Source organism: Pseudomonas sp. SBT1-2 (assembly GCF_028640875.1).
Lineage (GTDB): Bacteria > Pseudomonadota > Gammaproteobacteria > Pseudomonadales > Pseudomonadaceae > Aquipseudomonas > Aquipseudomonas chlororaphis_I.
In genome coordinates this window covers 1-56,966 of record NZ_JAQZAA010000019.1, presented here as the reverse complement: position 1 = coordinate 56,966, position 56,966 = coordinate 1, and the positions used below count along the sequence as shown (strand labels likewise).

General features: G+C 63.1%; 51 protein-coding genes (1 of these 51 running past the window's edge). 32 read left to right on the top strand and 19 right to left on the bottom strand.

Annotation, left to right across the window (positions count from 1 at the left end):
- A protein-coding gene (locus PVZ78_RS02150; RefSeq protein WP_273828169.1) for a class I adenylate cyclase crosses the window boundary here: on the top strand, positions 1-2,066 show its 3' portion. 784 nt of this gene lie to the left of the window's left edge; the window shows 2,066 of its 2,850 coding nt (coding positions 785-2,850); its start codon lies beyond the left edge, outside the window; it ends in the stop codon at positions 2,064-2,066.
- A gap of 18 nt (positions 2,067-2,084) precedes the next feature.
- Here PVZ78_RS02150 and rnk read toward each other — a convergent pair whose 3' ends face one another.
- The 3 genes from rnk to cyaY form a co-directional block, all read right to left on the bottom strand.
- Entirely contained in the window at positions 2,085-2,498 is a 414-nt protein-coding gene (gene rnk, locus PVZ78_RS02145; RefSeq protein WP_007926672.1) for a nucleoside diphosphate kinase regulator, read from the bottom strand.
- A gap of 147 nt (positions 2,499-2,645) precedes the next feature.
- Positions 2,646-2,879 (bottom strand): DUF1289 domain-containing protein, encoded by a 234-nt coding sequence (locus tag PVZ78_RS02140; protein WP_028683671.1) that lies wholly within the window; start codon positions 2,877-2,879, stop codon positions 2,646-2,648.
- Positions 2,880-2,883: 4 nt separating this feature from the next.
- Positions 2,884-3,216: an iron donor protein CyaY gene (gene cyaY, locus PVZ78_RS02135; protein WP_007926670.1), complete on the bottom strand. Its 333-nt coding sequence runs from the start codon at positions 3,214-3,216 to the stop codon at positions 2,884-2,886.
- A 239-nt stretch (positions 3,217-3,455) separates the two neighbouring features.
- Here cyaY and lptM point away from each other — a divergent pair, with 239 nt between their 5' ends.
- The 6 genes from lptM to PVZ78_RS02105 are packed head-to-tail and all read left to right on the top strand — an operon-like array spanning position 3,456 to position 8,042.
- The gene (gene lptM, locus PVZ78_RS02130; protein WP_007926668.1) at positions 3,456-3,608 is read left to right on the top strand and encodes an LPS translocon maturation chaperone LptM; all 153 of its coding nucleotides are present in this window, start codon (positions 3,456-3,458) and stop codon (positions 3,606-3,608) included.
- 9 nt (positions 3,609-3,617) lie between these two features.
- Positions 3,618-4,865 carry a diaminopimelate decarboxylase gene (gene lysA, locus PVZ78_RS02125; RefSeq protein ID WP_009051446.1) on the top strand — a complete coding sequence of 416 codons (1,248 nt, stop codon included), beginning with the start codon at positions 3,618-3,620 and terminating at the stop codon, positions 4,863-4,865.
- Between the two features lie 4 nt (positions 4,866-4,869).
- Positions 4,870-5,700, top strand: a complete 831-nt coding sequence (gene dapF / locus PVZ78_RS02120; protein WP_038635937.1) for a diaminopimelate epimerase — start codon at positions 4,870-4,872, stop codon at positions 5,698-5,700.
- A 13-nt stretch (positions 5,701-5,713) separates the two neighbouring features.
- Complete coding sequence (locus PVZ78_RS02115; RefSeq protein ID WP_023967858.1) at positions 5,714-6,439, top strand: DUF484 family protein; 726 nt, start codon at positions 5,714-5,716, stop codon at positions 6,437-6,439.
- A gap of 2 nt (positions 6,440-6,441) precedes the next feature.
- Complete coding sequence (gene xerC / locus PVZ78_RS02110; RefSeq protein ID WP_016703181.1) at positions 6,442-7,338, top strand: tyrosine recombinase XerC; 897 nt, start codon at positions 6,442-6,444, stop codon at positions 7,336-7,338.
- On the top strand, positions 7,338-8,042 hold the full coding sequence (locus tag PVZ78_RS02105) for an HAD family hydrolase (protein WP_009051450.1): 705 nt from the start codon (positions 7,338-7,340) through the stop codon (positions 8,040-8,042). The genes xerC and PVZ78_RS02105 overlap by 1 nt, the downstream gene beginning before the upstream one ends.
- 97 nt (positions 8,043-8,139) lie before the next feature.
- On the opposite strand, the gene sutA is transcribed toward PVZ78_RS02105, so the two are convergent.
- The 4 genes from sutA to glnK form a co-directional block, all read right to left on the bottom strand.
- A complete protein-coding gene (sutA, locus tag PVZ78_RS02100) occupies positions 8,140-8,463 on the bottom strand; it encodes a transcriptional regulator SutA (RefSeq protein ID WP_007926654.1) in 324 nt (107 codons plus the stop codon).
- Positions 8,464-8,565: 102 nt separating this feature from the next.
- Positions 8,566-8,991: a secondary thiamine-phosphate synthase enzyme YjbQ gene (locus PVZ78_RS02095; protein ID WP_016703180.1), complete on the bottom strand. Its 426-nt coding sequence runs from the start codon at positions 8,989-8,991 to the stop codon at positions 8,566-8,568.
- A 211-nt stretch (positions 8,992-9,202) separates the two neighbouring features.
- Positions 9,203-10,540 (bottom strand): ammonium transporter, encoded by a 1,338-nt coding sequence (locus PVZ78_RS02090; protein ID WP_273828168.1) that lies wholly within the window; start codon positions 10,538-10,540, stop codon positions 9,203-9,205.
- Positions 10,541-10,575: 35 nt separating this feature from the next.
- On the bottom strand, positions 10,576-10,914 hold the full coding sequence (glnK, locus tag PVZ78_RS02085) for a P-II family nitrogen regulator (protein ID WP_002555808.1): 339 nt from the start codon (positions 10,912-10,914) through the stop codon (positions 10,576-10,578).
- A 416-nt stretch (positions 10,915-11,330) separates the two neighbouring features.
- Between glnK and PVZ78_RS02080 the strand changes: the two genes are divergently transcribed.
- The 9 genes from PVZ78_RS02080 (at position 11,331) to PVZ78_RS02040 (ending at position 20,089) form a co-directional block, all read left to right on the top strand.
- Positions 11,331-11,591, top strand: coding sequence for an accessory factor UbiK family protein (locus tag PVZ78_RS02080; RefSeq protein ID WP_007926648.1), 261 nt, complete (start codon positions 11,331-11,333; stop codon positions 11,589-11,591).
- Between the two features lie 227 nt (positions 11,592-11,818).
- The gene (locus tag PVZ78_RS02075) at positions 11,819-12,880 is read left to right on the top strand and encodes a CDP-glycerol glycerophosphotransferase family protein (protein ID WP_273828167.1); all 1,062 of its coding nucleotides are present in this window, start codon (positions 11,819-11,821) and stop codon (positions 12,878-12,880) included.
- Between the two features lie 4 nt (positions 12,881-12,884).
- Positions 12,885-13,412, top strand: a complete 528-nt coding sequence (locus tag PVZ78_RS02070) for an adenylyl-sulfate kinase (protein WP_101283926.1) — start codon at positions 12,885-12,887, stop codon at positions 13,410-13,412.
- Positions 13,406-13,978, top strand: coding sequence for a hypothetical protein (locus PVZ78_RS02065; protein WP_028683666.1), 573 nt, complete (start codon positions 13,406-13,408; stop codon positions 13,976-13,978). Before PVZ78_RS02070 ends, PVZ78_RS02065 begins: the two co-directional genes overlap by 7 nt.
- Positions 13,975-14,703: a formyltransferase family protein gene (locus tag PVZ78_RS02060; protein ID WP_273828166.1), complete on the top strand. Its 729-nt coding sequence runs from the start codon at positions 13,975-13,977 to the stop codon at positions 14,701-14,703. Before PVZ78_RS02065 ends, PVZ78_RS02060 begins: the two co-directional genes overlap by 4 nt.
- Positions 14,700-17,102 carry a PEP/pyruvate-binding domain-containing protein gene (locus PVZ78_RS02055; RefSeq protein WP_273828165.1) on the top strand — a complete coding sequence of 801 codons (2,403 nt, stop codon included), beginning with the start codon at positions 14,700-14,702 and terminating at the stop codon, positions 17,100-17,102. Before PVZ78_RS02060 ends, PVZ78_RS02055 begins: the two co-directional genes overlap by 4 nt.
- On the top strand, positions 17,099-17,731 hold the full coding sequence (locus PVZ78_RS02050) for a gamma-glutamyl-gamma-aminobutyrate hydrolase family protein (RefSeq protein WP_273828164.1): 633 nt from the start codon (positions 17,099-17,101) through the stop codon (positions 17,729-17,731). The genes PVZ78_RS02055 and PVZ78_RS02050 overlap by 4 nt, the downstream gene beginning before the upstream one ends.
- Positions 17,732-17,737: 6 nt before the next feature.
- The gene (locus PVZ78_RS02045) at positions 17,738-18,487 is read left to right on the top strand and encodes a phosphocholine cytidylyltransferase family protein (RefSeq protein WP_273828163.1); all 750 of its coding nucleotides are present in this window, start codon (positions 17,738-17,740) and stop codon (positions 18,485-18,487) included.
- Positions 18,488-18,595: 108 nt separating this feature from the next.
- The gene (locus tag PVZ78_RS02040) at positions 18,596-20,089 is read left to right on the top strand and encodes a YifB family Mg chelatase-like AAA ATPase (protein ID WP_226303236.1); all 1,494 of its coding nucleotides are present in this window, start codon (positions 18,596-18,598) and stop codon (positions 20,087-20,089) included.
- A 6-nt stretch (positions 20,090-20,095) separates the two neighbouring features.
- On the opposite strand, the gene PVZ78_RS02035 is transcribed toward PVZ78_RS02040, so the two are convergent.
- A complete protein-coding gene (locus tag PVZ78_RS02035; RefSeq protein ID WP_273828162.1) occupies positions 20,096-21,310 on the bottom strand; it encodes an aldose 1-epimerase family protein in 1,215 nt (404 codons plus the stop codon).
- Between the two features lie 281 nt (positions 21,311-21,591).
- Between PVZ78_RS02035 and PVZ78_RS02030 the strand changes: the two genes are divergently transcribed.
- The 11 genes from PVZ78_RS02030 to PVZ78_RS01980 all read left to right on the top strand — a co-directional run bounded on the left by PVZ78_RS02030 (position 21,592) and on the right by PVZ78_RS01980 (position 37,960).
- The gene (locus tag PVZ78_RS02030) at positions 21,592-22,938 is read left to right on the top strand and encodes an SrfA family protein (protein WP_101283940.1); all 1,347 of its coding nucleotides are present in this window, start codon (positions 21,592-21,594) and stop codon (positions 22,936-22,938) included.
- A gap of 17 nt (positions 22,939-22,955) precedes the next feature.
- Positions 22,956-26,021 (top strand): virulence factor SrfB, encoded by a 3,066-nt coding sequence (locus PVZ78_RS02025; protein ID WP_273828161.1) that lies wholly within the window; start codon positions 22,956-22,958, stop codon positions 26,019-26,021.
- Positions 26,018-28,726 (top strand): putative virulence factor, encoded by a 2,709-nt coding sequence (locus PVZ78_RS02020; RefSeq protein ID WP_273828160.1) that lies wholly within the window; start codon positions 26,018-26,020, stop codon positions 28,724-28,726. The genes PVZ78_RS02025 and PVZ78_RS02020 overlap by 4 nt, the downstream gene beginning before the upstream one ends.
- Positions 28,727-28,729: 3 nt before the next feature.
- A complete protein-coding gene (locus PVZ78_RS02015) occupies positions 28,730-29,746 on the top strand; it encodes a hypothetical protein (protein WP_124339259.1) in 1,017 nt (338 codons plus the stop codon).
- A gap of 23 nt (positions 29,747-29,769) precedes the next feature.
- Positions 29,770-31,737: a vWA domain-containing protein gene (locus PVZ78_RS02010; RefSeq protein WP_273828172.1), complete on the top strand. Its 1,968-nt coding sequence runs from the start codon at positions 29,770-29,772 to the stop codon at positions 31,735-31,737.
- Positions 31,738-31,747: 10 nt separating this feature from the next.
- Positions 31,748-32,464, top strand: coding sequence for an ABC transporter ATP-binding protein (locus PVZ78_RS02005; protein WP_101283948.1), 717 nt, complete (start codon positions 31,748-31,750; stop codon positions 32,462-32,464).
- Positions 32,448-33,671 (top strand): ABC transporter permease, encoded by a 1,224-nt coding sequence (locus PVZ78_RS02000; RefSeq protein ID WP_101283950.1) that lies wholly within the window; start codon positions 32,448-32,450, stop codon positions 33,669-33,671. The genes PVZ78_RS02005 and PVZ78_RS02000 overlap by 17 nt, the downstream gene beginning before the upstream one ends.
- Entirely contained in the window at positions 33,661-35,208 is a 1,548-nt protein-coding gene (locus tag PVZ78_RS01995; protein WP_188056670.1) for an SUMF1/EgtB/PvdO family nonheme iron enzyme, read from the top strand. Before PVZ78_RS02000 ends, PVZ78_RS01995 begins: the two co-directional genes overlap by 11 nt.
- A 54-nt stretch (positions 35,209-35,262) precedes the next feature.
- Positions 35,263-35,991 carry a hypothetical protein gene (locus tag PVZ78_RS01990; protein ID WP_101283952.1) on the top strand — a complete coding sequence of 243 codons (729 nt, stop codon included), beginning with the start codon at positions 35,263-35,265 and terminating at the stop codon, positions 35,989-35,991.
- A 10-nt stretch (positions 35,992-36,001) separates the two neighbouring features.
- Positions 36,002-36,505 (top strand): hypothetical protein, encoded by a 504-nt coding sequence (locus PVZ78_RS01985; protein ID WP_273828159.1) that lies wholly within the window; start codon positions 36,002-36,004, stop codon positions 36,503-36,505.
- Positions 36,506-36,571: 66 nt separating this feature from the next.
- The gene (locus PVZ78_RS01980; RefSeq protein WP_101283956.1) at positions 36,572-37,960 is read left to right on the top strand and encodes a VWA domain-containing protein; all 1,389 of its coding nucleotides are present in this window, start codon (positions 36,572-36,574) and stop codon (positions 37,958-37,960) included.
- On the opposite strand, the gene PVZ78_RS01975 is transcribed toward PVZ78_RS01980, so the two are convergent.
- Entirely contained in the window at positions 37,957-38,544 is a 588-nt protein-coding gene (locus tag PVZ78_RS01975) for a TetR/AcrR family transcriptional regulator (protein ID WP_101283958.1), read from the bottom strand. The two genes, PVZ78_RS01980 and PVZ78_RS01975, sit on opposite strands and share 4 nt — an antisense overlap.
- Before the next feature lie 114 nt (positions 38,545-38,658).
- Here PVZ78_RS01975 and PVZ78_RS01970 point away from each other — a divergent pair, with 114 nt between their 5' ends.
- Positions 38,659-39,585, top strand: a complete 927-nt coding sequence (locus PVZ78_RS01970; protein ID WP_177411701.1) for an ABC transporter six-transmembrane domain-containing protein — start codon at positions 38,659-38,661, stop codon at positions 39,583-39,585.
- Between the two features lie 4 nt (positions 39,586-39,589).
- Here the strand turns inward: PVZ78_RS01970 and PVZ78_RS01965 are convergent, their stop codons facing one another.
- From PVZ78_RS01965 to PVZ78_RS01955, 3 genes are all read right to left on the bottom strand, one after another.
- A complete protein-coding gene (locus PVZ78_RS01965; RefSeq protein WP_273828158.1) occupies positions 39,590-40,561 on the bottom strand; it encodes a Ca2+-dependent phosphoinositide-specific phospholipase C in 972 nt (323 codons plus the stop codon).
- Between the two features lie 126 nt (positions 40,562-40,687).
- Positions 40,688-42,664, bottom strand: a complete 1,977-nt coding sequence (locus PVZ78_RS01960; RefSeq protein ID WP_041985093.1) for a methyl-accepting chemotaxis protein — start codon at positions 42,662-42,664, stop codon at positions 40,688-40,690.
- A gap of 189 nt (positions 42,665-42,853) precedes the next feature.
- Positions 42,854-43,774 carry a LysR substrate-binding domain-containing protein gene (locus tag PVZ78_RS01955; RefSeq protein WP_009051546.1) on the bottom strand — a complete coding sequence of 307 codons (921 nt, stop codon included), beginning with the start codon at positions 43,772-43,774 and terminating at the stop codon, positions 42,854-42,856.
- Positions 43,775-43,931: 157 nt separating this feature from the next.
- Here PVZ78_RS01955 and PVZ78_RS01950 point away from each other — a divergent pair, with 157 nt between their 5' ends.
- Positions 43,932-45,341 carry a NorM family multidrug efflux MATE transporter gene (locus PVZ78_RS01950; RefSeq protein WP_173424529.1) on the top strand — a complete coding sequence of 470 codons (1,410 nt, stop codon included), beginning with the start codon at positions 43,932-43,934 and terminating at the stop codon, positions 45,339-45,341.
- A 42-nt stretch (positions 45,342-45,383) separates the two neighbouring features.
- Here the strand turns inward: PVZ78_RS01950 and PVZ78_RS01945 are convergent, their stop codons facing one another.
- Positions 45,384-47,057: a putative bifunctional diguanylate cyclase/phosphodiesterase gene (locus PVZ78_RS01945; protein ID WP_028683656.1), complete on the bottom strand. Its 1,674-nt coding sequence runs from the start codon at positions 47,055-47,057 to the stop codon at positions 45,384-45,386.
- Between the two features lie 266 nt (positions 47,058-47,323).
- Here PVZ78_RS01945 and rep point away from each other — a divergent pair, with 266 nt between their 5' ends.
- Together rep and PVZ78_RS01935 are read left to right on the top strand one after the other, a co-directional pair.
- Positions 47,324-49,333, top strand: coding sequence for a DNA helicase Rep (rep, locus tag PVZ78_RS01940; RefSeq protein ID WP_009046172.1), 2,010 nt, complete (start codon positions 47,324-47,326; stop codon positions 49,331-49,333).
- Between the two features lie 102 nt (positions 49,334-49,435).
- Positions 49,436-50,005 (top strand): xanthine phosphoribosyltransferase, encoded by a 570-nt coding sequence (locus PVZ78_RS01935; RefSeq protein ID WP_009051549.1) that lies wholly within the window; start codon positions 49,436-49,438, stop codon positions 50,003-50,005.
- Between the two features lie 103 nt (positions 50,006-50,108).
- On the opposite strand, the gene PVZ78_RS01930 is transcribed toward PVZ78_RS01935, so the two are convergent.
- The 6 genes from PVZ78_RS01930 to dadA all read right to left on the bottom strand — a co-directional run bounded on the left by PVZ78_RS01930 (position 50,109) and on the right by dadA (position 56,237).
- Positions 50,109-52,034, bottom strand: coding sequence for an acetyl-CoA hydrolase/transferase C-terminal domain-containing protein (locus tag PVZ78_RS01930; protein ID WP_273828157.1), 1,926 nt, complete (start codon positions 52,032-52,034; stop codon positions 50,109-50,111).
- A 134-nt stretch (positions 52,035-52,168) separates the two neighbouring features.
- Positions 52,169-52,582, bottom strand: a complete 414-nt coding sequence (locus tag PVZ78_RS01925) for a c-type cytochrome (protein WP_009046174.1) — start codon at positions 52,580-52,582, stop codon at positions 52,169-52,171.
- 183 nt (positions 52,583-52,765) lie between these two features.
- Positions 52,766-53,314, bottom strand: coding sequence for a cupin domain-containing protein (locus PVZ78_RS01920; RefSeq protein WP_007932420.1), 549 nt, complete (start codon positions 53,312-53,314; stop codon positions 52,766-52,768).
- A 128-nt stretch (positions 53,315-53,442) separates the two neighbouring features.
- Positions 53,443-54,519 carry an alanine racemase gene (gene alr / locus PVZ78_RS01915; RefSeq protein WP_273828156.1) on the bottom strand — a complete coding sequence of 359 codons (1,077 nt, stop codon included), beginning with the start codon at positions 54,517-54,519 and terminating at the stop codon, positions 53,443-53,445.
- Positions 54,520-54,610: 91 nt separating this feature from the next.
- On the bottom strand, positions 54,611-54,964 hold the full coding sequence (locus PVZ78_RS01910; protein ID WP_009046176.1) for a RidA family protein: 354 nt from the start codon (positions 54,962-54,964) through the stop codon (positions 54,611-54,613).
- Positions 54,936-56,237 (bottom strand): D-amino acid dehydrogenase, encoded by a 1,302-nt coding sequence (dadA, locus tag PVZ78_RS01905; protein ID WP_273828155.1) that lies wholly within the window; start codon positions 56,235-56,237, stop codon positions 54,936-54,938. Before dadA ends, PVZ78_RS01910 begins: the two co-directional genes overlap by 29 nt.
- A 156-nt stretch (positions 56,238-56,393) precedes the next feature.
- Here dadA and PVZ78_RS01900 point away from each other — a divergent pair, with 156 nt between their 5' ends.
- Entirely contained in the window at positions 56,394-56,882 is a 489-nt protein-coding gene (locus PVZ78_RS01900) for an Lrp/AsnC ligand binding domain-containing protein (protein ID WP_007932443.1), read from the top strand.
- Positions 56,883-56,966: the final 84 nt, after the last annotated feature.

The window sequence follows — 56,966 nt, the reverse complement described above, 5'->3', positions numbered from 1 at the left end:
GGCTCTGGCAACTGTTCAAGGGCATCGAGTCGCCGTACAAGTCCGTGCTCAAGTTGCTGCTGACCGAGGTCTACGCCAGCGAACACCCGCGGGTGGAATGCCTGAGCCTGCGCTTCAAGCAGGCGGTGTTCGCCAACCGCCTGGACCTCGACGAGCTGGACCCGTACATCGTGGTCTACCGGCGCATCGAGGAATACCTCAAGGCCCGCGGCGAGCCGGAGCGCCTGGAGCTGGTGCGTCGTAGCCTGTACCTGAAGGTCAACCGCAAGCTCACCGGCAACAACGGTGCACGCAACCCGAGCTGGCAGCGCACGCTGCTCGAACGGCTGGCCCACGAATGGGGTTGGGATCAGCGCCAGCTGGCGATGCTCGACAGCCGCAGCCAGTGGAAAGTCCGCCAGGTCAGCGCCGAGCGCCGGGCCCTGGTCAATGAGCTGAATTACAGCTACCGCTTCCTGACCCAGTTCGCCCGTACCGAGCAGACCCTCGGCCTGATCAACAAGCGCGACCTGAATATCCTTGGCCGCCGCCTGTACGCGGCCTTTGAACGCAAGGCCGGCAAGATCGAGTTCATCAACCCCGGTATTGCCCCGGACCTGGCCGAAGACACCCTGACCCTGGTGCAGTCGCCCAACAAGAAAGAGCCGGGACAAACCCACTGGGGGCTGTACAACGGCAGCCTGAATGCCCTGGAGTGGGAACATTTCGCGCCGATCAAGCGCAGCCGCGAACTGCTGGAGCTGTTGACCTGGTGCCATCGCAACGGGGTGATCGACAGCAGCACGCGCCTGGCGCTGCACCCGGGCAGCAGCGACTTGAGCGAGTTCGAGCTGTTCAATCTGCTGGGCAGCCTGCAACAGACCATCGCCCTGCCCCTGGGCACCGTCAGCGAAGAACACCTGCTGCACAGCAGCGTGCCCAGCGAAGTGCTGATCCTGGTGAACGTCGGCCACGACCCGCTCAAGCACCACCGCGACCTGAACATCCTGATGACCACCGAGCGCACCGACTCTTTGAGCTACGCCGGGGTGCGGGAAAACCTGGTGCTGACCCTCGACCAGGTGACGCTCAACAGCTGGAACGAGGTCTTGGTCGGTCGTTACGACGGCGCCCATGCCCTGCTCGACTGCCTGCGCGACTACCTCAACAACCTGCCGCGCGGCCCCGAGCAGCCGAAGCTGCGAGTGCGCTGCTTCTGCCACAACCGCGCGCAGTTCATCGCCCAACGGGTCGAAGAGCTGTTCGACACGGCGCAGAACCTGTTGCTCAGCCAGCTCAATCACCGCTACCTGATCCAGGTGCAGCAGCATTACCACGTGCTGGAACTGGTGTCGGGCCAGGTCAATCATGTGGCGCTGGCGAGCCTGCCGGCGCTGATCGACTACCTGGGCGAAGAGCAGTCGAGCTACAGCCCGCTGCACCTGGACCCGATGGCCCTGGAAGAACACGACCTGGCGCTGATCCTGCCGATGGGCCAGCCTGATTGCATCCAGGTGTTCTACCGCGTCGTCGAGGCCCAGGCCGAGCTGTACGTGCTGGATGAATTCGATGCGCTCTGGCAGCAACGCCTGCCCTACCACGACGAACAGAGCCTGCTGGTGCCCCTGCAACGCTTCCTGCAGTCGATCCTCTATCGGCGCGACGCCCAGCTGCCGATGGAGGCTTCGCAGCCCCTCGTGCCGCTGGACATTTTGTATTACCAGATATTGCCTTCAGGCAGCACAAGGGCCCGCCGAATCGAGCCACGCCCAGCGCCGCAGACGCCAGCGAACAAAGCCTTTTATGACGTGCAGGGCATCATCGGCAAAGCCGCACCGGGGCAGGTGCAGGTCACCCTGTATTGCAATCAACGGGAGTTTTCCGAGCTGGAGCATGGCGACCAGTTGTTCGCCGCGGTCGCCCAGGAGATTGTCGGCCAGCGCCGCGAAGCCGAACGCTATCGCTGCTACATCACCGACCTGGACCTGTCCGGCCTGCTCGGTGACCACCACGGCTCAAGCAATCTTTACCTGCGCTACAAGGCCGACCTGGAGCGCGCCTTGAACGACGCACTCGAGCAGGTCTAGCCGCTCAGAGGCGCCTAATCAGAGGTGAAAATCGCCAGCCGCTTCGGGCTGGTATTCCACTTCAAGCAGGGTCAGCTTCAGGGTCTTGCCGCCCGGTGCTGGCCAGTCGATGTACTGCCCGACCTGCAAGCCGAGCAAGGCGCTGCCCACCGGCGCCAGGATAGAGATCCGGCCTTCGTCGGCGTTGGCGTCCTGTGGATACACCAAAGTCAGGTGATAGTCCTTGCCGCTGCCCTCTTCGCGGCAATGCACGCGCGAGTTCATGGTCACGACACCGGGCGGGACTTCATCGTGGCCCACCAGGGTTTCGGCGCGATCCAGCTCGGTCTGCAACGCAATGACGCCAGGCAGCGTGTCGTCCAGGCTGTCGATCAGGCGCTCCAGACGCTGCACGTCGAGGCGGGTGAGAATGATGGAAGGTGCGGTGCTCATGATCCAGGCAGACTCCTTTTTTCGGCACAAAAAAGCAAAACCCCGTCTAGATAAGACGGGGTTTTCACCGGCCTCGATGTGGCGAGGCGTAACCGGACACTACCACAGCAGCACAAATAAACAAGCTACCGGATTTAGGGGCCCGGGCTAGCCGGCGCTCGGCGCCGCCGCCCGCTTGCGCTCCAGCGCCTGGCGACAGATGACGCGCCGACGCTCATCGTCCGCCGAGCGCCATTCGCGAATGTCTTCGACATGCCGGAAACAGCCCTTGCAGACTTTTTCCTCGTCCAGCCGGCACAGGCTGATACAGGGCGAGGCCACGGCCGGGCTGACATTGCTGTACAGCGGCTTGGGCGGGCGCACCGGGGCGGTTGGCGTCACGGTCTCAGAGCCCTTCGAACTCGAGCTTGATGTCGGCCTGCTCGAGGACGATGCGCTCGAGCATTTCGCCCAGCTGCTCTTCGCTCTTGTCGCACATCCAGCGCTCGCTTTCTTCGTCGTAGTCGAAGTGGAAGCCACCGGAGCGCGCGGCCAGCCACAGCTGACGCAGCGGTTCCTGGCGGCTGAAGATCACCTGGCTACCGTTTTCGAACTTGACGGTGAGCACACCGGCGGAGCTCTCCAGATCGATATCCAGGTCACTCTCCTCGAAAATGTCCTCCAGCGTCTGCTGGGTGGCATCGACCAGGTCGTGGAAACGGGCTTCAGTCAAACTCATTGCGGGAACCTCGAAAAGTGTCTACTCACGCTCAAGCGCCGCAAGATACGGGCGCATCCGGGCGAATGCAAAGGATACCGATCAAGGGCGCGGACAGCAGAGAAAATATCCCCGCAACCGCCGCGCCCACCCCCTGCGCCCGGGGCAAAGGCCCGCCGGACGGGTGTTCCAGCGCATAGGCAAGCCGTCGGGTGGTCGGTATACTCGGGCGCAATTAACGCATTCTCAAGGATTTCGCCATGAAGCGCCTGATCTCTTCCCTTGCTGCGCTCGTCGCGGTTGCCTGCCTTGTCACTGCCTGCGGTCAAAAAGGCCCGCTGTATCTTCCCGATGACAGCAAATCCCCCGAAGACCAGGGTCACTCGCAGTCGCACAAGCACGACACCAACTAAGGGAACCCCATGGACGCTTTTAACTACCGCGACGGGCAGCTGTTCGCGGAAGGTGTAGCGTTGTCCGCCATTGCCGAACGCTTTGGCACGCCGACCTACGTCTATTCCCGAGCGCATATCGAAGCGCAGTACCACGCGTACGCCGATGCCCTCGCCGGCATGCCGCACCTGGTCTGCTTCGCGGTAAAGGCCAACTCCAACCTGGGTGTACTGAATGTCCTGGCGCGTCTGGGCGCCGGTTTCGACATCGTCTCCCGCGGCGAGCTGGAACGCGTCCTGGCAGCTGGCGGCGCGGCCGACAAGATCGTCTTCTCCGGTGTCGGCAAGACCCGTGACGACATGCGTCGCGCCCTGGAAGTCGGTGTGCACTGCTTCAACGTCGAGTCCAGCGACGAGCTGGAGCGCCTGCAACAGGTCGCCGCCGAACTCAATGTTCGCGCGCCGGTCTCGCTGCGGGTCAACCCGGATGTCGACGCGGGCACCCACCCGTACATTTCCACCGGCTTGAAGGAAAACAAGTTCGGTATCGCCATCGCCGATGCCGAAGACGTGTACATCCGCGCGGCCCAGTTGCCGAACCTGGAAGTGGTCGGCGTCGACTGCCATATCGGCTCGCAACTGACCACCCTGGCCCCCTTCATCGATGCCCTCGACCGTCTGCTGGACCTGGTCGACCGCCTGGGCGAATGCGGCATCTACCTGCGCCACATCGACCTCGGTGGTGGCCTGGGCGTGCGTTATCGCGATGAAGAGCCGCCGCTGGCCGCCGACTACGTCAAGGCCGTGCGCGAACGCCTCGACGGCCGCGACCTGGAACTGGTCTTCGAACCCGGCCGCTTCATCGTCGCCAACGCCGGGGTACTGCTGACCCGGGTCGAGTACCTCAAGCACACCGAACACAAGGACTTCGCCATCGTCGACGCGGCAATGAACGACCTGATCCGCCCGGCCCTGTACCAGGCCTGGATGGACGTCAGCGCCGTGCGCCCGCGCAATGGCCAGGCACGTACCTACGACATCGTCGGCCCGATCTGCGAAACCGGCGACTTCCTGGCCAAGGAACGTCAGCTGGCCCTGGAAGAAGGCGACCTGCTTGCCGTGCATTCGGCCGGTGCCTACGGTTTCGTCATGAGCTCCAACTACAACACCCGCGGTCGCGCTGCTGAAGTGCTGGTCGATGGTGAACAGGCTGTTGAAGTGCGTCGCCGCGAGACGGTAGCCGAGTTGTTTGCTGGCGAAAGCCTGCTGCCGGAGTAGAACCATGCTGCTGCGTTTTACCAAGATGCACGGCCTGGGTAATGACTTCATGGTCCTCGACCTGGTCAGCCAGCACGCGCACATCCTGCCCAAACATGCCAAGCAATGGGGTGATCGCAACACCGGTGTCGGTTTCGACCAGTTGCTGATCGTCGAGGCGCCGAGCAACCCGGACGTGGATTTCCGCTACCGGATCTTCAATGCCGACGGCTCCGAAGTGGAGCAGTGCGGCAACGGTGCACGCTGTTTCGCCCGTTTCGTGCTGGACAAGCGCCTGACCACCAAGCGCCAGATCCGCGTCGAGACCAAGAGCGGCATCATCGAACTGGATGTGCGCAACGACGGTCAGATCAGCGTCGACATGGGCGCGCCGCGCCTGGTGCCCGAGCAGATCCCGTTCGTGGCGCCAGCCCAGGCCTTGAGTTACCAGGTCGAAGTCGACGGCCAGACCGTCGAGCTGGCCGCCGTGTCCATGGGCAACCCCCATGCCGTGCTGCGGGTCAACGACATCAACAGCGCGCCGGTGCATGAGCTGGGACCGAAGATCGAACATCACTCGCGCTTCCCGGCCCGGGTCAATGTCGGCTTCATCCAGGTCATCGACCGTCAGCGCGCGCAGTTGCGGGTCTGGGAACGTGGCGCCGGGGAAACCCAGGCCTGCGGTACCGGCGCCTGCGCCGCCGCAGTGGCCGCGATCAGCCAGGGGTGGATGGATTCGCCGCTATTGATCGACCTGCCGGGCGGGCGCCTGTCCATCGAGTGGGCAGGCCCTGGCCAACCGGTGAAGATGACCGGCCCGGCAGTGCGCGTATACGAAGGACAGGTGCGTCTTTGAATGAGCGAAAACCATGACTGATCAGCCTCAGGTTCCAGCCGAACAACCCGACGAATCTCCTGCCGAAAACCTCGAGGCGGCGGCGATCGCCGCGTATCTGGAGGCGCATCCGGACTTCTTCGTCGAGCATGAAGAACTGCTCCCGGCCTTGCGCATTCCTCATCAGCGCGGTGACACCATCTCGCTGGTGGAGCGGCAGATGAAGATCCTGCGCGAGCGCAACATCGAGATGCGCCACCGGCTTTCGCAGTTGATGGACGTGGCCCGCGACAACGATCGGCTCTTCGAGAAGACCCGCCGCCTGATTCTCGCGCTGATGGATGCCAACAGCCTGGAAGACGTGGTGATGAGCGTCGAAGACAGCCTGCGCCAGGACTTCCAGGTGCCGTTCGTGAGCCTGATCCTGTTCAGCGACAGCGCCATGCCGGTAGGCCGCTGGGTCACCGCCGCCGACGCCCAGGCCGCCATCGGCGGCTTGCTGACCGAAGGCAAGAGCGTCAGCGGCAGCCTGCGCGAGCATGAGCTGGACTTCCTGTTCGGCGAAGAACAGCGCCAGCAGATCGGCTCCAGCGCCGTGGTCGCCATCGCCCATCAGGGCATTCACGGCGTGCTGGCCATCGCCAGCCGCGACCCGCAGCACTACAAAAGCTCGGTGGGGACGCTGTTCCTCAGCTACATCGCCGAAGTCATGGGCCGCGTGCTGCCGCGCTTCACTCACTCGCTACGCTCGGTTCGCTGACCATGGAACGACAACTGGACGCCTACTGCGAGCACCTGCGCAGTGAGCGCCAAGTGTCGCCCCATACGCTGCAAGCCTACCGCCGCGACCTGGAAAAAGTGCTGGCCTTCTGTGCCAAGCAGCAGGTTTCCAGCTGGTCCGACCTGGACATCCAGGGCCTGCGCAGCATGATTGCGCGCCTGCACCAGCAGGGCCAATCCTCCCGCAGCCTGGCGCGCCTGCTCTCCGCCGTGCGCGGCCTGTATCACTATCTGAACCGCGAAGGCCTGTGCAATCACGACCCGGCCAATGGCCTGGCGCCGCCCAAGGGCGAGCGTCGCCTGCCCAAGACCCTGGACACCGATCGCGCCCTGCAATTGCTCGATGGCGCGGTGGAAGACGATTTCCTCGCGCACCGCGACCAGGCGATTCTCGAGCTGTTCTATTCCTCCGGGCTGCGCCTGTCGGAGTTGACCAGCCTGGACCTCGAACAACTGGACCTGGCCGACGGCCTGGTGCAGGTGCACGGCAAAGGCAGCAAGACACGGGTCCTGCCGGTCGGCAAAAAGGCCCGCGAAGCGCTGCAACTCTGGCTGCCACTGCGGGCGCTGAGCAATCCGCCGGACGACGCGGTGTTCGTCAGCCAGCAGGGCCGGCGCCTGGGCCCCCGGGCGATCCAGCTGCGGGTCAAGGCCGCCGGCGAGCGCGAGCTGGGACAGAACCTGCATCCGCACATGCTGCGACACTCCTTCGCCAGCCACATGCTGGAATCCTCCCAGGACCTGCGCGCCGTACAGGAACTGCTGGGGCACTCGGATATCAAGACCACGCAGATCTATACCCACCTGGACTTCCAGCACCTGGCAGCGGTCTACGACAGCGCCCACCCACGGGCCAAACGCAACAAAGGCGGTGAGTAATGACGATCAAGCTGATCACCTTCGATCTCGACGACACGCTGTGGGATACCGCGCCCGTGATCGTCAGCGCCGAAGCCGTACTGCGCCAGTGGCTGACCGACCACGCTCCGCAGCTGGGCAGCGTACCGGTGGAGCATCTCTGGACCATCCGTGAACGGGTGCTGAACAACGAACCGGGGCTCAAGTACCGCATCAGCGCGCTGCGCCGCCGGGTGCTGTTTCATGCGCTGGAGGAAGCCGGCTACGACCTGGGACAGGCCAATGCCCTGGCTGACCAGAGTTTTGAAGTGTTCCTGCATGCCCGGCATCAGCTGGACATCTTTCCCGAAGTGCAGCCGACCCTGGAAGCGCTGGCCAACCACTTCGCGCTGGGCGTGGTCACCAATGGCAACGCCGATGTGCGCCGCCTGGGGCTGGCAGATTACTTCAAGTTCGCCCTGTGCGCCGAAGACATCGGTATCGCCAAGCCCGATGCACGGCTGTTTCACGAGGCCCTGCAACGGGGCGAGGCAACGCCGGACACCGCCGTGCACATCGGCGACCACCCGGGCGACGACATCGCCGGGGCGCAGCAGGCCGGCTTGCGGGCCATCTGGTTCAACCCGGCCGGCAAGGTCTGGGAGGCCGAGCGGCTGCCGGACGCGGAAATCCGCAGCCTGACCGAACTGCCGAAACTGCTGGCGCGCTGGCACAGCGGCGCCTGATAGTTCGATCACCGCAATACGGTGTCATTGCCCAACAAGCGCCCATGAAAAAGCCCGCAGCGACGGCGGGCTTTTTCAGCAAGCAAGTGGCGGGCGCTTAGATAGGCCGGCTACCGTACTTGTTATCAGGCTTCTTGGGCGGATCGGCAACCACATTGGCCTCGACTTCCTGCACTTTACCGCCACGGGCCAGGAACTCCTCCATGGCGCGCGCCAGTGCATCACGCTCTTTGTTCTTGGCTTCGACACTCGGCAACTCGTCTACCGAGACGGCAGCCTTGGCCTTGCCTTTGGCGGTCGGGGCAGGAACATCACTGCCATCGTCTTCCGCCACATCGTCGGCGGCCGCTTCAAGACCTTCTTCGGTTTCGTCTTCGTCGCCTACTTCGAGGTCGTCGTTTTCCAGATCATCGTCGCTCATGTTCTACCTCATGACTTGCGAAAAGCAGATTAGTTATAGCCCAGCTGAGCCGACTGTCGAAGGCCGCTGGAAAAAAATCAACATCCACTGATAACCAGCGGCTTATGCCTTATCACCGTGCAAGGTGGCAAGGACTTTGCGGGCACCGCCATGATCGCGATGCTCGCCCAGATAAACGCCTTGCCAGCTGCCTAACGCCAAGCGACCTGCCGATACCGGCAAGCTCAATTGACAGCCTAGCAAACTGGCCTTGAAGTGCGCCGGCAGATCATCGGGCCCTTCGTCGTCATGTTCATACCCGGCCATGCCTTGCGGCACCAGGGTGTTGAAAAAACGCTCGAAGTCACGACGAACCGCAGGGTCGGCATTCTCGTTGATGGTCAACGAGGCCGAGGTATGCTGCAGCCACAAATGCAACAGACCGACCCGGCATGCCTTCAGTTCAGGCAGGCCGGCGAGCAACTCGTCCGTTACCAGATGAAAGCCCCGGGGCCTTGCCCGCAGGGTAATCAGAGTCTGTTGCCACATACAGTTCTCCGCACATTCGGCGCGCATTCTAGCGCGCTCTGGGAAAAAACAAAGTGCCGAATATTCCTCCAATGCTGTAAGTCATTGACCCGAAAAAAAAGCGCTCATCAAACTGGCTGACAAGCTCTGGGAAAAACCTTTCAGCTGTCTCTCAATGACAAAACGCAGACAAAAAAATGCCCGGCAAGCCGGGCATTTTTTTCAGGCGAAATTACAGGTTGTAACCACGCTCGTTGTGTTGCGCCAGGTCGAGGCCGACCGACTCTTCTTCCTCGGTGACACGCAGCCCGATGACCACATCCAGCACCTTGAGGATGATGAAGGTGACGATCGCGGTGTAGATCACCGTGAAGCCCACGCCTTTGCACTGGATCCACACTTGTGCGGCGATGTCGGTCACGGTGCCGAAGCCGCCCAGCGATGGCGCGGCAAACACGCCGGTGAGGATCGCGCCGAGGATACCGCCGATACCGTGCACGCCGAAGGCGTCCAGGGAGTCGTCGTAGCCCAGTTTGCGTTTCAGGGTGGTCGCGCAGAAGAAGCACACCACGCCCGCAGCCAGGCCGATCACCAGGGCGCCCATCGGGCCTACGGTGCCAGCGGCAGGCGTGATCGCCACCAGGCCGGCAACCACACCCGAGGCAATGCCCAGGGCGCTTGGCTTACCGTGGGTCAGCCATTCGGCGAACATCCAGCCCAGCGCCGCGGCGGCGGTGGCGATCTGGGTCACCAGCATCGCCATGCCGGCGGTGCCGTTGGCGGCGGCGGCGGAACCGGCGTTGAAGCCGAACCAGCCGATCCACAGCATGGCCGCGCCCATCAGGGTGTAACCCAGGTTGTGCGGCGCCATCGGGGTGGTCGGGAAGCCTTTACGCTTGCCCAGCACCAGGCAAGCCACCAGGCCGGCGATACCGGCGTTGATGTGCACCACGGTGCCGCCGGCGAAGTCCAGCACGCCCCAGTCCCACATCAGGCCGCCGTTGCCGGACCAGACCATGTGCGCGATCGGCGCGTAGGCCAGGGTGAACCAGATGGCCATGAAGATCAGCATGGCGGAGAACTTCATCCGCTCGGCAAAGGCACCGACGATCAGCGCCGGGGTAATGATGGCGAAGGTCATCTGGAAGGTAATGAACACCGCCTCGGGGAACAGCGCCGCCGGGCCGGTCAGGCTCGCCGGGGTGACGCCGGCCAGGAAGGCCTTGCCCATGCCGCCGACGAAGGAGTTGAAGTTGACGACGCCCTGCTCCATGCCGGTGGTGTCGAACGCGATGCTATAGCCATAAATGACCCACAGGATGCTGATCAGACCGGTAATGGCGAAGCACTGCATCATCACGGAAAGAATGTTTTTCGAGCGCACCATGCCGCCGTAGAACAGCGCCAGGCCGGGAATGGTCATGAACAGCACCAGGGCCGTCGAGGTCAGCATCCAGGCGGTATCGCCGGAATTGAGGACTGGGGCTGCCACTTCGTCCGCCGCCATGGCCAGGCCAGGCATTACGAGGGACAACAGGGCTCCTAGCCCTGCGATTTTACGCAGAGTCATATTGTTTTCTCCTGGGGCGTTGGGTTTGGGGCGGCTTAGATGGCGTCGGTATCGGTTTCGCCGGTACGGATGCGAATAGCCTGTTCCAGATTGACCACGAAGATCTTGCCGTCACCGATCTTGCCGGTGTTGGCGGCCTTGGTTATCGCCTCGATGACCCGATCAAGATCCTTGTCGTCGATGGCGACGTCGATCTTCACCTTGGGCAGGAAGTCGACTACGTACTCCGCGCCGCGATACAGCTCGGTGTGCCCCTTCTGCCGGCCGAAGCCTTTGACCTCAGTAACGGTAATGCCCTGCACGCCGATCTCGGACAACGACTCGCGCACGTCGTCCAACTTGAACGGCTTGATGATGGCAGTGACTAGCTTCATGAAACTTTCTCCCGAATTGGTGGACTTGCCCCAGGAAAACAAACCCGACTCAAGTCTAAGCGCAGTGCCTGGCTTTGTAACGCATCGTCGGCCTTCCTCGACCAGACCGACGCCAGCTAACCGCTGCCGACGAAACACTTCCCCGCTCCGCCTGCCGCACTGCATTCGTCACAGCGACTGCATCAGTGCATGGGTCATCAGCGACTAAGCAGAAACCTTGCCATCTCATGAAAACCCACTGATTTCAGTCCCTTGGCCGCCGCCACGGAGACCACTTCGCCATCATCGCCACGGATACGCACAACAACGGTGCGCCACTGCCCGGCGCGATGCGCGAAAAGCGTGCATCCCCGCCTGCCAATTGACTATAGACAGTGCGTGATACACTGCCCGCCATTGTTTTCAGGACACCTCCCATGCTCGCGCCCAAAGACCTCCTCGATGCCCTGAGCGGCCATGCCGCCCGCCTGTTCAGCGGCGATACCCCACTGCCCCGCGCCGAAATCGAAAGCCAGTTCAAGGCCCTGCTGCAAAGCGGCTTCAGCAAGCTGGACCTGGTCAGCCGGGAAGAATTCGACAGCCAGATGGTCGTCCTGGCCCGCACCCGCGCCCGCCTGGAAAGCCTCGAGGCGAAGGTGGCCGAGCTGGAAGCGAAGCTCAATCCGAGCGAGCAATAACCAGCTCGACCGCGCTCCTGCGCATAGGCTCGACCGGACAGCACCTGCCATCGGTCGAGCCGGGCCCTGCCAGCAAAGATTTTCCGCCCCGCCCGTTCATTTCCCCCCTACTCCGCCGATAACATGTCCAGCGTTTGCGATCCTGGCCCCCCTTGGGCGAGTCATGCCCCGCAACACCGCCAAGCAACGCGAACGCTTGCCTCGACTTAATTGCACCAGGTAGCCCTATGACCGCGCCAAAACCCTTCAGCCGCTTGGCCTTCTTCGTTCATACCGCCGAGATGCTCAATCACTATCAGGCGGTCTGGAGCCTGCTCAGGGCCGACGCTTTCGACGTGGTCCTGCATGGCACCCATGAAGAGCGCGCGCAAAGCCGCGAACTGATCGGCGGCCTGGGTTACAGCTGCCACGGCAGCCTGGATGTGATCAAGGCCAATCACCGCTATGACGTGGTGGTCTCCAACCACAGCATGTACGACCACGGCTCGCAGCCGATGATCAAGGCGCTGGGCCATCGGCAGGTGCGCTTCATGTACGCCCTGGGCAAGTACAAACACAACTTTTCCAGCTGGAACCAACACTACGACCTGATCCTGTGTTTCGGCCCCTGGCAGGCCGAGCGCCTGCGCGAATGCTGCGACGCCGTGACCTTCCAGATGGGTTACCCGCGCTACGACGCCTACTTCCGCGAAACCTCGCTGCAAGGCCAGCACCCGGCGGACCTGGCCCTGGACCGGGCGAAAAAGACCGTGCTGTGGCTGCCGACCTGGATGGAGCTGTCGTCGATCAGCCGCTTCGCCGACGCCATGGCCGAGTTGTGCGATCGCTACAACGTCATCGTGAAGACCCATCCGCTGTCGGCCGAGGCCGATCCCGAGGCGCTGAAACTGCTTGAGCAATACCCGTTCACCGCGGTGATTACCCGCGTCTACGACAACCTGACCCTGTTCCGCTGCGCCGACTATGTGGTTTCGGACTACGGCGGAACCGCGTTCGGCGCCCTGTACCTGGACAAGAACCTGCTGCTGTTGAACGTACCGGACGCCGAGCAGGACGCGCTGACCGGCGAGGAATCGCCCGATGTGCTGCTGCGCAACGACATCGTCAACCTCGACCCTGAGGCGCGTTGGCAACTGGCCGACCTGCTGGGGGACGAAAGCCTCTGGCAACAGCAGGCCGCGGTCCGTCAGCGCCTGCGTCGCCATTACTTCGCGCCCAGCTATGGTTTCTCGGCGGAGCTGGCGGTCCTGGCGCTGCGCAACATCGAAAACATACTCAAGCAGGGGTGAAGCCATGGTGATCTGGCTGGTCGGCATGTCAGGAGCGGGCAAAACCACGATTGGCCGGGCCCTGTATGCCAGCCTGAAAGCGCAGCGGCCGCAGACCGTGTTCGTCGACGGCGACGAGATTCGCGCGCTGTTCCGCCATGACCAGCGGGCGGACGCCTACAGCGTCGCCGGACGGCGGGTCAACGCCGAACGAATCCAGGCCCTGTGCGGCTGGCTCGATGGCCAGGGCATCGATGTGGTCTGCTGCATCCTGTCGATGTTCCAGGACATCAGCGACGACAACCGCCAGCGTTTCTCCAGCTACCGGGAAGTGTTCGTCGATGTGCCGCTGAGCACCCTGGTCAGCCGTGACAACAAGGGGCTGTATCAGTCCGCCCTGCGGGGCGAACAGAGCAACGTGGTGGGCGTGGACATCGAATACCCGCCGCCGCAACGCCCGGACCTGGTGTTGCACAACCGTCACGAGCCCGACGATATTCCTGGCTACGTGGAACGCATTCGCCAGCTCTGTGGGTATCCACCGTCATGCTGAACTACGCCTACAGCGACGGGGACCTGCTGGAAAACCCGCAGACCTACCGTTACAGCAGCTTCCAGGGCGAAGCCTTAGTCGACGCCTGGCGCACCTCGCGCCTGGCTGCGTGCGCCCACTTGCCGGCGCCGGCCTTGCCCACACTGCATCCACAAGGCCCGGCGCACGCCGAGGACAGCACGGCGCTGCTGAGCCACCTGTGCCTGGAAATGCGCGCGGGCGCCGGAGTCTCCGGCCCGCTGGCAGCCTACTGGCTGCCGCGCCTGCTGAAGAAATTCGAAGTGAGCAAACGCCTGTATACCGGCTACGAAGCCGCGGCTCCGCACCGTCCGCTGCCCCACGGCAGCTACGGGTCCGTACCGCCTTATCTGCTGCTGGCCGAGTGCATGCTGCACGGCTGGCAAGCGAGCGGCGCGGCCTATTACCTCAGTGGCCTGCTCAAGCTGACGGACACCCTGGTGTCGCAGCAGGGCCGCCTCGACCCGGACCAGGGCGCCTACCTGGCCTGGCTGCTGACCCAGGAACAACAGGTGCTGGCCACCGTCGCCCGGGAGGCCGGCCTATGAGTCGCGCCCGCCTGCTGATCCTCTGCGCCCGCACCGCGCGCTCGGTCGCCTACCTGCAAGGCATGGCGGCAGCCGGTATCGAACCTGACGCGGTGATTGTCTACGGCCAGGGCGGCGGCGCGTTGCAGACCACCCGCGAGTTGCAGGTACAGCCACTTGCAGGGTTGTTCTGCCCGGACCTGAGCCAGGACATCGACACCTGCCTGGCCACCCTGGGCTGGCCCCACGAGGTGTGCCCGGCCCAGGCCCTCGACGACCCGCAGTTGCTCGCACTGATCGCCCGCCAGGCGCCGGACCTGCTGGTCTACTCTGGGTACGGCGGGCAACTGGTGCCGGCGGCCCTGTTGAGTCGTTACCCGGTGCTGCATATCCATTCCGGCTGGCTGCCGGATTATCGTGGCAGCACCACCCTGTACTACCAGATCATCGAACAGCGCGAATGCGCCGCCAGCGCCCTGCTGCTCGACGAGCAGATCGACACCGGCCCGGTGCTGGCACGCAAGGCTTATCCACTGCCACCGCCTGGCATGGATGTCGACTACCTGTATGACAATGCGATCCGCGCCGACCTGCTGGTGGACGTCCTCAGCCACTGGCGACGCGAAGGCGCCCAGGCCCTGCGGCCCCTGCCGGCCGAGGCCGAGAAGCCGCCCTACTTCATCATTCACCCGTTGCTCAAGCACCTGGCCCTGCTGGCGGTGGACAAGCACGAGGACGCGCCATGAACCAGGCCGCCGCGAACACCATTCGTTTTGGGACCAAGTCCGAAACCCTGGAGCGCCTGCAGCCGCGGGTCATCCGCTCGCGGATCCTGCCGCTGTACTTCTTCACCGCCCGACAGTGGCGGGACGACCCCGCTGATGTGCTGCAAAACATTGCCCGGCTGGAGCATGGCGGCTTCTTTGTGATCGTGCGCAGCAGCGCGCAGAACGAAGACAGCGTCAACAGTTCCATGGCCGGCCTGTTCACCAGTTGCCTGAATGTCAGTGTCACCGACCCTCGGGCCTTGAGCGTCGCCATCGAACAGGTGATCGCGTCCTTTGCCGAGCACCGCTGCGAGGACAACCAGATCCTGATCCAGCCGATGCTGACCTCGATCCAGATGAGCGGCGTGGTGATGACCCACGACCTGGAACATGGCGCCCCTTATTACGTGGTGAACTACGACGACGAGAGCGGCCTGACCGATACCATCACCGGCGGCCAGGGCATCCAGAAAACCGTGCTGGTCTACCGCGACACCGAGAGTGCCCAGTTGCGCTCGCCACGCCTGCAGGCAGTGATCGACGCCTGCAGGGAGCTGGAAACGCTCTGCGGCAACGTGCCGCTGGACATCGAATTCGCCGTCGACCACCACCAGCAGGTGTATGTGTTGCAGGTACGGCGCATCACCCTGTGCAACACCTGGCATCCGGTCACCGAACGGCGGGTGGCGCGCCAGCTCGAGCACATCCAGCGCTTCCTGGGCAAACGCCTGGCGCCCCAGGCCGGTCTGTATGGCGACAGTACCTTGCTGGGGGTGATGCCCGACTGGAACCCGGCGGAAATCATCGGCACCACTCCGCGCCCGCTGGCGGCCTCGTTGTATCGGCGCCTGGTGACCGATTCGACCTGGCGCGAAGCCCGCGCCCTGATGGGCTATCACCAGCCGCGGCACCAGGCGCTGATGGTGATGCTCGGCCATCACCCGTATATCGACGTGCGCTGCAGCTTCAACTCGTTCCTGCCGGCAGGCCTGGAGCCGGGGTTGTGCACCAGGCTGGTCAACGCCTGGCTGCAGCGCCTGCAAGCCCACCCGCAATGGCACGACAAGGTCGAGTTCGAAGTCGTCCAGACCTGCCTGGACTTCACCTTCGACGCCGACTTCGCCGAGCGTTATGGCGACAGCCTCAGCGCCGCCGAGCAACGGGCCTATCGCTCGGCCCTCGACCAACTGACGCTGCGGGCGCTGAGCGGTGACGGCGCCGACGCGTTGCCGCCCTTGCTGGACCAGGTGCGCGCCCACGAGCGCCAGCAGCAACGCCGGCGTCTCGATACCATTCCAGCCGACCTCGACAGCATCCACCGCCTGCTGCTGGACTGCCGCGAGCAAGGCACGCTGCCGTTCGCCATGCTCGCCCGGCATGCATTCATCGCCGAAGCCCTGCTGCGCTCGGCCTGCCGCCGTGGCGCCCTGAGCAACGAGCGCCTGCTGGCCTGGAAGCAGTCGATCCAGACCGTCACCACCGAACTGACGCGCGAATACGCCCAGGTCTGCGCCGACGTCCGGACACTGCCGGCCTTTGTCGCCAAGTTCGGCCACTTGCGCCCCGGCACCTACGACATCACCTCATTGCGTTATGACGAGCGCCACGACCTGTTCGCTGCCGCGACCGTCGAGCTGGGTCATGGCGAGAGTTCGCAAGCAACCTTCCAACTGCAACCCGAAGAGCGCCAGGCCCTGCAGCAGTTGATCGACGAACAAGGCTGGCCGCTGTCGACCGAACACCTGCTGGACTATGCCAGCCAGGCCATCCAGGCCCGGGAATACGCCAAGCTGGTGTTCACCCGGGACCTGTCCGACGCCCTGCAACTGCTGGTGAGTTGGGGCGCCGACGTTGGCCTGGCCAGGGAAGACCTGTCCTTTCTCGATATCCACCCGCTGCTCGACAGCCTCACCACGCCGCTGATGGACGACACCGACCGGGTCCTGTTGGAGTCGGCCAGCCAGGCACGCCGCAGTTATGAGCAGGGCATCTCGCTGAAGCTCGGGCACCTGATCAGCGCGGTCGACGATGTGTTCGTCGCGCCGCTGCATCGCAGCCTGCCCAACTTCATCACCCGGCAGAACGTCGAAGCCGTCGGCATGGAATTGCGCCAGGACACCCCGGCCTCGGCGCCGCTCAAGGGCAAGATCGTCTGCATCGAAAATGCCGACCCCGGCTATGACTGGGTCTTCACCCGCGGCATCGCCGGGCTGGTCACCCAATACGGCGGGGCCAACTCGCACATGGCCATCCGCTGCGCCGAGTTCGGCATTCCAGCGGCCATCGGTTGTGGCGAACAGCTGTTCAACCGGATCCTGCGCAGCCCGCGCATCGCCCTCAATTGTCGCGACAAGACCCTGAACCCGGTGCAGCCATGAAACGCCTCGGTATCACCCTGAGAACCTGCAACCCGCAGGCCTATCACGAACCGCGCGATGGCCTGGCCAGGGACTGGTACCGCTTTTTTGCCGAACTCGGCTGCGGCAACCAATGGCTGCTGCTGCCCCACCTGGGCGAGGACACCGTGGCCTATGCCCGTGACCAGGGCGTGCAAGGCGTGATCTTCAGCGGTGGCGACGACCTCGGCGGCGACCCGTTGCGCGATCAAAGCGAACAGGCGCTGCTGGCCCATTGCGTGGCCGAGCGGCTGCCGGTGCTGGGGGTCTGCCGCGGGTTGCAACTGATCCACAGCTTTTTCGGCGGCCGGCTGGCCGATGCCGACCGCGACGTGCACGTCGCGCAACGTCACCTCATCACCTTGCTGGCCGCCGACGAGCGGCCCTGGCTACAGGGCCAGGCCGCTTCGCGCTCGGTCAATTCCTTCCACGGCAAACAGTTGCTCGACCCGCTGCCTGCCACCCTGCGCCCCTGGGCCCTGGACACTTCCGGAACCTGCGAGGCCCTGGTGCATACCAGCCTCAAGGTGGCCGGCATCATGTGGCATCCCGAGCGCGAAGCAACGCTGGACGAAGCCGATCGACAACTGTGCCAATGGCTCTTTGAGTGACCTGACATGAAAGCCGTAATTCTCGCCGCCGGCCGCGGCTCCCGCCTGAAACACCTGACCGCCGCGCAACCCAAGCCCCTGGCCCGCCTGGCTGGCAAGCCGCTGCTCGAATGGCAGCTGCAAGCCCTGGAAAACGCCGGGGTCGATGAGGTGCATCTGGTCAGCGGTTATTGCAGCGAAGCCCTTGAAGGCTATGGCCAGAGCCGGCTGTACAACCCGCATTGGGCCAGCAGCAACATGGTGCGCAGCCTGATGCGCGCCGATGCCCTGCTATCCAGCGAACCGACCCTGGTGTGCTACGGCGATATCGTCTACCGCCCGGACATCGTCCGTGACCTGATGGCCTCCCAGGCCCCCCTGAGCATCACCTACGACCTCGACTGGTGGGACCTGTGGTCGACGCGCTCCGATGATCCCCTCAGCGACGCCGAAAGCTTCCGCCAACAGGCCGGCCAGCTGCTGGATATCGGTGAAAGGGTCACCAGCCGCGAGGAAATCGAGGGCCAGTACATGGGCCTGCTGAAATTCACCCCCGCAGGATGGCGCCAGGTCCGGGCGCTGCTGTCCGGCATGAGCGACCCGCAGATCGACAAACTGGACATGACCAGCCTGCTGCGCGCCCTGCTCCAGGCCGGCACCGCTATCGCCACCGTGGCCATTCGCGGCGGCTGGGTGGAAGTCGACAATCAGTCGGACATCGCCCTGTACGAACAGCGCATCGCCCAACCGGGCTGGTCCCACGACTGGCGCGGCTGAGCCGCCCGCCGCAACATCCTGAGTCTATTTGCTGGTGCGGCGTAGCCTCGGCCGGGGCTAGGCTTGCACAACCGCAGGACGCGGTTTCCCAGCCTCAAGGAACGAGTCATGTCTCTGGCCATTGTCCACAGCCGTGCCCAGACCGGCGTGCAAGCGCCGGCCGTTTCGGTCGAAGTCCATCTGGCCAACGGCCTGCCGGCCCTGACCCTGGTGGGCCTGCCCGAAGCGGCGGTCAAGGAAAGCAAGGACCGGGTGCGCAGCGCCATTCTCAATGCCGGCTTCGATTTTCCGGCCCGGCGCATCACCCTCAATCTCGCTCCGGCCGACCTGCCCAAGGACGGCGGGCGCTTCGACCTGGCAATTGCCCTGGGCATACTGGCCGCCAGCGTGCAGGTACCGACCCTGGCCCTGGAGAATGTCGAATGCCTGGGCGAGCTGGCGCTGTCCGGCGCGGTTCGCCCGGTGCGTGGCGTGCTGCCGGCGGCCCTGGCCGCGCGCCAGGCCGGACGCACGCTGATGGTGCCACGCGCGAATGCCGAGGAAGCCTGCCTGGCCTCAGGACTGAAGGTGATTGCCGTCGAGCATTTGCTGGAAGCCGTCGCCCACTTCAACGGCCACACCCCGATCGAGCCCTATGCTTCGGACGGCCTGCTCTACCAGAACCGCCCCTATCCCGACCTGAATGAAGTGCAGGGCCAACTGGCTGCCAAACGCGCGCTGCTGGTGGCCGCGGCCGGTGCGCATAACCTGCTGTTCAGCGGCCCGCCAGGCACCGGCAAGACCTTGCTGGCCAGCCGCCTGCCCGGCCTGTTGCCGCCGCTGGAAGAGCAGGAAGCCCTGGAAGTGGCCGCCATCCAATCGGTCACCAGCCACATTCCCTTGAGCCATTGGCCGCAACGGCCCTTCCGTCAACCTCATCACTCGGCTTCTGGACCGGCGCTGGTGGGTGGAGGCTCGAAACCGCAACCCGGCGAAATCACCCTCGCCCACCACGGCGTGCTGTTCCTCGATGAATTGCCGGAATTTGATCGCAAGGTGCTGGAGGTGCTGCGCGAGCCACTGGAGTCGGGGCAGATCGTCATTGCCCGGGCCCGCGACCGGGTGCATTTTCCCGCGCGTTTTCAACTGGTGGCGGCGATGAACCCCTGCCCCTGTGGATATCTTGGCGAGCCCAGTGGCCGCTGCCGCTGCACCCCAGAGCAGATCCAGCGTTATCGCAACAAGCTCTCCGGGCCGCTGCTCGACCGTATCGACCTGCACCTGACCGTGGCCCGGGAAAGCACGGCCCTCAACCCCAAGCCCCAGGCTGGGGACAACACCGCGCAAGCCGCGGCCCTGGTGGCCCGCGCCCGGGAGCGGCAACAGCGACGCCAGGGTTGTGCCAATGCTTTTCTCGATCTGCCGGGCCTGCGCCGACATTGCCAGTTATCCACAACCGACGAGCGCTGGCTGGAAACCGCCTGCGAACGCCTGACCTTGTCCCTGCGCGCCGCCCACCGCCTGCTCAAGGTCGCCCGCACCCTGGCGGACCTCGAGCAGGTCGAGCAGATCAGCCGCGAGCACCTGGCCGAAGCGCTGCAATACCGGCCGGCCGCGAGCTGAAGAGGATCACTCCTTGCTCAGGTCCACCAGCGGCGTCGGCCGTACTTCGGTCTGCCGGTCATTCTGGATCTGGCTGATCTCGGCCAGGGATTTATCCACAGCCGTCTTGTCGGCCAGCAGGCTGTAGCGGATCTGGAATTGCTTGCTCTGCCTGGCCTCGATGGTCGGCACCAAGCCCAGCGGGCGCTGGTAGCGGCGGTTGTAGGAGAAACTGGTGCCCGGCTCCAGGCCGGTCACGTAGCCCTGGCCCTGGGTATCGGTGTTTTTCCACAGGGAGAACACCGGCAGCTGCCGGGTATTGAAGCCCACCGCCACGCCGAGGCTGCCGGCCTTGTTGTGCAGCACCGTCAGGGTATCGCCCTGGGCATCGGCATAAGGCACCACGTTGTAGACGGTCTCGTCGTAGTCCCGGGTCGGGCCGCGGTAGGTTTGCCAATCGGCAAGGTCGGCCTTGGCCTTGTCATTGAAGGGCGACACCTGCTTCACCGGTGCAGCGAACTTCGCGCCCTCTTCGAGGAACGGCGTGCTGAAGTTGCTGTGATACAGCGCCTGGTATTCCTTCGGGTAATCGCCGTTGTTGGTCAGGGTGTCGTTGAGGGCGAAACTGACACTGCCCGGCTCGGTCACCAACTCGGTGGCCACCGAGAAATCGACCTTCTTGAACGCCTGTTCCTTGAGCTCGCCGCGCAGGCTGATGGCGTACGGCGGCTTCTCGTCGATATGCAGGGTGACCTTGTTCGCCGGGATGTTCGCCGCGCGACCGTGCAGGGTCAGCAGCTCGCCGTTATCCATGCCCGGGTGCCCGACCCACTCGTAGCCGCAGCGGGTCACCAGCTCGTTGAACCCTTCCAGCCAGCCCAGGCCGCCACGACCGTTGAGCTCGATGAACGACGGGTTGACCACCTCCTTGACCGGCGAATCCCACCCCATGCGCACCGGGCCGACGGAAGCCTGCAGCACGTTCATGCCGCGGGTCGGCACCACAGAGAGTTTCATCGCACCGTTGTCGATATCAACGATGCTCACCCCTTCCTGCCGTCCGCCATGCAGGGTACGCAGGGTCACGGAAAAGGGCTTGGCGGTTTTTACTCCCAGCTGCGCGCTGGTGATATGGAAGTCCTGGGCGGCCTTGTCGGTATCGAGCAGGACATAGTCCCAGGCCATGGCGTGGGAAGCAGCGGTGAATGCGGAAAGAGCGACCAGCAGTCTGAGCGGTGTCATGGGCGTGTGCCTTTATTGGAGTTGTGGGATTTTTATAGCGCTGATGAATCGTTTCAGCAAGCGTATAAATCAACTCCCCCAACCAGACGTAAGGCCACGGCTGGCCAGCTTCTCCGTCAAATCAGTGCACATGCTTGTCATCCCATGACACACTCGCCACCGCTGCCACCAATGTCACATTGACGACGACATCATTATGCCATTAAGGTCGCCAGCTAATTTAGGGAGCAAGTACAGACATTTTGTCTGTCATTTTGCGCGAATGAACATATGGAGTTTGGATGCGCGGGGCACTATTACGCAGCGGCAAAAGCGGATCATTCACTGCCCTGGGCGAAACAGGTCAACCGGTTTATCGGGCGGCCCTGCAACTGCGCGAAGCGATTCGTCGCAAAAATCCCGACATGGTCGACCACTTGGCCATCCCGCAAAGCGACGAGCTGGGTAACCAGATCGACTGGTACAGCGGTATGGCCGGCGATGTCATTCCCTGGAGTAGCGCGACCGAAGAAGAGCGCGTCCTCGCACGTGCACAGCTTGGAACCCTCAAGACTGCACTTGAAGAACTGAGCCAACGCTTCCTCGGCAACGACCCGGCCGAGCAGCAAGGTGATAAGGCGGTTTTCGGCAAACTGCTCAAGCGCGTCATTCATTTCCCCGACGAAAATTTCGTCTACCTGGTGAACGGCAAACCGGTGCTGACTTTCTGGGGATTCGAGCACGCTGACGCCGACCGCAATCGCGATCCGTTGCACTGCCTGCAAGCCGTCGCTCCAGCTGCCCCCAGTGCCCCTATTGCCCCACCCGTGGCCGCGCCAGTGGCTGCGGCGCCGGTCATAGCACGTCCTTGGTGGCGTCGCTGGTGGTGGCTGCTGCCATTGCTCCTGCTGCTTCTGCTCCTGCTCCTGCTGGGTCTGCGCGGCTGCATCCCAGGTGTACCGATGATCACGTTGCCAGTGGGTACAAAGCATGAAGAACCTGTGGCCGAGTCGCCCTTGGAATCCGCCGCCCTGCCTACGGTGAACGGTATCGTCACCCCCGGCACCGCCGTAATCGGCACTGGTGGCACCTTGGTCACTGAAACAGCGGTAGTCGGTGGTGCAAACGAAACGACCGCAGTGGCCGACGTGAAGGTCGATCCGTCCATCACGCCAAACGCAGAAACCACAAACAACCCGGCACAAACACCTCCCGCCGCAGAACCGACATCACCGCCCCCCCCACCGCAAACCCCAGCAACCGCTACCCCAACTGGTCCGGCACTGAGCATTCCAGCCAACAGCGCCGATGGCGTGGCCGACTTTCTCAACGGTCAGTACCGCGCAGGCGCCGGCATCCAGGATCGTCGGACGGGTAAGCCACTGCGCCTGGAATACCAGTTCAAGGACGGCAAGGGCGAAGTCACTGTGCGCCGGGCCAATGGCGTGACCTGCACCGGCCCGGTCACTGCGGCCATGAATAAAGGCGGCCTGGCGATCAACAGCCAGGGCCAGGCCGTTTGCGGCGATGGCAGCACCTATGACATGCCAAAGGTCGATTGTCGGCAGGGTGCGACTAGTGTCGCGGACTGCACCGGCGGTTATGGAAATGAGAAGTTCCCCTTGTCCATGCGCCAGACGGGCGAATAAAACTGGAAAAACCTGACATGTTGCCTGAAGTCACCCAATTCGAAGATACCGTCACCCTCGTCAGCGACACCGGCATCCAGTTCATGGACTTCGCCCTACGCCTCGATCCGCGCAAGGAGCCGGCTGGAGAGTTCGCGCCGATGATCAGTGGGCTGGTTTGTCGCCTGCTGTACAACGAAGAGAAAGACTTTTACTTCTACGAACCCGAACCGGAAAAGATCGAAAAGACCAAGCCGGTGTTCAGTATCGACATGAAAAGCAGCCTCGAGCTGCTCGATGGCGTCTGGTTACCGATTCCATTCTTTCGTTTCATGCCGCCACATCGTTTCGACGAAGGCCCGAGCAACTGGTCGCGGATGCGCCTGGTCAAACTGCCGGCCCCGGATATCGACGGCAACACCCACCGTCTGACCATGGCCTTCGACAGCCGGGTCATGCCCAAGCGCGAAGGCACCGCCTATCTGGCTCCGAACGAAGAAGACATCAGCTCCGGCGTGTCCTTCAAGCTCGCCAGCAAGGCCCAGGAACTGCGCTGGTTCCTGGCCCAGCCGTGGGTCAACGAATGGTTGCTGGAGGTGTTCAACGAGGGCAATAACCATCGCTCCCGCGAAGAACTGGACATCGACATCCGCGCCAACCACCACCTGGCCCACTACCTGAATGTGCTCAGCCTGCTAGGCAGACCTACGGCGGCACAGCAGTCCGACAAACCACCGAAGGTAGAGATCCCCGAGCTCAAGGTGGTCGCCAACGACAGCAACAGCCTGGTCAAGCCGATTCCGGTGGATCTGGTGCTGGACGTCGGTAACTCGCGCACCTGCGGCATCCTGATCGAGAACCATGGCCAGGCTGGTTCTGGGCTCAAGCAGAACTATGTACTGGAACTGCGCGACCTGATCGCCCCCGAACACACCTACAACCAGCCATTTGAAAGTCGCGTGGAGTTCTCCCAGGCGTACTTCGGCAAGGACCACTGCTCGGTCAAGAGCGGCCGCCATGATGCCTTCCAATGGGCAACTGTCGCACGCGTCGGTAGCGAGGCCGGACGCCTGGCCAGCCGTCGCCGCGGTACCGAAGGCTCCACCGGGCTCTCCAGCCCGAAACGCTATCTGTGGGACGAGAGCGCCTACGGCCACGGCTGGCGTTTCAACTGTTCCTACGTCAAGACCGACAACGAGCCTTACGCCACCGCAGCGCCGTTCTCGCACCTGATCAACGAAACCGGCGAAGCCCTCTACACCCTCGATGAGGACGACCGCCTGCCGGTGTTCATGCCGCGCTATTCGCGCAGCTCGCTGATGACCTTCATGCTGGCCGAGGTACTGGCCCAGGCCTTGTCGCAAATCAACAGCCCGGCCCAGCGTTCGCGCCAGGGGCACACCCGGGTACCGCGCCAGCTCAACAGCGTGACCCTGACCGTGCCCCCGGGCATGCCCCAGGCCGAACGCAGCATCCTCAACGAGCGCATGCTCCAGGCCATTGGCCTGGTGTGGAAAAGCCTCGGCTGGCATGCCGGCGAAGAAGACCCGCACCAGGACGAAAACCATAAGGCCCGCACACCGATCCCAAGCATCCGCGTGGAATGGGATGAGGCGTCCTGCGGCCAATTGGTCTATCTGTACACCGAGGTCAACGAAAACTTCGCCGGCCACCCGGAAGAGTTCTTCGACACCATCGCACGCCCGGACAAGCGTGACCGCGAACGCATCACCCTGGGCACCATCGACATCGGCGGCGGCACCACCGACCTGGTGATCACCGATTACCGCCTCGACCGCGCCGGCAACATGGGCAGCGGCAGTAACGTGCATATCGTGCCTGAGCAGCGTTTCCGCGACGGTTTCAAGGTTGCCGGCGACGACATCCTGCTTGACGTGATCCAGGATTTTGTCCTGCCCAGCTTCGAGAAAGCGCTGCACAGCGCCGGCGTCAGAGCCCCGGACTCGCTGATGTCCCGACTGTGCGGCGGCGAGACCGTCAGCGTGCAGGACGAAATCCTGCGCCAGCAACTGAACCTGCAGGTCTTCGTCCCGCTCGGCCTGGCACTGCTCAAGGCCTATGAGCACTATGACCCGCAGGACCAGGCAGAAGTGGCCAACCATCAGTACCGCGATTTGCTGGGCGACAACGCCATCAGCCAGACCGTGCTCGACTACGTGAACAGCGCAGTGCGTCGAGAAGTGGGCGGGCAAAGCGGCTTCGACCTGTATGACTCGCCGATCGGCTTCGACCTGCAACGGCTGCACGCGGCCTTCCTCAACGACCAGATCAATATCACCAAGATCCTCGGTGCGCTCTGCGAAGTGGTCGCCCATTACCCGTGCGATGTGCTGTTGCTGACCGGTCGGCCTTCGCGCCTGCCCGGCGTCCAGGCTTTCATTCGCAAGGTCCTGCCGCTACCGCCGGGACGCATCCTGGCGCTGCAAAACTACCGCACTGGCGGCTGGTATCCATTCCACAAGAACGGGCGCATCGACGACCCGAAAAGCACCGCGTCAGTCGGGGCCATGCTCTGCCTGTTGTGTGCCAGCCACAGCATGCCGAACTTCTACTTCCGTTCCTCGGCGCTCAAGCCGTACTCGACGGTCAAGCACATCGGCATCATCGACCAGAACAACGTAATCAAGGATGCCGACGTGCTGTACCGCGACATCCAGTCAGAAGACAACAAGATCAAATTGCCCGTGATCGGCACCGGTGATGAGGCCGATACGCCGCAGTTGGAAATGCGCGGCGACCTGCGCCTGGGCTTCCGCCAACTGGCTACCGATCGCTGGGCTGCATCACCGCTCTACACCCTGAGTTTCACCCCTGCCGGCCGCGACAAATTCTCCCGTGCCGTGGGTGAGAACGGCGACGCACCGCTGCTCAAAGTGCGATTTGAAGTCAAAGCTCCGGACAAGCACACGCGCAAACACGGGCTGGTCAGCGACCGGCTCTCGGTGAGTGGCATCGAATCCAACAGCAACAATGTCAGCTTCAACCCGCGCAGCGACCTCAAGCTGGAACTCAATACCTTGCTTGACGCCAGTCTGAGCGAGACCAAGTACTGGCTCGACAGTGGAAGTGTGAAACGCAAATGAACGACCTGACCCCCGAACAAACTCAGCTCTCGACCAGTTGGGCCGCGGTTTATGAAGGTGCCGGTCAGGCACTGGAATGGATCAGCCAGACCCGTGGTAATGCCCCGCGGCTGGACGGCGAAGCCGACAATCTGAACCTGCGTTTGCATCGCGCGCGCAATCTGGCCCATAGCCTTGGACGCGTCGCTTGCACCCCGATGACCATCGGCTTTTTCGGCCTGTCCCAGGCAGGCAAGTCCTACCTGATCTCGGCCTTGGCCGCAGGCCAGAACGGCAAGCTGGAAACCGAACTCGGCAGCAAACGCCTGGATTTCATCGAACACATCAACCCGGTGGGTGGCGGCAAGGAAGCCACCGGTCTGGTCACGCGTTTCAGCCGCCAGGCCAAGCCCAGCGAGGACCCGCAGTTTCCGGTCGAGCTCAAGCTGTTCAATGAAATCGAACTGGCGAAGATCCTTGCCAACTCCTGGTTCAAGGACTTCGATCTGGAGCGCATCTCCTACGAGATCGACGAAGAACGCATTCAGCGCGTACTCAAGCCGTTCGAGGGCCGGGAAACAGGCCCTTTGCAACCGGGTGTCAGCGCGGATGATCTGGTGTCGTTGTGGGATTACCTGCGGGACAACTTCCGCAACTCGGTGAAAAAGCTCGAGCATCTGTACTGGCCGAAGGCGCTGCAACTGGCGCCGCGCCTGAACTTCCAGGAACGCGCCGAGCTGTTCTCGATTCTCTGGGGCGAGCAACGCGAACTGGTCCGTGCCTATCAACAACTGGCCGGGGCCCTGCACAAGCTCGGTCTGCCCGAAACCGTATTTGCGCCACTGCATGCGCTGGTGCGTTTCGAGAACGATGCCTATAGCCAGCGCGATAGCATCATGAACGTCGACATTCTCGAACGTTTTGCCAGCCCACAGGATTTACCGATCGAGGTCCGCCCACAGATTGACGGACGCCTGCACAACAGCCAGGGCATCCCGGTGGCGCAGCTCGCGGCATTGACCGCAGAGATGACTTTCCGCCTGATCGAGACACCCAGCGACGAGATCGTCGAGCACGTCGATCTGCTGGACTTCCCAGGCTACCGCGGGCGCAAGAAACTCCATGAAATCGCTAATTCCAGCGACCCGGACTCCAGCACCAAGGACAATTCCGTCTCGCAGCTGATCCTGCGGGGCAAGGTTGCCTATCTGTTCGAACGCTATACCGACAATCAGGAAATGAACGCTCTGGTGGTCTGCACCGGCTCGACCAAGCAGAGCGACGTCAACGACGTCGGCCCAGTACTGACCCGCTGGATCGAAAAAACCCAGGGTGGCGATGCCGCTACACGCCTCAAACGCGAAACCGGCCTGATCTGGGCGCTGACCATGCTCGACCTGCGGGTCAGCACCTCACTCAAGCTGACCCCGGCGCAGTATGACGAAAGCTGGGACGGCATGATCAAACTGACCATGCTCGAACGTTTCGGCAGCCTGCCGTGGATGAACAACTGGGCGGGCGCACCATTCCAGAACACGTTCCTGGTGCGCAAACCGCGCATGGACGCAGCCTTCATCAAGCAAGACAGCTCGGGTGCGGAAACCGGAATCAACCCGGACTATCAGGACCGTCTCAACGAACTGGGCCAGAGCTTTGCCAGCAACGAACTGGTGTGCAAACACATCAAGGAGCCAGGCAAAGCGTGGCAAGCCATGCTCAAAGAAGACGACGGCGGTATCAGTCACTTCAGCAGCAGCTTCAGCGGTGTGGCCAACACTGAGTTCAAGTTGCAACGCATCCGCGAGCAGCTGAGCGAATGCATCGAAAGTCTGACCGTCCATGGGTTGAGCACCTGGTATCACGCCGATGGCGACGGCGCCGCGGCAGCCAAGAAAGCCCAGGCGCAGATGATTCTGACCCAGTTGGGCCGTCGTCCGGCTGTGCTGGGCGAGTTGATCAATCACCTCGATGTGCCCAGTGAGGAAATCCGCGACCTCTACCTCAGCGGTGTATACGAAAGCGAGGAGGTGCAAGCCAGCGACGAACCGGCAACACCGGCATCGAGCCCAAGCCTGTACGGTGACGACGGTGGTTTCGACTTCGCTGACTTCGGCGACGATCTGGACAGTAGCCCGGCTCATGTTTCGGCCGACATCAAAGCACCGGAAGCACAAAGCAACGAACACCGTTTCGCCAAGGCCGCCTTTACCGCCTGGATCGCTCACCTGCGCGAACTGCCGACCCGCCAGAGCCTGCTGAATCTGCTGGGCCTGGAAAAGGCCGTGATCGAAGCGACAGTCGATGAGCTGGTGACCGCCGGACATCGCCAGGACCTGCCTGGCCAGTTGAGCCGTGCCGTACTCAAGCGTGCCCAAAGCGGTGCGCGCCGCGATCAACTGGTGGAGCGTCAGGTGCTGGAAGTGCAGCGCGTACTACGCGATTTCGTGTCGTGGTTCGGCTATATCCAAAAGCCCGTTGCCGAGCGGCCCAACAGCCGTGCGGGCGCCAAGGCACCGTTGTTCTCCTTCTATACCGACGTAGGCCCGGGCCAGGTTCCCGTGTTACCGGCCCAGCCGGCAAACCAGGCGCAGCTGTTTCTGGGCGACTGGCTCTCGGGCCTGGCCTACATCACGCTGGATAACGCCGGCCATGGCGCCGGTCGCGAAATCACCCCCGAACAGAACGAAAAGCTGGGCCGCGTGCTCACAGCCTTCACAGCGAGATAAGCAATGCCCATTCGAGTCGACCTGCTCGCGTTAGAGCCCAATGCACCCGGCCAGGCCCGCCTGACGGTAAAAAAATGGCAAGGCTCCCCGGAGAACCTGGAATTTTCGATCCAGCGCAACCAGGATGCCTACTACCTGCAGAATGGGCAGAAGTGGAGCAACAACCCGTACTGGTTCCAGATCTCCCGATTCGATCTGGATGCCAGCGGTGAAACCCTGCAAACCCAGGTGGGCATGGAGGTGGTCGATCCATTGCTGGAAGGCAGCGCCAATTCGAATTTCCAGATCGAACTGCGCGAACAAGGGCCAGGGTTCAGCGACAAGGGCGTGGTTCGCCCGGGAGCCAGGCTGTTGCCGTCCACAGCAGGAGGCCAGACCCGTTCGACGTACGACGCGGGTCATCTGGCCTCCCCGACAACTGCCGATAGCCCGGAAATCCCGCAGTTGCCGGAACTGACATTGCCGGAACCCGAGCCGGCACCGGACGACTTACGCTTCGCCATCAACGAAACCGAACCCCTGGTGCAGCCACCGGTACCGGAGAAAAAGAACCGCTGGATCTGGCCGTTGGTCCTGATTCTGGTACTGCTGGTCGCCGCCGCGGTCTGGCTCTGGATGCAAAAGACCGAGGCTCCGACCCCGGTCACCGCTGCGCCAGCCCCCGCCGCTGAAGCCGGTGCCTGCACCCTGGAAAGCATGAACAGACAGCCTGAGCTGACGTTCGTCCAGACCTGCATCAAGGCCGCGCCAGCCAGCGCCCAACTGCTGGAAATCATCAATCTGGCCAAGACCAGCAACCATTGCGGCGTGGCCCAACGCTTGTACGCCAATCGCGCCCAGGCCGGCGACCTGCAGATCGCCAGCGCCTATGCCCACGAATACGACCCCAAGTACCACCAGGCCAGCAGCTGCTTCGCCGAGCCCGACAAGGCCACTGCCGCCTACTGGTACGAAACCATCCTCAGCCACGAACCGGACAACGCAGAAGCCAAGCAGCGCTTCGAGGAGTTGCAGAAGTGAGTCGAGCCTCCCTCAACCGTGCCCTGTTCGGCACCGCCGCATTGCTGGCCCTGGGTATCAGCCCAGTGTCCCAGGCCGATGACAAACCGCTGATTCAGGACGGCAAGAAGACCCTGTTCCAGCGCGTGCTGACCACTCCTGGCTGCCACCTCAGCCCATCGGCGGGGGGAGCGGCAGGCGAGGCCCAACCGACCTTCTCGCGTTTCTATGTGTATGAGCGCGCCCAGGCCGGCAATGCCGAATGGCTGAAGGTCGGCCCTGACAGCTACGGCAAGACCGTCGGCTGGCTGCCGGCCAGTTGCACCACCGACTGGAAAATGCAGCTGACCCTGGCATTCACCAACCCGGCCAACCGTGATCGCCTGCTGTTCTTCAAGGATCGCACCACCGTCGAAGGCATCCTCGACGCACCGGATCCGGTGAGCAAGGTCGCGCCGCTGCGCGCCAAGCTCAAGCAAGGCACCCAGGCCCCCGGGGTGCTGGCCGAAGAACCTGAATACTTCGTCGATCTGCAAAAGCAGTTCTACCTGCTGCCGATTCTCAGTGGCGAAGAAGTGATGACCGAAAGTGGTTTTCGCACCCGCCTGCTGAACGTCGCATCGGTCAGCAAGGACGATGACAAGAACGCCAAGGGTGGCAGCGGCTCGGGCGCCAATGGTGGGGCCGGGGGCGACGTCAATGCCAGCAGCCAGTTGAAGGAGTTCAGCGCCGCGGTAGTGTTCGTCATCGACTCGACCATTTCCATGGACCCCTACATCGACCGTACCCGTGAAGCGATCCGCAAGGTCTACCAGCAGATCGAGTCGCAGAACCTGGGCAAGCAGGTCAAGTTCGGCCTGGTCGCCTTTCGCTCCAGCACCAAGGCCGTACCGGGCCTGGAGTACGTGAGCAAGATGTATGCGGACCCCAATCAGGTCAAAGACAGCGCCGACTTCCTGGCCAAGGTCGCTGACCTGAAACAGGCCAAGGTCTCCAGCAGTAGCTTCGACGAAGACGCTTATGCCGGCGTCATGCACAGTATCGACAAAGTCGACTGGAGCCAGTTCGGCGCGCGCTATGTAGTGCTGATTACCGACGCCGGCGCCATCGAAGGTGACGAGAAGTTGTCGAACACCGGGCTCAGCGCCACCCAGGTGCGCCTCGAAGCGGCGAAGCCTGGGGTGGCCATCTACACCTTGCACCTGAAGACACCTGCCGGACTCAAAGACCACAGCAAGGCCGAGGGGCAGTATCAGAACCTCTCGACCTACCCGGGCACCAACACCTCGCTGTACTACCCGGTCGACGCCGGTGACGTTCAGGCCTTCGGCCGCAAGGTCGACGCCCTGGCCACCGCCATCACTTCCCAGGTGAAAGCCGCATACATGGGTGAAGACGCCATCGGCAGCGCCCTCAACGCCAAGCAGGACCCGGCCGAGAAGAAGATGCTCGAAGACGCAGCCCTGATCGGCCATGCCATGCAACTGGCCTACCTCGGTGAGAAGACCAACAGCAAGGCACCGCCGGTGTTCAAGGCGTGGATTACCGACCGTGACCTGATCAAGCAGAACATCCCCACCACCGACGTACGGGTGCTGTTGACCAAAGCCCAGCTCAGCGATCTCAGCGACGTAATGAAGAAGATTCTCGACGCTGCCAACGAAGGACTGATTTCACCGACCGAAATGTTCGAGCGCTTGCGTTCGGTGGCCGCCACCATGGGTGCCGACCCCAATCAGCTGAAGCAGAACGGCAACACCAAACTCGCCGACATGGGCGTGCTCGGCGAATACCTGGAAGACCTGCCATACCAAAGCGAAGTCTTGAACCTGGATGAGGAAACCTGGAAGAGCTGGGACGGCCTGGCCCAGGAAAAATTCATCCGCACGCTGAACACCAAACTGCGTCACTACCAGCGCTATAACGCTGACGTAGACCGTTGGGTGGCTCTGGCCAAGGACAGCGATGCCCGGGATAACGTGTACCCGGTGCCCCTGGAAATGATGCCTTAACGAGACGCCCATGCTGGATATCAAAAACCTGCTGGTGCGCCGGGGAGAAGGCGCACAGGCTCATCAGGTGCGCCTGCCAAAACTGCAGATCGGTACCGGCCAGGTCCTGGCCATCACCGGCGAAAGCGGGTGCGGCAAAAGCACCTTGCTGGAGGCTATCGGGTTGCTGCTACGGCCGGTGGAGCTGCAACGTCTTACGTTGACACCACCCGGTTCGCCGGCTGCAACGCCGCTGGACATTGGCCGGTTGCTCGCCGACGACGACCAGCCAGCCCTGGCAGCGGTGCGCTCGAAGCATCTGGGGTTCATCCTGCAAAGCGGTGGCTTGCTGCCGTTCCTCAGCGTGCGCGACAACATCCGCCTGCCCCGCCGCCTGCTCGGCATGCCACTGCACAGCGAGCACGTCGACCGGGCCATCGCTGCCCTGCGCCTGGAGACGCTGCTCGACAAGCGCCCCCAGGCACTGTCCATTGGCGAACGCCAGCGGGTGGCCTGTGTTCGGGCCATCGCCCATGAGCCGTTGCTGTTGCTTGCCGACGAACCCACCGCGGCACTTGACCCACACAGCGCCAGGCGCTTGTTCGAACTGTTGCTGAGCCTGGTGTCGAGCCTGGGCCTGAGTGCGCTGGTGGTGTCCCACGACTGGGCCCTGCTCAAGGATTTTGGCCTGCCGCGCCTGGGCGCGACCAGCCGTCAGGGAGAGACACTGTTTGAACCAATGGATTGATCGCCTGCGCCTGCTCGGCAAGCTGGCCATGGAAGACCTCTGGCACGATCGCAAAGTATCGCTGTGCATCGCCGCCTCGCTGGTGGCGGTGATCGCTCCGTTGCTGCTGCTGTTCGGCCTCAAGCACGGAGTGGTCAGCCAATTACAGGACGAATTGCTGCGAGATCCGCGCAACCTTGAAGTGAAGATGCTCAGCAGCGGCAACTACGACAGTGCCTGGATCGAACGTCTGCGCCAGCAGCCCGAGACCGGCTTTGCCCTGGGACAGACCCGCTCTCTCAACACTCAGGCCGATCTGTTCATCGGCATGCAACGCTTCGTCGAAAGTGCGGAAATCATCCCCACCGAGGCCGGCGACCCACAGCTGAACCTGCCTGGGATCAACCCCAGCGGTCATCAATTGATCCTCAGTGCGCGAGCCGCACAACGCCTGCAGGCCAAGGTCGGCGATAGCGTGCGTTTACGCGCCGAGAGGCGGTTGGACGGCAATCGAGAGCGCGGCGAAGTAGCCCTGACGGTAATCGCGATCCTCGACGGTGCACGCTTCGGCCGCGCCGCAGGGTTTGTCGCGCCGCCTCTGCTGCTGAGCCTGGAGCGCTTTCGCGACGGCTATCAGGTCAGCGAGTTCGGCGTCGATACCGGCAAGCCCGTAGGCAATCTGCAACCGCTGTATGCACGGGCCCGCCTGTATGCCCGCGACATCGACCAGGTAGCCCCGCTGGAACGCTGGCTGAACCAGCAGCACATCGAAACCTCCAGCCGCCTGGCCGACATCGATAACGTCAAGGCCATCAACCATGTGCTGGGGCTGATCTTCGGGGTCATCGCCCTAGCGGCACTGATCGGCTGCGTCGCCTCGATGGTCGGTGCCTTCCTGGCCAACATCGACCGTAAGCGCAAAAGCCTTGCAGTCCTGCGTTTGCTGGGCTTCAACCGCCCGGCGGTGGCCGGCTTTGTAGTGTTACAGGCACTGTTCTTGAGCCTGGCCGGCTACCTCGGCGGCCTGGGGTTCTATTTTGTCGGCAGCCAACTGTTCGACGTCTTGCTCGGCAGCAATCAGGCCACCGGCACTTTCATTTGTCACATCACCGCCTGGCATGGCCTGGCGGCGTTGCTCATTACCTTTCTGGTCGCTGCTCTGGTTGCCCTTATCGGCACCATGCGAGCCATCAGCATCCAACCTGCGGAGAGTCTGCGTGAGCTATAAACGTTTCGGCTGGCTGTTGTTGCCCCTGAGCCTGGGCTCTGTACTCGACGCCTCGGCTGCGGGCTGGGAAGAGAAGTTCTACAACCCGATGCCCCAGGACAACGACGTGATCCTGCCAATGCCCTGCGAAGGCTCGATGGTGTTTCGCAAGGTGTTCATCCCGGTGGCCGGACCGCTGGACGACTATCCGACCAACATTGGCCAGGACGGCTCGGAGTACGGCTACGTCGAACAGACTCGTCCGACCTTCATCGCCGGTAGCTTCACCGGTGCCAAATCCGACAAGTCACGCTATTACCTGCTGGCCAAGTACGAAATGAGCCAGTTGCAATATGCCGCACTGACCGAAGAAACATGCCCGACCGCCTCGACCAAGATGCGCCTGCCACAGGTGGCGGTCAGTTGGGTCCAGGCCGTCGAGGCAGCGGACAAATACAACCTGTGGCTGCGCAAGAATGCCGCCGACAAGTTACCCAAGGAAGACGGCGTCCTGGGTTTCCTGCGGCTGCCAACCGAAGTGGAATGGGAGTTTGCCGCTCGCGGCGGCATCGAAGTCGGCACTGCCGAATTCCGTGATACCCGCTATCCGATGCCCGACGGCCTGAATGCCTACGAGTGGTTTGCCGGTGCGCAATCGTCCAACGGCAAGTTGCAGCTATCCGGCCTGCAGAAACCCAACCCGCTGGGCCTGCACGACATGCTTGGCAATGCCGATGAAATGATCTTCGAGCCGTTTCGCCTGAACAAACTCGACCGTCAGCACGGCCAGGCCGGCGGCTATGTGGTGCGCGGCGGCAACTACCTGACGTCCCAGGCAGACCTGCGCACCTCGCTACGCAAGGAAGAACCGTACTACAACAGCGACGGCCAGGTGAAGAACAAGACCACCGGGCTGCGTTTGGCCCTGGTATCACCGACCCTGACCTCTCGCGATCGCGTGGCCAGTATCGAAAGCAGTTGGAAGAAACTCGGTACCGGTGCCGCCCCCAACGCCCCATCGACACCCGGCACTGCCCAGGCCTTGGGCACCCTGGCCTCGGGCGTCGAAGACAAGGCCCTCAAGGAAAAGCTCCAGGCTCTGGAAAACCAGTTGCGCGCCAGCAACCAGCAGCAGGAAGAAACCCGCGACCAGGCGATCCGCGCCAGCCTCAACCTCGGAGCCTTCCTGTGCACCAAGATGCTCGACGATGGCCAGTACGTGGACTTCCTGCAGAAGAACTATGCCCTCAACTGCGAATCGGCCGAGAAAGATGCCACCTGCGACATGCGCAAGGGCAAGCTCGACGAGCAGAAAGACCGCCTGCACAAACTCAGCCGCTATTACGCCAGCAGCCTGGTGGAATCCGCCTCCCTGTACGGCCAGCCCTTGATCGAGCCGCAAGTACCGGTGATGGAAGAAATCGTCTCGCGTAACAAGCAACTGCAGGATCTCAAACCGTACCTACGCACCCATTGGGCCAACCAGAAAGCGTTCCTGCAAAAACAGAAGATCGATACCGAGGCCTGGCTGAAAAGCTGCAAGTCCGTAACCCAATAAGAAACGCCAACACCGCTAGAAAAAACGCCAACACCGCCAACCAGGAGCACCACCATGTCGCGCAGCCTTTGGACTCGCTTCAAGCTACAGATCGCTTTCATCCTCACCGGCAGCCTGCTGCTGACCGGCTGCGCCAGCACCGGCAGTTCCATGCTCGGCGGCGACGGTGCCGACCCGCGTCTGACTCAGGGCCGTGACGCCCAGTTCTTCAGCAAGTCCGGCTACCAGGCCTGCGCCGTCGGCGCTGGCGTAGGCATCCTCGGCTGCGCCTTGTCCAACAGCAACAACAAAGCGGTCTGTGCGATTGCCGCGGGTATCACCGCATGCGGCGTGGCCATGGGTGCCAACTACTACTTGGACCAGCGTCGCAGCGAATATGCCGACACCACCACCCGCCTGCAAAAGATGAACGTTGACGTCGAGCAGGACACCCAGAACGTCATCACTCGCACCGCGACCGCCCAGCAGGTGATCAAGGATGACCAGGCCCGCATCGCCCAGATCAAGCAGGACATGGCCAGCAAGAAACTGGACAAGGCCAAGGCACAGACGCAAATCGCCGAGATCGACCAGAACATCGCCCGCCTGCGCAAGGACCTGGGCAACATGCGCAACAAGGTGACCGAGTACACCAAAGTGGCCAACCTGGAGCGCTCCCAGGGTGCCGGGGCGGAAATCAAGCAAGTGGATATGAGCATTCTGAAGATGAACGAGAAAGTCGCTTCTCTGCAGAAGGAAGTGGACGCGCTGTACAGCCAGCGTTCGGCAATCACCCTGGGTTGAGATCATCACCATGACCACCGTAAAACACTGGGCGGCGCTCGCTGTCGTATTGGCACTGGCCGGTTGCGCCAGCAAACCGGGCGACTGCGATGCGACCAACCGTGACGCCAGCATGCTGACCAAGATGAACTGCGACTACTCCGGCGGTTACAGCGAACAGGTCAAGCAGAAGGAACAGGCCCTGACGGCGTCCCGTCAGGAAAACGCCATGTTCCGCCAGGTGTACGACAACATCGCCGCCCAACAGACCAGCACCCGCCAGGACCTGGCCAGCCAGCAGCAGGCCCAGGCTTCGCTGAATCAGTCCCTGGGACAGTTGCTCAAGTCGCTCAAGGCCCGTCATGGCAACGAGAGTCAGGTACAGCGGCAGATCGCCGGGCTCGAACAGCAACTCAAGAGCGCTCAGGCCAAGACCGCCAGCAACACCCCGGCAGCCCTGACGGCCAAGCAGGAAGAGCTCAAGGCCTTGCAGAAAAAGGTCAACCAACTGCAGTTCAGCCTGGGTTACGAATAACCTGCCCTCTCCCCAACCTTGCAGGCATCTTTCGGGATGCCTGCGCCATTTTCAGGAATCGTCTGCATGCAACGGGTCATCAGGGATGGTCAGTTCACCGTCGACAAGGTCGATGCACTGTCGGCCAAGGTCGCGCTGATCCAGAAGCACTTCCCGCCCACGATCGCCAGCCTCTATGCCATTCCCCGCAAAGGCAGCGGTGATGTGCTGGAGTGGTGGACCGAGCTGGGTGGCCAGCCTACGCCCTACGCGGAATTGAAGGAGGATCAGCAACGGCGCTTGCTGGATCTCTACCAGCAGCGCCAGGACGCCCTGGGACGTCTCGCAGACGAGTTGCAGAACCGTAATCACTCCGAAGGGGCCAGCCTGCATACGCTGATCGGTCCGCCCGAGCTGGAAGACCTCTACAGCCTCAATGGTGAGCCCTTGGTGATTCGCTGGGGCTTGCGTCCACCCAAGCCGGTACCGCCGCCAGTCGTGGCACCGCCAGCGGTGGTGCCGCCAAGCCGCAACGGGTGGAAAATCATCGCCGCGCTGCTGGCCTTGCTGCTGTTGCTGCTTCTGCTATGGGCCGCCTATTGGTTCCTGTGCCCGCAAAGTCATCCCGTGGTACCGGAACCGGTGGTACCTGCCGCCGTCGAGCCCCCCGTGACAGCGCCGAAGCCAGCCGAGCCTGTCGTACCCGAGGCCGTTCCGGAACCGGCTCCCGAGCCCGTACCAGAGCCGGTCCGGGAGCCTGCAGCACCGCCGCCGCCCAAACCCGCACCGACGCCAACCCTGGACAACTACGCCTGCCGCAAGCAGGCACCGGATGCCATACCACCGCAATTCGTGGTGGTACTGGATACCTCGGGTTCGATGAACATGAACATCAAATCGGTACACGCCGATGAAGAATGGTTCTTTGGCAACCAGTTCAACCAGTACCTCGATCCGGTACGCGCCGAACGAATCTTCACCCCACCGAGTCGCCTGTCGGTAGCCACCGAATCGCTGACCAGCATGATCAAGGGGCTGGATCCGAAGATCGACACTCGCCTGATCACCTTCAATGGCTGCGCCAGCCAGATCGACCATGGTGTATTCAAGGCTGCCGATCGGCCACGGTTGATCAATGGTATTCGCGGGCTCGGCGCCAACGATGGCACGCCGCTGGCGGACAGCCTGGCCAAGGCCGCGAGCACGGTCGACGGACGCAAGAACGACGCGGTGATCGTCATGTTCGTCGACGGTGAGGACGGCTGCCAGAAAGATGTCTGCGCGGTATCCCGGAAAATTGCCGCCCAGCAGCCACGCCTGCGGGTCAATGTGGTGAACATCGGGGTAGGTGGCCCGTCGCGCTGCATCGCCGAGAACACCGGTGGCCGGGTCTACAGCAGCAGCGACGCCGCCGGGTTGGGCAAGGCTCTGAAGATGGCCAGCAAGGAAGTCTCCAGCAGCACCAAGTGCAACTAAACCACTTCTGGCTTAAATCCCAGCAACAACTCGACCACTTCCATCACCTCGTCCATCGCCGCTGCGGCGGCCTCGGCCGAGGGTCGCAGCAACAGGCCGTCGGCATAGCCCATGATCTGGGCGAAGATCTGCCGGGCTGCGCGTGCGGGTGATGCGCACTGGAACACCTGGGCCTGCACGCCGGCTTCGATGATGCTGGCGAGCATGGCCTGCCACTGCTCATCCACCTTCTGGTAGGCCTCGGCCAGCGCGGTGTCGTGCATGGCTTCATCCCAGGCATCGAGCCACAGCGCCCAGCTGTCTTCGGCAGACACCGGCAGGCAATCGCGCAGGAATCCGTGCAGGGCCGCAAGCGGCGGCAAGCCAACCAGGGGGGCGCCTACGGCGTCCAGTTGCTCTGTGGCAAAACGCACGAAGGCTTCGCGACGCAATTCGTTCCAATCGCTGAAGTAGTGATAGATGTGGCTACGGGACAGGCCAGCGTGGTCCGCCAGGTCGCGGGTGGAAACGGCGGCGAAGCCCTTGCTGAGAAACAGCTCCAGGGCGGCGGCGATGATCTGGTCTTTGCGGTCGGTACGGGACATACGGGCATTACCTCAGGGCGCCGGTGGATGGATGGCGCTTGCATTTTGAGCGATCGCTCAAATACCATTGAGCAGTCGCTCAATAATAGCGTTTATCTTCCCTCCGGTGCACCCATGTCAGCCGTTACCCCGCAAGTCCTGATCGATGAAAGCAAGAAAATCGGCCAGCAATCCGCCAGCCAGACCCTGAAAGCCATCGCCCGCGCCTACCCCGGCAAGCTGTTCTGCACCTTGTCGCTGGTGGCGCTGGAGAACGCGTTGCTGCTGGCCTACCCGCTGTTTGCCGGGTTCGCGGTGGACTCGATCATTCGCGGCGACGCCGGCAGCGCCCTGGTCTATGCCCTGGTGGTGTTGGGCTTCTGGGTGGTCGGGGCCGCGCGGCGGGCGGTGGATACCCGCACCTTCACGCGGATCTACGCCGACCTGGCGGTGCCGGTGATCCTCAACCAGCGCCTGCAGAACCAGAGCACCTCCACCGCCGCGGCGCGGGTGGTGCTGGCTCGGGAGTTCGTCGACTTCTTCGAGAAGCACGTACCAACCATCGCCACCGCGCTGGTCTCGATTGTCGGGGCGGCGGTGATGCTGCTGGTGATCGAACCCTGGGTCGGCCTGGCCTGCCTGGTGGCCTTGCTGCTGTGCATCACCTTGCTGCCGCGTTTTGCCCGGCGCAATCAGGAGCTGCATGAGCGCCTGAACGACCGGCTGGAAAAGGAAATCGGCCTGGTGGCCAAGGTCGGCGCCACGTCCCTGCAACGGCACTACCGGCTACTGTCGCGGCTGCGGATCTGGCTGTCGGACCGCGAGGCGGCGGCCTATCTCCTGCTTGGCTCGGCGGCCGCGCTGCTGTTCGTGATCGCCATCAGCCAACTGGCCCTGACCGAAGGGGTCAAGGCCGGGCATGTGTACGCGGTGATGACCTACCTGTGGACCTTTGTCAGCAGCCTGGATGAAGCGCCGACCATGGTCGATCAGCTCGCACGCCTGCGGGATATCGGCAAGCGGGTGGATCCGGGGCTCGCCGAACCGGACGAGCCCCACTGAAACATTAGAACGGCCGGATGCGATAGCCGTTGCCATCCTTGGCTTCGGCGAACTTGTAATACGCCGACAGATTGACCTTCTCGGCGATGTGCTGGGTGAATGACACGCCGTCATCACCCCACACCCGACCGATGTGGCTGTAGGCAAAGGCTTGTGCGGCCCACTGCTTGTCGCCCTTGCCCATGTTGTTCATGGCCACGTAACCGGACGACGTCCTGGACATGCCGCTGACCTCGCCACTGACATCGTTCTGGCCGTTGGTGACCGGTGAAATGAACACCTTGGCGCTGGTGGTTCGGGCTTCGGCGTATTGCGAGAGCTTCTGGTTCTCCGAGTGGTTGAGCACCAGCAGCACCTTGCCCTGCAGTTGGCTAGCGGTCGGCCAGGACTTGCCCTTGAGCGAGCCCTGCAAGGCACCGCTGCTGACACCCAGGTGCTGGGCCAGGTCGCCCGGGGTATAGAGCTTGCCCTGGAAAATCCGGCTGACCAGATCATCGAAGTCTTTCGGCGTACGCCCGGAGCTTTCCTTCGACCAGCCCTGCTTCTTGTCGAGGATCAGGGTAATCGGGAAGTGCCCGGGATGGCTGTCGCTCCAGAGCCTGATGTCGTTGAGGCAGGCCTCGAGATCGTTGGTGCCTTTGCCGTCGCCGGTGCAGTTGTTGTCATTGCCGGACTGGAACAGGGTGCCGGGGTTGTGCCGCACGAACCAGTGACCGGCCGAACCACCGGTGACCGCATCGCGCTGGTCCCAGAAATCCAGCTCCAGGGTGCGCACGCTGTCGAGCACACTGGTGAAGGTGCTGGCGTACTGTTTTTCGTAGCAGTTATGGCACGCCACCTGGGCGATAGCGTTGAAGGCGCTGTACCAGGAAGCCGGAGAAATGAATCCCGCAACCTCCTGGCTGGACGCCATCTGGCTGGCCAGCGCCAGGGGCAGTACGGCTGTACGGAGGGCAAAACGAGTGAGACGGGACATGTCAGCTCCTGCCGGGAAGGCATCCTGTAGGGAAATTGCCCCTATGTTTTAGCCCAGCCCCACGCATTTGCAATCGGCCTCCCCGCCGGTGCCCAGCGGCCACGCGATCGGAGCACGCAACCGGTATCAACGGAACCGATCGACCTCCTGGCGCAAGTCCGCCGCCAGCTTCTCCAGCTCCTTGGCGGTGATCGCCAGGTTCGACACCACTTCGCGCTGTTCGCTGTTGGCCAGGGCAATGCTCTGCAGGTTGCTGCTGAGCAGGGTTGCGGTGCTGCTCTGCTCCTGGGTCGCGGTGGTGATCGCGGCGAACTGCTGGCCGGCCGAGCGGCTCTGCTCGTCGATGCGCGCCAGGGCCGAGGCGACATTGGCGTTGCGCGACAGGCCTTCCTGCATCAGCACATTGCCCTGCTCCATGGTGGCGATGGCGTTGCCGGTTTCCTGCTGGATGCTGTTGATCATCCCCGAGATTTCGTCGGTGGCTTCGCGGGTCCGCGACGCCAGGTTGCGCACCTCATCGGCGACCACGGCAAAGCCGCGGCCTTGTTCGCCGGCGCGTGCGGCTTCGATGGCGGCGTTGAGCGCCAGCAGGTTGGTCTGGTCGGCAATCGCGGTGATCACCCCGACGATGCCGCCGATTTCCTCGGAGCGCTGGCCCAGGGTATTGATCACCGTCGCGGTGCTGTTCAAGGCGCCGGCGATCTGCTCCAGCGAGGCCGAGGCCTCTTCCATCGAGGTGCGGCCGATCCGGGTCTGCTGGGCATTTTCCTGGGCCAGGCGTTCGGTGTTGCCCATGTTGTCGGCGATGTTCAGCGAAGTGGCGCTGAACTCCTCCACCGCCCCGGCCATGCTGCTGATTTCGCCCGACTGCTGCTCCATGCCCTCGTACGCCCCGCCTGACAGCCCGGACAGCGCCTGGGCCCGGCCATTGACCTCCTCGGCGGCCCTGCGGATGTGCTCGACCATGGTCGACAGGGCCTGGCCCATCTGGTTGAAGCTGCTCGCCAACTGGCCGATTTCATCCTGGCTGGAGACATTCAGGCGCGCGCTCAGGTCGCCCTTGCCCAAAGCGTCGGCCTGGCGCACCAGGTCGCCCAGGGGCGCAAGCTTGCTACGCAGCAGCCAGACCGTGGCGCCCACCGCCAGTAGCATCGCCAACAGGCTGCCAATGACCAGGCGCGTGCCGACGCTCCAGGTCACCGCACGGATCTCGGCCTTCGGCATGCTCGCCACCACCGACCAGGGCCCGCCTTCGAAGGGGACAGCGACACTGTAGAAGTCCTCGCTCTTGTCGCTCCAGAAGCGGCCCTTGCCCGGCTGCCTGGCCAGTTCGGTAATGGTCGTGGCCGACTGCTCCAGGGCCTGCACGCCAGCCGGCGGCACCAGCCATTTATGCTGCTCGTCGAGCAACGCCAGGGAGCCGGTCTGGCCGATGCGGAAGCGCTTGAGGTTATCGAACTGGGCGTTCTGCGCGTCGGTGTAGTCGAAGCCGACGAACAACACCGCAATCACCTTGCCGGCGCTGTCCCGCACCGGCGTGTACTGGGTCATGTACAGGCGCTCGAAGAGCAGCGCGCGACCGACATAGCTCTGCCCCGCCATGAGTTTCTGGTAGGCCGGGTGCGCGTGGTCCAGCAGGGTGCCGATGGCGCGGCTGCCATCCTGCTTGCTCAGCGAGGTGCTGACGCGGATGAAGTCGTCGCCGCTGCGCACGAACACGGTGGCCACGCCGGCGGTCATCTGCTTGAACTCGTCGACTTCCTCGAAGTTGTTGTTCAGCACCACGTCACCCAGGTGCAGGCCCGGGGTCTGGGTACCGGCCACGGTCACCGGCTGGTCCGGGTGCAGGCTCAGGCCGCCGCTGAAACGCTTTTCGAACAGCCCGCTCAGGCGCTGGGTGCTTTCGCGCAGGGTGCCGTGGAAGGTATTGAGCTGGTCGGCCAGCAGCCGTGCCTCACTGGCCAGGTGTTCTTCCCGGGTGGCGAGGTTGGCGGCGTCCAGCGAGCGCAGGGCGAAGACGGTACTGCCGCTGATCACGATCGCCAGTACCACGGCGAGTGCGAGACCAAGCTGCGAGGCGATCCGGGCACGAGGTTGAGGCATGACAGCTCCTGGCCGAGAGACCGGATCGTCCTGATCGCGTCACACGCTCGGCAATGGTTCTAATAAGAATGAGATGTCGGAACCGATCAGAACGAAGGTTCCACTTCCAAGGATTCGGCGGCGCCGCTCAATACTTGAGCGAGTCGCACGGGTATCGCGCAGGCCCCTGGTCATGGGGCCTTCATCGTTTCAGCCGAGCCGCTCTACGTCGGGCAATTGCATGGCCCGGACCTCGTTCTGGAGAAAGTCGCTGAGGCGGCGCAAACGTTCACCTCCAGGCCGGGTCTTGGGCCAGACCAGGTAGTAATTCTCGCCACTGGCCACCGCCGTCGGCCAGGGCAGGCTCAGCCGCCCCTGGGCCACATCCTCGGCCACCATCAGCAGATCGCCCATGGAAACCCCGTAGCCCCGGGCCGCGGCGATCATGCCCAGCTCCAGGGTGTCGAACACCTGCCCACCCTTGAGCGAGACCTGTTCGGACAGCCCCATGCGCTCCAACCAGTTGCGCCAGTCGCGGCGATCCGGGGTCGGGTGCAGCAGCTCAGTGGCGGCCAGTCGCGCCACGTCCCACGGCTGGTCGTTGAGCAGGTTCGGCGCACCCACCGGGATCAGCAATTCCGGAAACAGGTAGCTGGCTTCCCAGTCCGGCGGAAAGTGGCCGTTGCTCAGCAGCACCGCGCAGTCGAAGGGCTCCTGGTTGAAGTCCACCGAATCGACGTCCATCCAGGCGCTGGTCAGTTGCACCTCGTTGCCCGGCTGCAGATGGCGGAAGCGGCTCAGGCGCGCCAGCAGCCAGCGCATGGTCAGGGTCGAGGGCGCCTTCATGCGCAGGATGTCGTCTTCGGCGCGCAGGGTATTGCAGGCGCGCTCGAGGGCGGTGAAGCCTTCGCGGATACCTGGCAGCAGCAGGCGCGCGGCCTCGGTCAGCTGCAGGTTGCGCCCGCTGCGCTGGAACAGCCGGCAGGCGAAGTGGTCTTCCAGGGTGCGGATATGCCGGCTGACCGCACTCTGGGTGATCGACAGCTCCTCCGCCGCGCGGGTGAACGAGCTGTGTCGCGCCGCGGCTTCAAAGGCGCGCAAGGCATACAGGGGCGGAAGACGACGGGGCATGGCAGCACTCCACAGGCGCAATGGCGCCAAGTTACCAGAATCAGTAAAGCATGAGTTTTAATCATGCCACCAATCGTTTTTATCCCTTTGTGAAAGTCGCCGAGAGCGCCGAGAATCAACCCTCTTAACTGCCTCCCCCGTATCGAGACCGATGACCATGCAGCATCCAGCACGCACCGAACTCTGGGCCATCCTGCGGCTGGCCGGGCCGCTGATCGCCTCACAGTTGGCGCACATGCTGATGGTGCTGACCGACACCCTGATGATGGCCCGCCTGAGCCCGGAAGCCCTGGCCGGCGGCGGTCTCGGCGCGGCCACCTATTCGTTCGTGTCGATCTTCTGCATCGGCGTGATCGCGGCGGTCGGGACCCTGGTCGCGATTCGCCAGGGCGCCGGCGACATCGAAGGCGCCGCGCGCCTGACCCAGGCCGGGCTCTGGCTGGCGTGGCTGATGGCGCTGGTCGCCGGCCTGCTGCTGTGGAACCTCAAGCCGGTGTTGCTGCTGTTCGGCCAGACCGAAACCAACGTGCAGTCCGCCGGCCAGTTCCTGCTGATCCTGCCGTTCGCCCTGCCCGGCTACCTGAGCTTCATGGCCCTGCGCGGTTTCACCAGCGCCATCGGCCGTGCCACGCCGGTGATGGTCATCAGCCTGGGCGGCACCGTGGCCAACTTCCTGCTCAATTACGCCTTGATCACCGGCATGTTCGGCCTGCCGAAACTGGGGCTGGTGGGGATCGGCCTGGTCACCGCGATCGTCGCCAACTGCATGGCCGTGGCGCTGGCCTGGCACATCAAGCGCCACCCGGCCTACGCCGCCTACCCGCTGCGCCAGGGCCTGGCGCGGCCCAATCGCCAGTACCTGCGGGAACTCTGGCGCCTGGGCCTGCCCATCGGCGGCACCTACGCGGTGGAAGTCGGGCTGTTCGCCTTTGCCGCGCTGTGCATGGGCACCATGGGCAGCACCCAGCTGGCGGCGCACCAGATCGCCCTGCAGATCGTCTCCGTGGCCTTCATGGTGCCGGCCGGGATCTCCTACGCGATCACCATGCGCATCGGCCAGCACTACGGCGCCGGGCAGCTGCTGCACGCGCGCATGGCCGGGCGGGTCGGGATCGCCTTTGGCGGCGCGGCCATGCTGGGTTTCGCCATGATTTTCTGGCTGCTGCCGAACCAGCTGATCGGGCTGTTCCTCGACCATGACGACCCGGCCTTTCGCGATGTGATCAACCTGGCGGTCAGCCTGCTGGCGGTCGCGGCCTGGTTCGAGCTGTTCGACGGCACGCAGACCATCGCCATGGGCGCGATTCGCGGGCTCAAGGACGCCAAGACCACCTTCCTCGTGGGCCTGGGCTGCTATTGGCTGATCGGTGCGCCGGCGGCCTGGCTGATGGCCTTCACCCTGGGCTGGGGCGCGACCGGCGTGTGGTGGGGCCTGGCATCGGGGCTGGCGTGCGCCGCCATCAGCCTGACCCTGGCCTTCGAATGGAAGATGCGGCGGATGATTCGCCGGGAAGGCGCGGAACCCGCGCCACGGGATAACTTCCAGACCGCCCAGGATTCCCTGTAGCTGCAGGAGCTCGAGGGCTCCTGCCGCTACAGCGGGATGCCATCAGCTGACCTCGCCGACCAGGACTTGCTGGCTTGCGCCGAACGTCAGGTATTCCACCAGTTCCGCCAGCGGCAGCGGCTTGCTGATCAGGTAGCCCTGCGCCTGATCGCAACCAAAGCTGCGCAGCAAGGCCAGCTGCTCGGGGGTTTCCACGCCCTCGGCCACCACCTCGAGATGGAGGTTGTGAGCCAGGTTGATCATGGCGTGCACCAGCTTGCGGTTCTCTTCGCGCTGCTCCATGCCGCCGACGAAGCTCTTGTCGATCTTGAGCAGGGCAATCGGCAGGCTGTTGAGGTGCACGAAAGACGAAAACCCGGTGCCGAAGTCGTCCAGGGAAAACCGCACCCCCAGCCGGCCCAGCGCATCCATGGTCTGCTTGACCAGGTCACTGCGGCGCATCACCGCGGTTTCGGTCAGCTCGAATTCCAGCCATTGCGCCTCGACACCACGCTCGGCAATCAGCCGGCTGAGGGTCGACAGCAACTGGCTGTCCTGGAACTGGCGGAACGACAGGTTGACCGCCATGTGCAGCGGCGCCAGGCCGCGTTCGCGCAGGGCCTGCATGTCGCGCAGCGCCCGGGAAATCACCCAGTAGCCCAGCGGCACGATCAGGCCGCTCTGCTCGGCCAGCGGCACGAACTCGCTCGGCGGCAACAGCCCGCGCTCGCCATGGCGCCAGCGCACCAGGGCTTCGAGGCCGACGATCTGCCCGTCATGCAGGTTCAGGCGCGGCTGGTAGTGCAGCTCCAGCTCGTCGCGGCGCAAGGCCCGGCGCAGTTCGCTTTCCAGGTCGGCGAGGCTGCGGGCATTGCGGTTGATGCGTTCGTTGAAGATATGAAAGGTACAGCCCTGGGTACTTTTGGCCTGCTGCATGGCGATGTGCGCGTGCCACATCAGCGGGTCGGCGCCGGCATTCGCCCTGGCGTGGGCGATGCCCAGGCTGCAGCCGATCAGCAGGCTTTCACCGTCGATCCAGTACGGCTCGGCCATGACTTCGGCGATGCGCTCGGCCATCCACTCGGCGCGTTGCGGCGCCCGGCGGGTATCGATCAGCAGGGCGAACTCGTCGCTGCCCAGGCGCGCCAGCTGGTCCCCGGCCTCAAGCTGGCTCTTGAGCCGCGAGACCACTTGCAGGATCAACCGGTCGCCGGCCTGGTGGCCCAGCGCATCGTTGGCATGCCGGAAGTTGTCCAGGTCCAGGTGCCCCAGCGCCAGCCCGCGCCCTTCGTTTTCCGCCAGGCGCGCCGCCAGCAGGGTCTGGAAACCCTGGCGGTTGGCGATGCCGGTCAAAGGGTCCTGCTCGGCCAGGCGCAACAGGGTGCTTTCCAGCACCCCGCGCTCACGCACATGGCGCAGGCAACGGCGCACCGTATCGGTACTGAGGCTTTTATTCACCAGCCAGTCGCTGGCGCCGGCTGGCGTGTTCAGCGGCTCCTGCTCCAGCAGCAATACCGTGGGCAGGCTGCAACGACCGGGAGCCGGTTGCAGTTGGGGAACGGTTAACAGAATCGCAGAGCGATCTTCATCGAACAGACGGCTGACAGATTCCCAGGTCGGCGCACTGATCAGCACCACCGAGTCTCCCAACGGAGCGAGACACTCGCGCAACAACGCTGCCCACGCCGGCTCTTCGGCCAGCAGCAGCAAGCGCAAGGGTTCGACAGGCTTGGACAAGCTAGCTCCCTAGACTCTGTAATAGAAGTTGGCGGCGGGCATTATGACGCGTGGATAAACAATGACAAATGATATTGATTATCAAACGCGGTTTCTTGTATCGCTCTAACTCGAACATTAGACGCATATTCAGCGCGCATCCTGAGGGAAAGTATCAAAACCGGCAAATTTAGATAGCGTGCTGCGTCACAAGTCGGAGAGAGCAGCAGAATCCGTCCAGCCTGTTAAAATGCCCGCCCATTTCGTTACAGACCCCTTTTTTCGTCATGTCCCGACTCAATCCCCGGCAGCAAGAAGCCGTGAACTATGTCGGCGGCCCTCTTTTGGTGCTCGCCGGTGCAGGCTCCGGCAAGACCAGTGTAATCACGCGCAAGATCGCCCACTTGATCCAGAACTGCGGCATTCGCGCGCAGTACATCGTCGCCATGACCTTCACCAACAAGGCCGCGCGGGAGATGAAGGAGCGGGTCGGCACCCTGCTGCGCAGTGGCGAGGGCCGTGGCCTGACCGTGTCGACCTTCCACAACCTGGGGCTGAACATCATCCGCAAGGAGCATGTGCGGCTGGGCTACAAGCCGGGCTTCTCGATCTTCGACGAGACCGACGTCAAGGCCCTGATGACCGACATCATGCAAAAGGAATACTCGGGCGACGATGGCGTCGACGAGATCAAGAACATGATCGGCGCCTGGAAGAACGACCTGATCCTGCCGGCCCAGGCCCTGGAGAACGCGCGCAACCCCAAGGAACAGACCGCGGCCATCGTCTACACCCACTACCAGCGCACGCTCAAGGCGTTCAACGCGGTGGACTTCGACGACCTGATCCTGCTGCCGGTGAAGCTGTTCGAGGAACACGCCGACATCCTGGAGAAGTGGCAGAACAAGGTGCGCTACCTGCTGGTGGACGAATACCAGGACACCAACGCCAGCCAGTACCTGCTGGTGAAAATGCTCATCGGCAAGCGCAACCAGTTCACCGTGGTGGGCGACGACGACCAGTCGATCTATGCCTGGCGCGGCGCCCGCCCGGAAAACCTGATGCTGCTCAAGGAGGACTACCCGTCCTTGAAGGTGGTGATGCTCGAGCAGAACTACCGCTCCACCAGCCGCATCCTGCGCTGCGCCAACGTGCTGATCTCCAACAACCCCCACGAGTTCGAGAAACAGCTGTGGAGCGAGATGGGCCATGGCGACGAGATCCGCGTGATCCGCTGCCGCAACGAGGACGCCGAGGCCGAGCGGGTGGCCATGGAAATCCTCAGCCTGCACTTGCGCACCGACCGGCCCTACAGCGATTTCGCGATCCTCTATCGCGGCAACTACCAGGCCAAGCTGATCGAGCTGAAGCTGCAGCATCACCAGATTCCCTATCGCCTGTCCGGCGGCAACAGCTTCTTCGGGCGCCAGGAAGTGAAGGACCTGATGGCCTACTTCCGCCTGATCGTGAACCCGGACGACGACAACGCCTTCCTGCGGGTGATCAACGTGCCGCGCCGGGAAATCGGCTCGACCACCCTGGAAAAGCTCGGCAACTACGCCACCGAACGCAAGATCTCGATGTACGCCGCCACCGACGAGATCGGCCTGGGCGAGCACCTGGACAGCCGCTTCACCGACCGCCTGGCGCGTTTCAAGCGCTTCATGGACAAGGTGCGCGAGCAGTGCGCCGGCGAAGACCCGATCTCCGCCCTGCGCAGCATGGTCATGGACATCGACTACGAGAACTGGCTGCGCACCAACAGCTCCAGCGACAAGGCCGCCGACTACCGCATGGGTAACGTGTGGTTCCTGATCGAGGCGCTGAAGAACACCCTGGAAAAAGACGAAGACGGCGAAATGACCGTCGAAGACGCCATCGGCAAGCTGGTGTTGCGCGACATGCTGGAGCGTCAGCAGGAAGAGGAAGACGGCGCCGAGGGCGTGCAGATGATGACCCTGCATGCCTCCAAGGGCCTGGAATTCCCCTATGTGTTCATCATGGGCATGGAGGAGGAAATCCTCCCCCACCGCTCCAGTATCGAAGCCGACACCATCGAGGAAGAACGCCGCCTGGCCTACGTGGGCATCACCCGCGCGCGCCAGACCCTGGCCTTCACCTTCGCCGCCAAGCGCAAGCAGTACGGTGAAATCATCGACTGCGCCCCCAGCCGCTTCCTCGACGAATTGCCGCCGGACGACCTGGCGTGGGAAGGCAACGACGACACCCCGACCGAAGTCAAAGCTGTTCGCGGCAATAATGCGTTGGCGGATATACGGGCGATGTTAAAGCGCTAGAATTGAACATTTTTTAGCCGCAGCATTTTTAACCCAAGCATTTTTAACCGAACACCTTTTATCAGAGCTCAGGCGCACAAGGCGCCAAAAGAGGAAAGCTTCATGGAAGCACTGCACAAGAAAATTCGCGAAGAAGGCATCGTGCTTTCCGACCAGGTCCTGAAAGTCGACGCCTTTCTGAACCACCAGATCGACCCGGCCTTGATGAAGCTGATCGGCGACGAATTCGCCACGCTGTTCAAGGACTCGGGGATCACCAAGATCGTCACCATCGAAGCCTCGGGCATCGCTCCGGCGATCATGACCGGCCTGAACCTGGGCGTACCGGTGATCTTCGCGCGCAAGCACCAGTCCCTGACCCTGACCGAGAACCTGCTGTCGGCGACCGTGTATTCGTTCACCAAGCAGACCGAAAGCACCGTGGCGATTTCCCCGCGCCACCTGACCAGCAGCGACCGCGTGCTGATCATCGATGACTTCCTGGCCAACGGTAAGGCGTCCCAGGCGCTGATCTCGATCATCAAGCAGGCGGGCGCCACCGTGGCCGGCCTGGGCATCGTGATCGAGAAGTCGTTCCAGGGCGGCCGCGCCGAACTGGACGCGCAAGGCTATCGCGTGGAATCCCTGGCCCGGGTCAAGTCCCTGGCCGGTGGCGTGGTGAGCTTTATCTAAAGAGGCGTTGCCTCTTCAATCGCAAGCACGTCTCGCACCTACAGATGCCGCCTGCTTCTGTAGGAGCGAGGCTTGCCCGCGATGACGCTGCCAGGCGTCTACCTTATGCCTGCGCTGTCTCGCGTAAGGCGGCCAGCAGCAAACGCTGATAGATCTCCTCGCGCCAACCATCGGGCTTCACCAGTTGCACCCGCTGCAGATGCGCCGGGAAGGCTTCCGGTGGTGGCGCATCCAGCGCCGCCTTGCCCAATTCGAGAATCTCGCTGAGCTTGAACTTGCTCTTCAGCCAGTTCAGCGCCCGCAGCAAGTCCCGCTCCTCCACGCTGAAGTCGCTGCCCAGCGGATATTCCGGGAACAGGTGCCGGTGCTGCGCCTGGATCGCCAATAGGCGTTGTGGGTGGTTATCGGTGAAGCGCGGATCGAGGCGGAAGTCCTTGGGCAGCTTGCCGGCCTTCTGCGCCTGTTCGATCAGGCCCGGCTGGAACCGCGAGTCGCTGATATTGAGCAGCGCTTCGACCACCTTCGCATCGGTCTTGCCGCGCAGATCGGCGATGCCGTACTCGGTGACCACGATGTCCCGCAGGTGCCGCGGGATGGTGCAATGGCCGTATTCCCAGACGATGTTGGAGCTGACCAGGCCCGCGGACTCGCGCCAGCTGCGCAGGATCAGGATCGAGCGCGCGCCTCGCAGCGCATGGCCCTGGGCGACAAAGTTGTACTGCCCGCCGACGCCACTGAGCACCCGGCCGTCTTCCAGCTGATCCGCCACCCCGGCGCCGAGCAGGGTGACCATGATCGAGCTGTTGATGAACCGCGCATCCTGGCGCTGCAGGCGCTTGAGCTCTTCCTGGCCATACAGCTCGTTGATGTAGCTGATGGCGGTCATGTTGAACTCGCCAAGCTTGCTCTTGGGCAGATCCCTGAGGCGCTGGTAGAAACTGCGCGGCCCGAGGAAAAAGCCACCATGCACCGACACCCCGCCCGGCGCCTGGTCTTCATCCAGGGTCCCGGCGTTGGCCTGTTGCTGCAGGGCCACCGAGGGATAGACCTTGCGCCGCACAATGCCAGCATCGGCCAGGGCCAGCAGGCCGTTGACGAACATCTCGCTGCAGCCATACAGGCCCTTGGCGAAAGGCTCCACCCCGCCTTCGCGCTCGATCAGCGGTTTCCAGCACTGGATCTCCAGGTCCGCCAGCAGCGCCCGATAGCCGTCGTTGTCCGCCTGGCGCGCCAGCAACGCCGCCGTCAACGCATCGCCCATGGAGCCGATGCCGATCTGCAGGGTGCCGCCGTCGCGCACCAGGGTGCTGGCGTGCAGGCCGATAAAATGATCCTGGAACCCCACCGGCATGTTCGGCGTGGAAAACAGCGTGCTGCCCTCCTCTTCGTCGATCAGCAGGTCGAAGGTGACAGCGTCGATCTCGGCGTCGCCCGGCATATAAGGCAGTTCGCGATGCACCTGGCCCAGCAGCAGGATGGTTTCGCCGGCGGCACGGCGCTCGGCGATCATCGGCAGCAGGTCGAGGGTGATGTCCGGGTTGCAGCTCAGGCTCAGGCGGTCGGCCTGTTGCGGGTCCCGGGCCACCAGTTGCGCGACCAGGTTCAGGCCGGCGGCATTGATGTCGCGCGCGGCGTGGCTGTAGTTGCTGCAGACGTAATCCTGCTGCGCCGTTGCACTGTTGAGCAGGCTGCCGGGTTGCATGAAGAACTGTTCGATATGGATATTGGCCGGCACCTGGTTGCGGTGCAGGTCGGCGAGGAATTCCAGCTCGGGGTAGTCGCCGAATATCTGCTCGATGAAAGGCTCGAGGAAGCGCCGTTGCAAGCCATCACCCAGTGGCGGGCGGCCCAGGCTCAGGGCGGTGTAAATGGTCAGTTGGCGTTCGGGCAGCTGTGCAACCCGACGATACAGGGCATTGGCGAAGCGGTTGGGCTTGCCCAGCCCCAGCGGCATGCCCATGTGAATATGCGCCGGCAAGCGTGCCAGGACCTCATCGACCGCCCGCTCGATAGAACATGACTGCACCATCCGATCCTCCAGAACCTTCCATGAATTGAGGTTGGACCGAGCTTGCCGGGTCTTTGCTGCAATGAACAGTCCCGGCCGGATCGCAGGCATGAAAAAAGCCGCTCGTAAGCGGCTTTTTTGCGGAAGATACAGGCTTATTTCAAGCCGGACATCTTCTGGATGGCGCCCTTGAGCTCTTCGTCGGAGCAATCGGCGCAGGTGCCTTTAGGCGGCATCGCGTTGATACCGGTAATGGCCTTGGCCAGGATGCCGTCGAGACCGCCCTGGTGATCCGCGCGCTCTTTCCAGGCAGCGGCGTCGCCGATTTTCGGCGCGCCCAGCAGGCCGGAACCGTGGCAAGCATTGCAATGCTTGGCAATCACTTCGTCTGGAGTCTTCGCACCACCGCCACCGGCGGCAACAGCGACTTCCATGCCCTTGCATTCCTGACCTTGGACGCAGACCTGGCCAACCGGCTCGAGGCGCTTGGCAATGTCGTCGTTGGTCGCAGCTTGAGCGCTGACAGCCCAGAGGGCCAATACGGTTGCTGGTGCAGCCAGCATTTTCATAATTAGGTTCACGCGTACACCCTCAATGGTGGCTAGTCACGCCCACGGCCACGGTTTCGCGGGCGGGCGCAAGTATAGCGGTTAGCCCGCCACTCTGAAACAACCCTAGATTCAAAGGGGGATTAGAGAGAGGCGAAATGCTGCTTCGGGCACCGCTGCAATCCTTGCAGGACGCCTCTTCTATTAGAAGTTCGCGGGCGTGGCTGCGCTGATTAGTCGCGCGGGTGCATCGAAAGGATTACGGAAACGGTGCGGCTTGGTGCTTTCGAAATAGTAGCTGTCGCCGGCTTCGAGCACGAATGTCTCAAGGCCCACCACCAGCTCCAGGCGTCCTTCCACGAGAATCCCGGTTTCCTCGCCTTCGTGGGTGAGCATCTCTTCACCGGTGTCGGCGCCCGGCGGATAGATCTCGTTGAGAAAAGCGATCGCCCGGCTCGGATGCGCCCGGCCCACCAGTTTCATGGTCACCGCGCCATCGGAAATATCGATCAACTCGTTGGCTTTGTAGACGATCTGGGTGGGTTTTTCCTGGAGGATTTCTTCCGAAAAAAACTCGACCATCGACATGGGAATGCCGCCAAGAACCTTTCTCAGCGAACTGATCGAGGGGCTGACGCTGTTCTTCTCGATCATCGAAATGGTGCTGTTGGTGACGCCCGCGCGCTTGGCGAGTTCACGCTGGGAAAGGCCTTTGAGTTTACGGATGGATTGCAGTCGTTCACCGACGTCCAATGCGGCAGCCTCCTAGGGATCAGGCGTTGTTCTAGTTGAGCGTTATCATGGCGATAGCGTTCAGTATTTACAACACTTGGGCCCCAATCCCAGGAAGCAAGGCGACTTTCGGCAGTGCGCCGCGCTGTTCAGTCCCCGGAATAGACGCGTGGCACTCGGCGCAGGTTGCAGAACAGCTGGTAAGGGATGGTATCGGCCGCGGCCGCCAGCTCGCTGGCGAGGATGTTCTTGCCCCACAGCTCGACGGTAGAACCCAGCCCGGCCTCTGGCACGTCGGTCAGGTCGATGCACAACATGTCCATGGAGACCCGGCCGAGCAGTTGGGTACGCTGCCCCGCCACCAGCACCGGCGCACCGGTCGGCGCATGCCGCGGATAACCGTCGGCGTACCCCATGGCCACCACGCCGATCCGCATTGGCCGCGGCGTGACAAATTTGGCGCCATACCCCACCGGTTCGCCGGGCGGCAGTTCGCGCACGCAGATCACTTTCGATTCCAGGGTCATCACCGGTTGCAGGCGCGCGGCCAGCGGATGTGGCTCTTCGAACGGGGTCGAGCCATACAGCATGATGCCGGGGCGTACCCAGTCGCTGGGGATATTCGGCCAGCCGAGCACGGCTGGCGAGTTGCGCAGGCTGATCTCGGCGGACAAGCCCTGGCGCGCCGCCTCGAACACCGCGACCTGCTCGTCGCTGCGGCTGCAGCTGAGCTCGTCGGCGCGGGCGAAGTGGCTCATCAGCACGATCTTCGCCACCTTGCCGCTGGCCAGCAGTCGTTGATAAGCCAGTTGGTAATCCTTGGGATGCAGGCCGACGCGGTGCATGCCCGAATCCAGCTTGAGCCATACCGTCAGCGGCTTGGCGACGCTGGCCTGCTCGATGGCTTCCAGCTGCCACAGCGAATGCACCACGCACCAGAAATCATGCTCGACGATCAGGTCCAGCTCGTCGGCCTCGAAAAAACCTTCGAGCAGCAATATCGGCGCGCGAATCCCCGCCGCCCGCAGTTCCAGGGCTTCTTCGATGCAGGCCACGGCAAAGCCGTCGGCCTCGGCTTCCAGCGCCTGGGCACAACGCACCGCGCCATGGCCATAGGCATCGGCCTTGATCACCGCGAGCGCACGGGCGCCCGGCGACGCTTCGCGGGCCAGTTGGTAGTTGTGACGCAGGGCTTGAAGATCGATCAGGGCACGGGCAGGACGCATGGCGGCAGACTTCTAGGCGGTCATGTGGGAAGAAAAAACCGGCGCCGGCCGACAGCGTTAACCATCGGTGGCGCCGGGAGAGGGATCTTGCTTAAGGCAGAGCGGCCACGACGGACAGCTCGACCAGGATTTCCGGTTCGCAGAGCTTGGCTTCGACGGTTGCACGGGCCGGGGCGACGCCTTTTGGCAGCCACTGGTCCCATACGCTGTTCATCCCGGCGAAGTGCGCATCGATGTCCTTCAGGTAGATAGTCACCGACAGCAGGCGCGACTTGTCGGTGCCAGCCAGGTCCAGCAAACGCTCGATGTTGGCGAGGGTTTCACGGGTCTGCTGCTCAATCCCGGCGTTCAGGTCGTCGCCGACTTGCCCGGCCAGATACACGGTACCGCTGTGAACGACGATCTGACTCATGCGCTCATTGGTGAGCTGGCGCTGGATTGACATGTTTTGCAGGCTCCTGAGAATTACCGTAACGAGAAATATCGAGACCTTCGGCGCTGATCTGCGGCTTTTTCTTCGCCATCAGGTCAGCCAGCAGGCGACCGGAACCACAAGCCATGGTCCAGCCAAGCGTGCCATGCCCCGTGTTCAAGAACAGGTTGCGCATGGGCGTGGCGCCGACGATCGGCGTGCCGTCCGGGGTGGTAGGACGCAGGCCGGTCCAGAAACTGGCCTCGGACAGATCGCCGCCCTGAGGATAAAGATCGTTGACGATCATCTCCAGCGTTTCGCGCCGACGCGGATTCAGCGAGAGGTCAAAACCGGCGATTTCCGCCATGCCGCCAACGCGAATACGGTTGTCGAAACGGGTGATCGCCACCTTGTAGGTTTCGTCGAGGATGGTCGAAGTCGGGGCCATGGCCGGGTTGGTGATCGGCACGGTCAGCGAGTAACCCTTGAGCGGGTACACCGGGGCCTTGATGCCCAGCGGCTTGAGCAGTTGCGGCGAATAGCTGCCGAGGGCCAGCACGTAGCGATCGGCGGTTTCCAGCTTGCCGTCGATCCAGACGCCGTTGATGCGGTCGCCGGCGAAGTCCATGCGCTGGATGTTCTGGTCGAAGCGGAATTCCACACCCAGCTTGGTGCACATTTGCGCCAGGCGCGTGGTGAACATCTGGCAGTCGCCAGTCTGGTCGTTAGGCAGGCGCAGGGCGCCGGCCAGGATGTCGGTCACGCTGGCCAGGGCCGGCTCGACGCGGGCGATGCCTTCGCGGTCCAGCACTTCGAAAGGTACGCCGGATTCCTTGAGCACGGCGATATCCTTGGCCGCGCCATCCAGTTGCGCCTGGGTGCGGAACAGCTGGGTGGTCCCCAGGCTGCGGCCTTCATAGGCGATGCCGGTCTCCAGGCGCAGTTCGTCGAGGCAGTCGCGGCTGTACTCGGACAGACGGACCATGCGTTCCTTGTTCACCGCGTAGCGGGCGGCGGTGCAGTTGCGCAGCATCTGCGCCATCCACAGGTATTGATCGATGTCGGCGGTGGCCTTGATCGCCAGCGGCGCGTGGCGCTGCAGCAGCCACTTGATGGCCTTGAGCGGCACGCCCGGCGCGGCCCAGGGCGAGGCATAACCCGGCGAAACCTGGCCGGCGTTGGCGAAGCTGGTTTCCATGGCAACGGCCGGCTGACGGTCGACAACCGTCACTTCGAAACCGGCACGGGCCAGATAGTAGGCACTGGTGGTACCGATCACGCCGCTACCCAAGACCAGAACGCGCATTTTCATATCCCTCATCGCGGATAACCGCTGACGTTTGTTATTCAGAGCGAAGATGCGCGCAGTATAAAAAGCAATGACCAGTGCTTTTCACTATATAAACGCCTATATTTGGCGAGAATTCTCGGCAAAAACCCTTTTCACGGAGGCGCATCCCCTATGCGGACCAACCACCAGACGAAGCGCGAGCTGGACAAGATCGATCGCAATATCCTGCGCATCCTGCAGGCCGATGGGCGCATCTCCTTTACTGAGCTGGGGGAAAAGGTCGGGCTGTCGACCACGCCGTGCACCGAGCGGGTCCGCCGCCTGGAGCGCGAAGGCATCATCATGGGCTACAACGCCCGCCTCAACCCGCAACACCTCAAGGGTAGCCTGCTGGTGTTCGTCGAAATCAGCCTGGACTACAAGTCCGGCGACACCTTCGAGGAGTTCCGCCGTGCCGTGCTGAAACTGCCGCACGTACTGGAATGCCACCTGGTGTCGGGGGACTTCGACTATCTGGTGAAGGCGCGGATTTCCGAAATGGCCTCGTACCGCAAACTGCTGGGCGACATCCTGCTCAAGCTGCCCCACGTGCGCGAATCCAAGAGCTATATCGTGATGGAAGAGGTGAAAGAGAGCCTGAGCCTGCCGATTCCGGATTGATTGCAACGGCCCGGAGACCCTGTCGTCAGGGCAATCGCTTTCGCGGGCAAGCCTCGCTCCTACCGGACTTGTGCAACCTGTAGG

What these genes read in the sequence shown, in the direction of transcription:
- dadA (WP_273828155.1), bottom strand. Translation starts at nt 56,237, where the DNA reads ATGCGCGTTCTGGTCTTGGGTAGCGGCGTGATCGGTACCACCAGTGCC.
- PVZ78_RS01910 (WP_009046176.1), bottom strand. Translation starts at nt 54,964, where the DNA reads ATGTCAATCCAGCGCCAGCTCACCAATGAGCGCATGAGTCAGATCGTC.
- PVZ78_RS02075 (WP_273828167.1), top strand. Translation starts at nt 11,819, where the DNA reads ATGACCGCGCCAAAACCCTTCAGCCGCTTGGCCTTCTTCGTTCATACC.
- PVZ78_RS02025 (WP_273828161.1), top strand. Translation starts at nt 22,956, where the DNA reads ATGTTGCCTGAAGTCACCCAATTCGAAGATACCGTCACCCTCGTCAGC.
- PVZ78_RS02080 (WP_007926648.1), top strand. Translation starts at nt 11,331, where the DNA reads ATGCTCGCGCCCAAAGACCTCCTCGATGCCCTGAGCGGCCATGCCGCC.
- PVZ78_RS01935 (WP_009051549.1), top strand. Translation starts at nt 49,436, where the DNA reads ATGGAAGCACTGCACAAGAAAATTCGCGAAGAAGGCATCGTGCTTTCC.
- PVZ78_RS02055 (WP_273828165.1), top strand. Translation starts at nt 14,700, where the DNA reads ATGAACCAGGCCGCCGCGAACACCATTCGTTTTGGGACCAAGTCCGAA.
- rep (WP_009046172.1), top strand. Translation starts at nt 47,324, where the DNA reads ATGTCCCGACTCAATCCCCGGCAGCAAGAAGCCGTGAACTATGTCGGC.
- PVZ78_RS01960 (WP_041985093.1), bottom strand. Translation starts at nt 42,664, where the DNA reads ATGCCTCAACCTCGTGCCCGGATCGCCTCGCAGCTTGGTCTCGCACTC.
- rnk (WP_007926672.1), bottom strand. Translation starts at nt 2,498, where the DNA reads ATGAGCACCGCACCTTCCATCATTCTCACCCGCCTCGACGTGCAGCGT.
- PVZ78_RS02050 (WP_273828164.1), top strand. Translation starts at nt 17,099, where the DNA reads ATGAAACGCCTCGGTATCACCCTGAGAACCTGCAACCCGCAGGCCTAT.
- dapF (WP_038635937.1), top strand. Translation starts at nt 4,870, where the DNA reads ATGCTGCTGCGTTTTACCAAGATGCACGGCCTGGGTAATGACTTCATG.
- PVZ78_RS01965 (WP_273828158.1), bottom strand. Translation starts at nt 40,561, where the DNA reads ATGTCCCGTCTCACTCGTTTTGCCCTCCGTACAGCCGTACTGCCCCTG.
- PVZ78_RS02060 (WP_273828166.1), top strand. Translation starts at nt 13,975, where the DNA reads ATGAGTCGCGCCCGCCTGCTGATCCTCTGCGCCCGCACCGCGCGCTCG.
- PVZ78_RS02070 (WP_101283926.1), top strand. Translation starts at nt 12,885, where the DNA reads ATGGTGATCTGGCTGGTCGGCATGTCAGGAGCGGGCAAAACCACGATT.
- lysA (WP_009051446.1), top strand. Translation starts at nt 3,618, where the DNA reads ATGGACGCTTTTAACTACCGCGACGGGCAGCTGTTCGCGGAAGGTGTA.
- PVZ78_RS01950 (WP_173424529.1), top strand. Translation starts at nt 43,932, where the DNA reads ATGCAGCATCCAGCACGCACCGAACTCTGGGCCATCCTGCGGCTGGCC.
- PVZ78_RS02035 (WP_273828162.1), bottom strand. Translation starts at nt 21,310, where the DNA reads ATGACACCGCTCAGACTGCTGGTCGCTCTTTCCGCATTCACCGCTGCT.
- sutA (WP_007926654.1), bottom strand. Translation starts at nt 8,463, where the DNA reads ATGAGCGACGATGATCTGGAAAACGACGACCTCGAAGTAGGCGACGAA.
- cyaY (WP_007926670.1), bottom strand. Translation starts at nt 3,216, where the DNA reads ATGAGTTTGACTGAAGCCCGTTTCCACGACCTGGTCGATGCCACCCAG.
- PVZ78_RS01985 (WP_273828159.1), top strand. Translation starts at nt 36,002, where the DNA reads ATGACCACCGTAAAACACTGGGCGGCGCTCGCTGTCGTATTGGCACTG.
- PVZ78_RS01975 (WP_101283958.1), bottom strand. Translation starts at nt 38,544, where the DNA reads ATGTCCCGTACCGACCGCAAAGACCAGATCATCGCCGCCGCCCTGGAG.
- PVZ78_RS02045 (WP_273828163.1), top strand. Translation starts at nt 17,738, where the DNA reads ATGAAAGCCGTAATTCTCGCCGCCGGCCGCGGCTCCCGCCTGAAACAC.
- PVZ78_RS02040 (WP_226303236.1), top strand. Translation starts at nt 18,596, where the DNA reads ATGTCTCTGGCCATTGTCCACAGCCGTGCCCAGACCGGCGTGCAAGCG.
- xerC (WP_016703181.1), top strand. Translation starts at nt 6,442, where the DNA reads ATGGAACGACAACTGGACGCCTACTGCGAGCACCTGCGCAGTGAGCGC.
- PVZ78_RS02005 (WP_101283948.1), top strand. Translation starts at nt 31,748, where the DNA reads ATGCTGGATATCAAAAACCTGCTGGTGCGCCGGGGAGAAGGCGCACAG.
- PVZ78_RS01930 (WP_273828157.1), bottom strand. Translation starts at nt 52,034, where the DNA reads ATGGTGCAGTCATGTTCTATCGAGCGGGCGGTCGATGAGGTCCTGGCA.
- PVZ78_RS02015 (WP_124339259.1), top strand. Translation starts at nt 28,730, where the DNA reads ATGCCCATTCGAGTCGACCTGCTCGCGTTAGAGCCCAATGCACCCGGC.
- PVZ78_RS02090 (WP_273828168.1), bottom strand. Translation starts at nt 10,540, where the DNA reads ATGACTCTGCGTAAAATCGCAGGGCTAGGAGCCCTGTTGTCCCTCGTA.
- PVZ78_RS01925 (WP_009046174.1), bottom strand. Translation starts at nt 52,582, where the DNA reads ATGAAAATGCTGGCTGCACCAGCAACCGTATTGGCCCTCTGGGCTGTC.
- PVZ78_RS01970 (WP_177411701.1), top strand. Translation starts at nt 38,659, where the DNA reads ATGTCAGCCGTTACCCCGCAAGTCCTGATCGATGAAAGCAAGAAAATC.
- lptM (WP_007926668.1), top strand. Translation starts at nt 3,456, where the DNA reads ATGAAGCGCCTGATCTCTTCCCTTGCTGCGCTCGTCGCGGTTGCCTGC.
- PVZ78_RS02105 (WP_009051450.1), top strand. Translation starts at nt 7,338, where the DNA reads ATGACGATCAAGCTGATCACCTTCGATCTCGACGACACGCTGTGGGAT.
- PVZ78_RS01990 (WP_101283952.1), top strand. Translation starts at nt 35,263, where the DNA reads ATGTCGCGCAGCCTTTGGACTCGCTTCAAGCTACAGATCGCTTTCATC.
- PVZ78_RS02030 (WP_101283940.1), top strand. Translation starts at nt 21,592, where the DNA reads ATGCGCGGGGCACTATTACGCAGCGGCAAAAGCGGATCATTCACTGCC.
- PVZ78_RS01955 (WP_009051546.1), bottom strand. Translation starts at nt 43,774, where the DNA reads ATGCCCCGTCGTCTTCCGCCCCTGTATGCCTTGCGCGCCTTTGAAGCC.
- PVZ78_RS02020 (WP_273828160.1), top strand. Translation starts at nt 26,018, where the DNA reads ATGAACGACCTGACCCCCGAACAAACTCAGCTCTCGACCAGTTGGGCC.
- PVZ78_RS01900 (WP_007932443.1), top strand. Translation starts at nt 56,394, where the DNA reads ATGCGGACCAACCACCAGACGAAGCGCGAGCTGGACAAGATCGATCGC.
- PVZ78_RS02095 (WP_016703180.1), bottom strand. Translation starts at nt 8,991, where the DNA reads ATGTGGCAACAGACTCTGATTACCCTGCGGGCAAGGCCCCGGGGCTTT.
- PVZ78_RS01980 (WP_101283956.1), top strand. Translation starts at nt 36,572, where the DNA reads ATGCAACGGGTCATCAGGGATGGTCAGTTCACCGTCGACAAGGTCGAT.
- PVZ78_RS02115 (WP_023967858.1), top strand. Translation starts at nt 5,714, where the DNA reads ATGACTGATCAGCCTCAGGTTCCAGCCGAACAACCCGACGAATCTCCT.
- alr (WP_273828156.1), bottom strand. Translation starts at nt 54,519, where the DNA reads ATGCGTCCTGCCCGTGCCCTGATCGATCTTCAAGCCCTGCGTCACAAC.
- glnK (WP_002555808.1), bottom strand. Translation starts at nt 10,914, where the DNA reads ATGAAGCTAGTCACTGCCATCATCAAGCCGTTCAAGTTGGACGACGTG.
- PVZ78_RS02065 (WP_028683666.1), top strand. Translation starts at nt 13,406, where the DNA reads ATGCTGAACTACGCCTACAGCGACGGGGACCTGCTGGAAAACCCGCAG.